Annotated in this window: 45 protein-coding genes; 15 read left to right on the forward strand and 30 right to left on the reverse strand. The window is 67.8% G+C overall.

Annotation, left to right across the window (positions count from 1 at the left end; all coding sequences use genetic code 11):
* The 19 genes from AX750_RS22005 to AX750_RS26295 all read right to left on the reverse strand — a co-directional run.
* Positions 1-1596 (reverse strand): molybdopterin cofactor-binding domain-containing protein (locus tag AX750_RS22005; protein ID WP_156462475.1); only part of this gene is annotated, 1596 nt, incomplete at its 3' end.
* An 11-nt stretch (positions 1597-1607) separates the two neighbouring features.
* On the reverse strand, positions 1608-2090 hold the full coding sequence (locus AX750_RS22010; RefSeq protein ID WP_066716169.1) for a (2Fe-2S)-binding protein: 483 nt from the start codon (positions 2088-2090) through the stop codon (positions 1608-1610).
* A gap of 10 nt (positions 2091-2100) precedes the next feature.
* Positions 2101-2922: an FAD binding domain-containing protein gene (locus AX750_RS22015; RefSeq protein ID WP_066716171.1), complete on the reverse strand. Its 822-nt coding sequence runs from the start codon at positions 2920-2922 to the stop codon at positions 2101-2103.
* Between the two features lies 1 nt (position 2923).
* Positions 2924-3376 (reverse strand): SRPBCC family protein, encoded by a 453-nt coding sequence (locus AX750_RS22020; RefSeq protein WP_066716174.1) that lies wholly within the window; start codon positions 3374-3376, stop codon positions 2924-2926.
* 4 nt (positions 3377-3380) lie between these two features.
* Positions 3381-3818, reverse strand: a complete 438-nt coding sequence (locus tag AX750_RS22025; RefSeq protein WP_066716176.1) for an SRPBCC family protein — start codon at positions 3816-3818, stop codon at positions 3381-3383.
* Between the two features lie 12 nt (positions 3819-3830).
* Positions 3831-6734 (reverse strand): flotillin family protein, encoded by a 2904-nt coding sequence (locus AX750_RS22030; protein WP_066716178.1) that lies wholly within the window; start codon positions 6732-6734, stop codon positions 3831-3833.
* A 28-nt stretch (positions 6735-6762) separates the two neighbouring features.
* The gene (locus AX750_RS22035) at positions 6763-7638 is read right to left on the reverse strand and encodes a phosphoenolpyruvate hydrolase family protein (protein WP_066716180.1); all 876 of its coding nucleotides are present in this window, start codon (positions 7636-7638) and stop codon (positions 6763-6765) included.
* Positions 7638-9887, reverse strand: a complete 2250-nt coding sequence (locus tag AX750_RS22040) for an ABC transporter permease (protein ID WP_067254958.1) — start codon at positions 9885-9887, stop codon at positions 7638-7640. The genes AX750_RS22035 and AX750_RS22040 overlap by 1 nt, the downstream gene beginning before the upstream one ends.
* On the reverse strand, positions 9880-10668 hold the full coding sequence (locus tag AX750_RS22045; protein WP_066724376.1) for an ABC transporter ATP-binding protein: 789 nt from the start codon (positions 10666-10668) through the stop codon (positions 9880-9882). Before AX750_RS22045 ends, AX750_RS22040 begins: the two co-directional genes overlap by 8 nt.
* The gene (locus tag AX750_RS22050; RefSeq protein WP_066724372.1) at positions 10665-11747 is read right to left on the reverse strand and encodes a branched-chain amino acid ABC transporter permease; all 1083 of its coding nucleotides are present in this window, start codon (positions 11745-11747) and stop codon (positions 10665-10667) included. Before AX750_RS22050 ends, AX750_RS22045 begins: the two co-directional genes overlap by 4 nt.
* Positions 11748-11749: 2 nt before the next feature.
* A complete protein-coding gene (locus tag AX750_RS22055; RefSeq protein WP_066724368.1) occupies positions 11750-12760 on the reverse strand; it encodes a branched-chain amino acid ABC transporter permease in 1011 nt (336 codons plus the stop codon).
* Positions 12753-13607: an AraC family transcriptional regulator gene (locus AX750_RS22060; RefSeq protein WP_066724364.1), complete on the reverse strand. Its 855-nt coding sequence runs from the start codon at positions 13605-13607 to the stop codon at positions 12753-12755. The genes AX750_RS22055 and AX750_RS22060 overlap by 8 nt, the downstream gene beginning before the upstream one ends.
* Positions 13608-13769: 162 nt before the next feature.
* Positions 13770-15017, reverse strand: coding sequence for an ABC transporter substrate-binding protein (locus tag AX750_RS22065; protein WP_066724361.1), 1248 nt, complete (start codon positions 15015-15017; stop codon positions 13770-13772).
* Between the two features lie 666 nt (positions 15018-15683).
* The gene (locus AX750_RS22070) at positions 15684-17156 is read right to left on the reverse strand and encodes a serine protease (protein ID WP_066724358.1); all 1473 of its coding nucleotides are present in this window, start codon (positions 17154-17156) and stop codon (positions 15684-15686) included.
* Between the two features lie 775 nt (positions 17157-17931).
* Positions 17932-18180: a hypothetical protein gene (locus AX750_RS22075; protein ID WP_066724356.1), complete on the reverse strand. Its 249-nt coding sequence runs from the start codon at positions 18178-18180 to the stop codon at positions 17932-17934.
* Between the two features lie 19 nt (positions 18181-18199).
* Positions 18200-18667, reverse strand: coding sequence for a TerB family tellurite resistance protein (locus AX750_RS22080; RefSeq protein WP_066724353.1), 468 nt, complete (start codon positions 18665-18667; stop codon positions 18200-18202).
* Positions 18668-18670: 3 nt separating this feature from the next.
* A complete protein-coding gene (locus AX750_RS22085; protein WP_066724350.1) occupies positions 18671-18982 on the reverse strand; it encodes a hypothetical protein in 312 nt (103 codons plus the stop codon).
* 3 nt (positions 18983-18985) lie between these two features.
* Positions 18986-19390 (reverse strand): DUF4112 domain-containing protein, encoded by a 405-nt coding sequence (locus AX750_RS22090; protein WP_082735104.1) that lies wholly within the window; start codon positions 19388-19390, stop codon positions 18986-18988.
* Between the two features lie 128 nt (positions 19391-19518).
* Positions 19519-19686 (reverse strand): hypothetical protein, encoded by a 168-nt coding sequence (locus tag AX750_RS26295; RefSeq protein WP_156446637.1) that lies wholly within the window; start codon positions 19684-19686, stop codon positions 19519-19521.
* Here AX750_RS26295 and AX750_RS22095 point away from each other — a divergent pair.
* Entirely contained in the window at positions 19685-20677 is a 993-nt protein-coding gene (locus AX750_RS22095; protein WP_066724348.1) for a TerC family protein, read from the forward strand. The genes AX750_RS26295 and AX750_RS22095 overlap by 2 nt on opposite strands.
* A gap of 3 nt (positions 20678-20680) precedes the next feature.
* On the opposite strand, the gene AX750_RS22100 is transcribed toward AX750_RS22095, so the two are convergent.
* The 4 genes from AX750_RS22100 to AX750_RS22115 form a co-directional block, all read right to left on the reverse strand.
* The gene (locus AX750_RS22100) at positions 20681-21361 is read right to left on the reverse strand and encodes an aspartate/glutamate racemase family protein (RefSeq protein WP_066724346.1); all 681 of its coding nucleotides are present in this window, start codon (positions 21359-21361) and stop codon (positions 20681-20683) included.
* Positions 21362-21377: 16 nt separating this feature from the next.
* Entirely contained in the window at positions 21378-22295 is a 918-nt protein-coding gene (locus AX750_RS22105) for a 3-hydroxyacyl-CoA dehydrogenase NAD-binding domain-containing protein (protein ID WP_066724344.1), read from the reverse strand.
* 19 nt (positions 22296-22314) lie between these two features.
* The gene (locus AX750_RS22110; protein WP_066724336.1) at positions 22315-23289 is read right to left on the reverse strand and encodes a tripartite tricarboxylate transporter substrate binding protein; all 975 of its coding nucleotides are present in this window, start codon (positions 23287-23289) and stop codon (positions 22315-22317) included.
* A gap of 78 nt (positions 23290-23367) precedes the next feature.
* Positions 23368-25092 carry an IlvD/Edd family dehydratase gene (locus AX750_RS22115; protein ID WP_066724334.1) on the reverse strand — a complete coding sequence of 575 codons (1725 nt, stop codon included), beginning with the start codon at positions 25090-25092 and terminating at the stop codon, positions 23368-23370.
* Positions 25093-25154: 62 nt separating this feature from the next.
* Between AX750_RS22115 and AX750_RS22120 the strand changes: the two genes are divergently transcribed.
* Both AX750_RS22120 and AX750_RS22125 read left to right on the forward strand, forming a co-directional pair.
* Positions 25155-25835, forward strand: coding sequence for a GntR family transcriptional regulator (locus tag AX750_RS22120; RefSeq protein WP_066724332.1), 681 nt, complete (start codon positions 25155-25157; stop codon positions 25833-25835).
* A gap of 93 nt (positions 25836-25928) precedes the next feature.
* On the forward strand, positions 25929-27872 hold the full coding sequence (locus tag AX750_RS22125; RefSeq protein WP_082735103.1) for a cation-translocating P-type ATPase: 1944 nt from the start codon (positions 25929-25931) through the stop codon (positions 27870-27872).
* Positions 27873-27888: 16 nt separating this feature from the next.
* Here the strand turns inward: AX750_RS22125 and AX750_RS22130 are convergent, their stop codons facing one another.
* Both AX750_RS22130 and AX750_RS22135 read right to left on the reverse strand, forming a co-directional pair.
* Positions 27889-28611, reverse strand: a complete 723-nt coding sequence (locus AX750_RS22130) for an endonuclease/exonuclease/phosphatase family protein (RefSeq protein ID WP_066724330.1) — start codon at positions 28609-28611, stop codon at positions 27889-27891.
* A 10-nt stretch (positions 28612-28621) separates the two neighbouring features.
* Positions 28622-30043, reverse strand: a complete 1422-nt coding sequence (locus AX750_RS22135) for a phospholipase D-like domain-containing protein (protein WP_156449891.1) — start codon at positions 30041-30043, stop codon at positions 28622-28624.
* Positions 30044-30170: 127 nt separating this feature from the next.
* Here AX750_RS22135 and AX750_RS22140 point away from each other — a divergent pair, with 127 nt between their 5' ends.
* Positions 30171-30383, forward strand: coding sequence for a hypothetical protein (locus tag AX750_RS22140; RefSeq protein ID WP_066725044.1), 213 nt, complete (start codon positions 30171-30173; stop codon positions 30381-30383).
* A gap of 12 nt (positions 30384-30395) precedes the next feature.
* Here AX750_RS22140 and AX750_RS22145 read toward each other — a convergent pair whose 3' ends face one another.
* Positions 30396-31115, reverse strand: a complete 720-nt coding sequence (locus AX750_RS22145) for a GntR family transcriptional regulator (protein ID WP_066725042.1) — start codon at positions 31113-31115, stop codon at positions 30396-30398.
* Between the two features lie 97 nt (positions 31116-31212).
* On the opposite strand from AX750_RS22145, the gene AX750_RS22150 reads away from it, so the two are divergent.
* The 4 genes from AX750_RS22150 to uxuA all read left to right on the forward strand — a co-directional run bounded on the left by AX750_RS22150 (position 31213) and on the right by uxuA (position 35290).
* Positions 31213-32193: a C4-dicarboxylate TRAP transporter substrate-binding protein gene (locus AX750_RS22150; RefSeq protein ID WP_066725046.1), complete on the forward strand. Its 981-nt coding sequence runs from the start codon at positions 31213-31215 to the stop codon at positions 32191-32193.
* An 87-nt stretch (positions 32194-32280) separates the two neighbouring features.
* The gene (locus tag AX750_RS22155; RefSeq protein WP_066725041.1) at positions 32281-32787 is read left to right on the forward strand and encodes a TRAP transporter small permease; all 507 of its coding nucleotides are present in this window, start codon (positions 32281-32283) and stop codon (positions 32785-32787) included.
* A 10-nt stretch (positions 32788-32797) separates the two neighbouring features.
* Positions 32798-34075 (forward strand): TRAP transporter large permease, encoded by a 1278-nt coding sequence (locus tag AX750_RS22160; protein WP_066725038.1) that lies wholly within the window; start codon positions 32798-32800, stop codon positions 34073-34075.
* 15 nt (positions 34076-34090) lie between these two features.
* The gene (uxuA, locus tag AX750_RS22165) at positions 34091-35290 is read left to right on the forward strand and encodes a mannonate dehydratase (protein WP_066725035.1); all 1200 of its coding nucleotides are present in this window, start codon (positions 34091-34093) and stop codon (positions 35288-35290) included.
* A 45-nt stretch (positions 35291-35335) separates the two neighbouring features.
* Here the strand turns inward: uxuA and AX750_RS22170 are convergent, their stop codons facing one another.
* Positions 35336-36001 (reverse strand): GntR family transcriptional regulator, encoded by a 666-nt coding sequence (locus AX750_RS22170; RefSeq protein ID WP_066725033.1) that lies wholly within the window; start codon positions 35999-36001, stop codon positions 35336-35338.
* Positions 36002-36056: 55 nt separating this feature from the next.
* Entirely contained in the window at positions 36057-37460 is a 1404-nt protein-coding gene (locus AX750_RS22175; protein ID WP_067254961.1) for a flagellar biosynthesis protein FlgA, read from the reverse strand.
* 157 nt (positions 37461-37617) lie between these two features.
* Here AX750_RS22175 and AX750_RS22180 point away from each other — a divergent pair, with 157 nt between their 5' ends.
* The 7 genes from AX750_RS22180 to AX750_RS22210 all read left to right on the forward strand — a co-directional run bounded on the left by AX750_RS22180 (position 37618) and on the right by AX750_RS22210 (position 43430).
* The gene (locus AX750_RS22180) at positions 37618-38652 is read left to right on the forward strand and encodes a 4-hydroxythreonine-4-phosphate dehydrogenase PdxA (protein ID WP_245282492.1); all 1035 of its coding nucleotides are present in this window, start codon (positions 37618-37620) and stop codon (positions 38650-38652) included.
* Positions 38653-38720: 68 nt separating this feature from the next.
* Positions 38721-39716, forward strand: coding sequence for a tripartite tricarboxylate transporter substrate-binding protein (locus AX750_RS22185; protein WP_082735102.1), 996 nt, complete (start codon positions 38721-38723; stop codon positions 39714-39716).
* A gap of 106 nt (positions 39717-39822) precedes the next feature.
* A complete protein-coding gene (locus tag AX750_RS22190) occupies positions 39823-40311 on the forward strand; it encodes a tripartite tricarboxylate transporter TctB family protein (RefSeq protein ID WP_066721258.1) in 489 nt (162 codons plus the stop codon).
* Positions 40312-40341: 30 nt separating this feature from the next.
* Positions 40342-41859: a tripartite tricarboxylate transporter permease gene (locus tag AX750_RS22195; RefSeq protein ID WP_066721260.1), complete on the forward strand. Its 1518-nt coding sequence runs from the start codon at positions 40342-40344 to the stop codon at positions 41857-41859.
* Positions 41860-41935: 76 nt separating this feature from the next.
* A complete protein-coding gene (locus AX750_RS22200) occupies positions 41936-42157 on the forward strand; it encodes an antitoxin MazE-like protein (protein ID WP_245282493.1) in 222 nt (73 codons plus the stop codon).
* Positions 42154-42483: a type II toxin-antitoxin system PemK/MazF family toxin gene (locus tag AX750_RS22205; protein ID WP_066721262.1), complete on the forward strand. Its 330-nt coding sequence runs from the start codon at positions 42154-42156 to the stop codon at positions 42481-42483. Before AX750_RS22200 ends, AX750_RS22205 begins: the two co-directional genes overlap by 4 nt.
* Positions 42484-42512: 29 nt before the next feature.
* Entirely contained in the window at positions 42513-43430 is a 918-nt protein-coding gene (locus AX750_RS22210; RefSeq protein WP_066721264.1) for a dihydrodipicolinate synthase family protein, read from the forward strand.
* Positions 43431-43469: 39 nt separating this feature from the next.
* On the opposite strand, the gene AX750_RS22215 is transcribed toward AX750_RS22210, so the two are convergent.
* Both AX750_RS22215 and AX750_RS22220 read right to left on the reverse strand, forming a co-directional pair.
* Positions 43470-44402 carry a 3-keto-5-aminohexanoate cleavage protein gene (locus AX750_RS22215; protein WP_066721266.1) on the reverse strand — a complete coding sequence of 311 codons (933 nt, stop codon included), beginning with the start codon at positions 44400-44402 and terminating at the stop codon, positions 43470-43472.
* A 138-nt stretch (positions 44403-44540) separates the two neighbouring features.
* Entirely contained in the window at positions 44541-45482 is a 942-nt protein-coding gene (locus AX750_RS22220) for a 3-hydroxyacyl-CoA dehydrogenase (RefSeq protein WP_066721268.1), read from the reverse strand.
* Between the last annotated feature and the right edge of the window lie 149 nt (positions 45483-45631).

Genomic DNA, 45631 nt, shown 5'->3' on the forward strand with positions numbered 1-45631 from the left:
GGGCGGCGGCGGCGCCGCGGCCGGGCGAGCCGCCTCGTAGCGCGGCACCTGTGCAGGTGCCGCACGGCCGTCGCGAGCGCCTTCCATCACCGGCTGCTTGCTCGGCGCGATGCGCGAGGTGCCGGCCGGCAGCGTCTGCGTCGGGCCGGATTGCCGAGTCTCGGGCCGGCCGATCTGGCCGCGTGCATCGAGAACGGTGGCGGGGATCTGGGCGCGCTCGCCTGCGCCGCCGCCGGTCAGGGACGACTGGCGCCGCGCCTGCTCGGAGATCGGCCAGTTTGCCTTGCCGGCCGCGACCTGGACGCATTCGATCAGCGCCGTGTTGGACGCCTTGCGGCGATGCGGCTTCATATCCCCGTCGCGATAGGCGTTGAGGATGCGGAACTCCATCGGATCCATGCCTGCCGCCTCGGCGAGCCGGTCCATCTGGACCTCCAGCGCGAAATCCACCGCCGTGATGCCGAAGCCGCGCATGGCGGTCGAGGGACAGCGATTGGTGTAGGCGACATGCACGTCGGAGGCGACGTTGGGGATCCAGTAGGGCCCCGGCAGATGCGCCGTGCATTTGATCGCGGCGTAGCTCGACAGCCGCGTATAGGCGCCGGCATCGAAATAGCTGCGGATGTAGCGGGCCACAATGCGCCCGTCGCGCATCAGCCCGTCCTTGATGTAGATGCGCTCGGCCCCGCGCGGCGAGCCGTAGAGCATCTCCTCCTCGCGATCGAGCACGAAGCGCACCGGCCGGCCCGTCACCATCGCGCCCAGCACGGCCAGCGGCTCAGTCAGCGAGTCGACCTTGCCGCCGAAGCCGCCGCCGACCGTGCCGCCGATGAAATGCAGGCGGTTGGACTCGACCGCGACGATCTTCGCGGTGGTGCCGAGCGCGAAGAACAGCCCCTGCGCGCATGAATGGACGACGAAGCGGCCGTTCTGCTCGGGCGCCGCGATCGAGCCGTTGGTCTCCGTCGGCGCATGCTCGATCGGCGACATCTGGTAACGGTGTTCCAGCACCATGTCGGCCGAAGCGAAAGCGCGCTCGACATCGCCAAAGCGCAGCTTTTGGTGGTCGAAACGCTCGTGATATTCGAAATAATTAGCAGGATAGGTCTCGTTGACGATGGGCGCGCCGGGCTTCAGCGCCTCCTCGACATCGAACACGGCCGGCATCGGCTCGTAGTCGATGCGGACCAGCGCCTTCGCGGCCAGTGCCTGCGCCTCGCTTTCGGCGATGATGGCGACCACCGGCTCGCCTACGTAATGAACCTTGTCGACGGCCAGCGAGGGCTCGTCGTCCTTGCCGAAGCCGATCAGGCTGAGCAGCGTGTTCTTGTTCACCGGCACGTCGGCGGCGCGCAGCACGCGCTTCACGCCCGGCGCGCGCGCCGCCGCCGAGACGTCGATGGAGCGGATGCGCGCGCTGGCATGGGGGCTGCGCACCACCTTCAGGTGCAGCAGGCCGTCGAAGGCGTGGTCATCGAAATAGCGCGTCAGTCCAGTGACATGGCCGGGCATGTCCTGCCGCTGGATGGCCTTGCCGACGACGTTGAGGTTGTCGTCGCGCTCATCGGCGAAGAGGTCCTTGCGCATTTCCAGCATGTCGGCCTCCCTCAGGCGCGGCGCAGGCCGGGCGAACCGGCAGCGGCGAGGATCGCGGCGACGATCGGCTCATAGCCGGTGCAGCGGCAGATGTTGCCGCTGATGGCTTCGATGACCTCGTCGCGGGTGGGGTTGGGATTTTTGTCGAGCAGCGCGCGTGCCGCCGTCAGCATGCCGGGCGTGCAGAAACCGCATTGTGCGGCGAAATGCTCCATGAACTGCGCCTGCAGCGGGTGCAGCTCGGGTCCATCAGCCATCCCGGACGCCGTCTCGACCTGCCGACCTTCGCAGGCGACCGAAAGCGTCAGGCAGGAGAGATGCGGCTCGCCGTCGATCAGCACGGTGCAGACGCCGCAGGCTCCCTGGCCGCAGCCATATTTCGGGGCGAAGTCGCCGAGGCTCCGGCGCAGCGTGTTGAGGAGCGTCTCCGGCGTGTCGACGAAGGCGGCGCGGTCGGTGCCGTTGAGGCGGAACTGGACAGGGATCTTGGCCATGGCGCGCTCCTCAGCGGGGCTCGCCGGCGAGCAGCCGGCCGAGATGGACGGGCAGCACCTCGCGGCGATACCACTCGCTGGCGATCGCATCGGTCGCGGGCCGGCAGCCTTCGAGCGCGGCCTGTTTGGCGGCGGCGATGGCGGTGGCATCGAGCGCCTTGCCCTCCAGCGCCCGCTCGACGCCGCGCGCGCGGATCGGCGTCGGCGCCATCGCGCCATAGGCCACCCGCGCTTGGCTGACGCGCCCGCCCGCCAGCGGCAGATGCGCGGCGATCGACAGCACCGAAATTCCCTTCGGCTTGACCCGGCTGATCTTGCGGAAGTGGAAATCGCCGGGGCTGGCGGGTCGCGGGAACTGGATGGCGGCGACCAGCGCCGGCCCCATGCGCTCGCGGGCCGCCAGGAACTCCTCCAGCGGCGTCGCGCGCCCGGAACCGAAGCCGGACTGCACTACGACCTGCGCATCGAGCGCCAGCAGCGCCACGGTGAAATCGCCGTAAGGAGCGGGCGCGAAGAGATTGCCGCCGACGCTCGCCATGTTGCGCACGGCCGGGCCACCGATCGCGCGGGCCGGCGCATGGAGAAAGGCGAGCTCGCGGCTGGCCAGGATCTGGCCCATCGTGACCCCGCCGCCGAGTTCGATGCGGGCCCCTTGGGACTCGATGCGCCGGAACGCGGGATCGGTGACGCGCAGCAGCGTGCCCTCGGTCAGCCGGCCCTCATTGACGTCGCGCATCACCAGCGTGCCGCCGCCGATCAGCACCGCCTGCCGGTCTCCCGATAGGATACCGGCGGCTTCAGACAGGGTTGCGCAGCTTCTCACAGCGAGCATGTCAGACGGCCTCCCGCGTGAGTTCCGGCAGGCGCCGGACCGCCTCGATGCCGTTGGTGTACACTTCGTCGCCGACGATCCGGGCGAGCTCCGCCTCGCGCCCACGCGGCGTGGTGAAGCGGCTCTCCCAGTGCCAGAAGGCGCGATTGCCGTCGGTCACCGGCAGCAGCCGGACATGGGCGACGTAGTTGAAGAGCGGGATCGGTGTGTCGAGCAGGCAGTAGCTGAAGGTCATTTCGAGGTCCGACAACGTAAGGAGTTGCTCGCGCAACTCGCTGCCGTCCTGCAGCCAGAACCGGCGCACGCAGCCGATCCGGTCCGACGGGTGCCCGCGCTCGATTTCGCTGCGCGCGACGATCGGGTGCCAGCGGTCATGGCCGTTGAAGTCGCGCAGCACCGACCAGAGCAGGTCGACCGGCGCGTCGATGATCGTGCTGCGGACGACGTGAGGCATGGCCTCATCCCCCGAAGGCGCGCTTCAGGGCGTCGAAACCACCCTGGAAGACGTTGGTGCCGATCCCCTCCACCAGCTCCTGCTCGCGCTCGGGCGCGCAGTCGAAATCCGCGGACCACTCGATGAAGGTGCGGTCCTGGTCGGTGATCGGCGTCAGCCGCAGCGTCGCGACGTAGTTCGTCAGCGGCATGGGCGAATCCAGGATCGAATAGGTGCAGAACATGTCGTAATCGGAGAGGCCGAGCAGTTGCTCTCGCAGCCGGTCGCCGCTGCGCAGCGAGAAGGCGCGGATGCAGCCGACCTTGTCGGCGGGCTCGCCGTTTTCGATGCGGCTTTCGGCGATGCGCGGATGCCAGTTCGGCAGGCCGTTGAAATCGCGCACCCGGGCCCAGACCTTGGCGGCGGGGGCGGAGATGACACTGGAGACATAGACGCGGGCCATGAGCTTTAAGCCTCAGGAGGTCTTGCTGGGGCCGGCTTCGGGGGCAGGGCCCTCGATACCAGACGCCTTGGGATCGCTGCTGCCTTTGGGCTTGGCGGGCTGTGCATCCTTGGCCACGCGCTGCATGTCTGAGGCCTCGCGCATCAACCCGCCCATCTTGGCGAGATTGCCGCCCTCAATGCCAATCTCCTTCAGCACCTGGTCGATCATCGGCGCCTGGACGCGATAACGCAGGGCCGACTCGATCACCTCGTCGGTCGGCGAGCGGGCGGCGCCGCCGGCTCCACCGACGCCGCCGACGCCCGCCAGCCCGTCGACATGAAGGATGCGGATGCCCTCGATTTTCTCCATCGGCTTGACGCTCTCGCGGACGATGCCCTCGATCTTGTCGAGAAGGCGGCGTCGGAAGAGCCCGTAGCGGGCGCCGTCGCTCAGCACGTTCTCGGCCTCGTAGAGCAGCTTCTGCGCCTCGGCCTCGACCGAGCGGCGCACCTTGTCGGCGGCGGCTGCGATGTTGGATTCCTCCGCCGCCTTTTCTGCGAGCAGCACCTCGACGGTCTTGCGACGCTTGGCGCCCTCGCTTTCGCGGATCGTCTTGACCTGCTCCTCGGCCTCGACCACCTTGGCGCGGGCGCTCTCCGCATTGGCCTGGGCGGCGGATTCCTCTAGCGACTTGGTGTAGAGAGCGATCGCCTTGTCCATGGCGGCGGCCTCGACGTCGCGCTCTCTCGCGATCTCCAGCTTGCGCAGCTCGCGCTGGCGCCCGACCCGGGCCTCGTCGAGCCCGCGATCCGACGAGATGCGGGCCCGCTCGACCTCCTCATTGGAGGCGATCTGCGCCTCTTGCAGCGCTTGGGTGCGGGCGATCTCGAGTTGCTCCAGCGCGCGCCTGCGTTCGATCCGGGCCGCCTCCAGCGCCTGTTCGCGCACGATGTCGACGGACTCGACCTGTTGCTTCGCCGCGATCTCGGCCTGACGCAGCGCGCTGTCGGCGTCGGTGCGCTCGACTTTTTTGGCGGCCAGCACTATGGCGCGCTCTTCCTCCGCGATCTCCACGGCCTTCTTCTGCGCGATCTGCAGCATCTCGCGCGACTTCGCCGAGTTGATCCGCTCCTCGTCGATCCCGAGTTCGGTGGCGATGCGCTCGCGCTCGACACGCTCGCGGCGCTTGATCTCGGCCGCGTCGAGTTCGGCGTTGCGCCGGATCTCCAGTTCCTTCGTGGCAAGGTCAGCGGCGATGCGATCGGCGGCGACCGCCTTTTCCTGCGCGATGCGCGCGGCCTCGGTGGCTTCCCGGGCAGCGATCTCGGCGGCGTCGATGGCCTGGTTGCGGGCGATCTCCAGGTTGCGGACCTCCTCGTCGCGGCGGATGCGCTCGCCAGCGACGGTCCGTTCCTGGCTGATGCGCGCCCTCTCGACGCTCTCACGGGCCGCAATTTCGGCGGCCTCGATCGTCTCGGTCTGCTCGATCTCCAGCAGGCGCTTGCGTTGCTCCAGCCCGATACGCTCAGCCGTCAGCACGGTTTCCTGCGCGATGCGCGCCTTCTCGACGGCTTCACGAGCCGCGATCTCGGCCTCGTCCAGGGCGCGGTTGCGCGCGATGCCGAGGGCGCGGACGCGCTCTTCCTGGCCGATGCGGGCAGTGTCGACCGCCTCGCGGGCCGCGATGTCCTCTTGGTCGAGGATGCGCGTGCGCTCGATCTCGCGGTTGCGGATCTCTTGTTCGCGCTGGATCCGCTCGGCGCTGATCGCGCTCTCCTGCAGGATGCGCGCCTTTTCCGTCGCCTCTCGTGCCGCGATCTCGGCAGCCTCCAGCGTCTGGGCGCGCTCGATCTCCTTTTGCCGGATGTCGCGTTCGGAGGCGATGCGGGCGGCACTGATCGCCTGCTCATTGGCGATGCGCGCCTTCTCGATCAGCTCGCGCGAGGCGATCTCGGCCTCCTCGACGGCCTGCGTGCGCGCGATCTCCTGCTGGCGGATGTTCCGCTCGGAAGCGATCCTCGCCTCGCTGATCGCGCGCTCGTTGGCGATGCGCGACTTCTCGATCTCCTCGCGGGAGAGGATCTGCGCCTGCTCGGCCTCGGTGTCGCGGGCCGCCCGCTCGCGCGCGACCTCGGCCCGCTGCACGGCGCGCTTGATCTCGATCTCGCGCTGCTGCTCGAGCCGCGCTGCCTCGCTGTCCCGCTCGATGTCGAGTGCCTGGCGCTCGGCTTCGAGATTGCGGGTGCGGATGCGGATCATCGACTCCTGCTCGATGTCGTTGCGCAGCTTCCGCTTGTCCTCGATCTCCTCGATGATCCGCGTCAGGCCGGCGGCGTCGAAGCGATTGGAGGGGTTGAAGTACTGGAGATCGGTCTGGTCGAGATCGGTGAGCGCGACCGACTCCAGCAGCAGCCCATTTTGGTCGAGCGCCTCGGCGGCGGCCTCCTTGACGCGCTGAACATAAAGGCCGCGCTGCTCGTGCATCTCCTCCATGGTCATCTCGGAGGCGACGGTGCGCAGCGCCGAGATGAACTTGCCCGAGAGCAGCGCATGGAGCTGGTCCGGCTGCAAAGTGCGCCGGCCCAGTGTGGCGGCGGCGATCGAGACCGAATCCCGCTCCGGCTTTACCCGGACGTAGAACTCCGCGTCGATGTCCACGCGCATCCGGTCGCGCGTGATTAGCGCGTCGTCGTTAGAGCGCGTTACGGCGAGTTGCAGCACGTTCATGTTGACGGGTGTGACGTCGTGGATGATCGGCAGCACGAAGGCGCCGCCATTGATCACCACCCGCTCGCCGAACAGGCCGGTTCGGACGAAGGAGACCTCCTTCGACGAGCGCCGGTACAGCCAGTTCACCAGATAGACGACGATGGCGATGACGATCACCGCCACGATCAGCCAGAGGATCAGCGATCCGATCAGCTGTCCTGTCATGTCCTCATCCTCCCACCCGTCGCTCGGGTCATGTCGCCTTGCCCGCCTTGCCGGCGGGCTTCCTTTTCGTGAGGTCGCGCCCGATGCGCTTGAAGGCGCGCGTCTGGTCGCGGATTGCGACCTCGACCGGCAGGCGCTCCATTGAGGATGCCCCGTAGAAGCCGTGGCAGTGCTTGGTGTGCTTCATGATGAAGTCGGCATCCGCCGGCTCGGCGACCGGGCCGCCATGCACGAGGATGAGCGCGTCCTTCTTGACCGCGAGCGCAGCCGCCGCCCAGGCATCGACCAGCGCCGGGCAGTCGGTGAGCTTGAGTGCCGTCTCCGCTCCGATCGCGCCGCCGGTGGTCAGCCCGAGATGGCAGACGATGATATCGGCGCCGGCCTCGGCCATGGCGCGCGCATCGGCCTCGCAGAAGACGTAAGGCGTGGTCAGAAGACCCTTGGCATTGGCGAGCCGGATCATCTCGACCTCGAGGCCGTAGCCCATGCCGGTCTCTTCGAGGTTTTTGCGGAAGACGCCGTCGATCAACCCGACGGTTGGGAAGTTCTGCACCCCGGCGAAGCCGATCCGCGCGACCTCGTTGAGGAAGACGTCCATTCGCCGGAACGGGTCGGTGCCGCAGACGCCGGCGATCACCGGCGTGCGCTTCACCACCGGCAGCACCTCGGCCGCCATCTCCATGACGATGGCGTTGGCGTCGCCATAGGGCATGAGCCCCGAGAGCGAGCCGCGGCCGGCCATGCGGTAGCGCCCGGAATTGTAGATGACGATGAGGTCGATCCCGCCGGCTTCCTCGCATTTGGCCGACAGACCCGTGCCCGCGCCGCCGCCGACGATCGGCTCGCCGGCCTTCACCATCGCCCGGAAGCGCTTCAGCAGGCTCTTCTTGTCAAAGCTCGCCATCAGGCCCCTCCTGCCTTCGCCCGCTCGCGCCGGCGCCCGGCGTGCAGAGCGCGGAACTGCTGCACCAGGGCGGTGGCGAAGGCCGGGTCGTTGATGTGATGGGGGGAGCGGATGAGCTGCCGGTTCGGCGTCGTCCGCACGGTCTGCTCCAGCGCCTGGAACAGCGCGGTATCGGCAGCCGGATCATGGAAGGGCTGGCCGGGGGCATCGAGCGCCGAGACGCCGCGCTCGGGAAGAAGGAAGCGGACCGGCCCCTCCATCTGGTTCAGCCGCTCGCCGATCCAGCGCCCGATCCGCGCATTCTCGTCTGCCGTCGTCCGCATCAGCGTGATCTGCGGGTTGTGGGGATAGAGATTGCGGCCGCGATAACGCTCCGGCACCGTCTCGGGCGCGAAGAAATTGACCATGTCGAGCGCCCCGACCGAGCCGACATAGGGGATGCGCGTGCGGATGATCGCGCCGAGACGGTCCTCCGTCGCTGGCAGGAAGCCGCCCATCATCAGGTCGCAGATCTCGGTGGTGGAGACGTCAATGACGGCGCCGACCAGGCCGGAATCGACCAGCTTTTCCAGCGCCCGTCCGCCCGTCCCGGTTGCGTGGAAGACCAGCGGTTCCCACTCCGCCTCCAGCAGCCGCGAGACCTGCTGCACGCAGGGCGTCGTCACGCCAAACATGGTGAGGCCGACGAGCGGCTTCTCTGGCTCGGCGCGCCGGGCCGTCGCGGGCCTGGTCAGCTCGGCCAGCCGCGCCTTGGCCATGGCGGCGATCGCGCGGGCGCCGTTGCCGAGCACCAGCCGCGACACCCGGTTCAGCCCCTGCACATCGGTGACGGCGGGCATCATGGTGATGTCGGAGGCGCCGACATAGGCCGCGACATCGCCGGAGGCCATGGTCGAGATCATCAGCTTCGGCAGGCCGACCGGCAGCGCCTGCATGGCGGGCGTCACCATCGCGGTTGCTCCCGAGCCGCCGGCCGAGATCACGCCAAGCACCCCCTGCTGGCGCGGCAGCCAGACCCGGAAGGCCTCGGTCATCGCCGCGACCGCTGTGCCACGGTCCCCCGACGCGATGCCGGCCGAGCCGCGCGGATGGGCCAGCGCGATCTCCTGCGGCGTCACGTCGCCGCCGGCACTGCGGCCCGAGGTCGAGATGTCGACCAGCCGCACCCGCAGGCCCTCGGCCCGCACGAGGTCGCGAATGAAGCGCAGTTCGTCGCCCTTGGTGTCGAGTGTCCCGACCACGACGACATGCGGCTCGACGCCCGCCGAGGCGGCGCTGCGCCTGGCCTCCACCACGCTGCGGCCGTCCAGCGTCGCCAGCGTCGGGCGCGAGAGCGTCCGGGCCTGCGCCTCGATGCGCTGCGCCGGCACCGGCTGCGACCATCGGGTCGGGAGGACCGGATTGGCGTTGTAGACGCGGATCGGGCCGGCTGCTGCAGGGGCAGAGCGCTCCGGCGCGCCTGCAGAGGCGGCCTCGGCGCCTGCCATGCCGTCCGTCTCGTCATGACCATGACGGCCGACGCCGAGCAGGCGCTGCTGCAGGTCTCGGTCGCCCGCCAGCGTCGCCGAGGCGATGACCCGGTTGACGCGGCCATTGACCATGATCGCGACGGGGTCGGACATTTCGGTCGCGACGCCAATGTTCTGCTCGATCACGAGGATGGCGACATCGCCCTGTTCGGCGAGCCGCACCAGCATCTCCTCGACATGGGCGACGATGACGGGGGCGAGGCCCTCCGTCGGCTCGTCCATGATCAGCAGCCGCGGATTGAGCAGCAGCGCCCGGCTGATCGCCAGCATCTGCTGCTCGCCGCCGGAGAGTTGGGCGCCGCCATTGTTGCGGCGCTCCGCCAGACGCGGAAAAGCCTCGTAGATCCGTTCCGGTGTCCAGGCGCCGCGCTTGCCGCGCTGCATCAGTCGTAGGTGCTCGTCCACCGTCAGCGAGCGCCAGAGACGCCGGCCCTGCGGCACATAGCCGATGCCGAGCCGCGCGATCTCCGCCGGCGGACGCCCGGCAATCTCTTCGCCGAAGAAGCGGATTGAGCCGGAGCTGATCGGCACGAGTCCCATGATGGCCTTGCACATGGTCGTCTTGCCCATGCCGTTGCGGCCGACGACCGAGAGCACACCACTCTGGAGCGTGAGATCGACGCCCTGCAGCGCATGAGAGCGCCCGTAGAACACGTTGAGCCCGGCGATCTGCAGGATCGGGATGCCCGCTCCCGGCGGGGCCTTGAGGCGTTCAGCCATGGCCACCCCCGAGATAGAGTTCCTGGACCTCGGGGTCGGTCTCGATCTCCTCGGGCGCGCCCTCCTTGAAGATGCGGCCGTTGTGCATCATCGTCACGCTCTCGACGACGCGCAGCGCCACATCCATGTCGTGCTCAATGATGATGTAGCCGATATGGCCCGGCAGCGAGGTCAGAATGTGGACGAGGTCGCGCCGCTCGGTGGGCGACAATCCCGCAGCCGGCTCGTCGAACAGGATGAAGCGCGGCGCTCCTGACAGGGCGAGCGCAATCTCGAGCTGGCGCTGCTGACCATAGGCGAGTTCGCCGACCAGCCGGTCCTTCACCGCCGTCAGATGCACCGCTTCGACCAGCATCTCCGCCGCATGGACCAGCGTGTCGTCGCGCCGCGGGCGCAGCAGCGAGAAGCGGTTCCGCGAAACGCCGCGGCAGGCGAGATAGACATTGTCGAGCACCGAGAGGCCCGCGAAAAGCGAGGAAATCTGGTAGGTGCGGCGCAGCCCGCGCCGGATGCGCTCCTGCGGCGGGAAGGCGGTGACATCCTCCCCGAAAAAGCGGATGACGCCCGAGCTCGGTGCGAAATCGCCGGTGATGCAGTTGAACAGCGTCGTCTTTCCGGCGCCGTTCGAGCCGAGCACGGCGCGCCTCTCGCCGGGCCTGACCGAGAGCGTTATATCGGTCAGCGCGGCGAGCGCACCGAACAGCCGCGACACGCCGCGCAGCTCCAGCGCATTGGCGGAGCCCGCCGCCGCCAACCGCTCGCGGGAGACGACGGCACTCATAGCGCGCCTCCGCCGCCCATCGCACCGTCGCGCGCCTCGCGGGAGCGGCGATAGCGCTCGCGCAGCCGCTGGAAGATGCCGATCAGACCGTCCGGCGAGAACAGCACAATGACGAGGAAGCCGAGCCCGATCAGGAGCTGGTATCGCCGCCCGTCGAGGCCGACACCCTCGAGTACATCGAGCGCGAAGGTGCGCAGCAGCACATAGACCAGCGCGCCGATGAAGGGGCCGATCGGACGGCTCAAGCCGCCGACCACTGCGATGATCAGCATGTCGACCACGGGCCCGACGCCGGCGGTGCCGGGCGAGATCTGGCGCTGGTACCAGACCAGCAGCACGCCGGCGCAAGCTGCGATCAGCGACGCGAAGGTGTAGGCGGCGATGCGGTGCGCGACGACGTCGAAGCCCAGCGCCGCCATGCGGCGCGGATTGTCGCGGGTGCCCTGCAGGGCAAGTCCGAACGGCGCGCGCGAGACATAGATCACTGCGCCATAGGCGAGCGTCGCGCAGCCGAGCGTCAGATAATAGAAGGGGATGCCCTGACCCCAGTCGATGCCGAGGAAGACCGGCGGCAGGATGCCGTTGAAGCCGCTGAAGCCGTTGAAGATCGTGTAGTTCTGCAGCGTCAGGTAGTAGAACGCCGACGCGATCGCGAGCGTGATCATGATCGTGTAGATGCCCTCGGTCCGGACCGAGAGCGCCCCGCTCAGCGTGCCGAACAGCGTCGCGACCAGGATCGCGACGGGCAACGCCGTCCACCAGGGCCAGTTCAGGCTGATCTGCGTGATGGCGCTGCTGCCGAGGATGGCGACGAGATAGCCGGCCAGCCCCGCGACCGTCATCTGCACGAGACTGACTATGCCGCCATAGCCGGCGAGGAACATCAGGCTCAGCGCGATCATGCCGAGGACCAGCGCATAGGCGATGATCTGCACCAGCCAGAATGGGCTGGCGATTGCCGGCATCAGGACGAGCAGCGCCGCCGTGACCCAGAAGGCCGTGCCGCGCCGCGCCACCCACTCCCCGAAGCTTTCGCGGGCCCGTGGGCGCTGATCGAGATCGAGGCCGGCCAACGCCATCGTCAGCGCCTCGCCGCCAGGCCCTGGGGCCGGATCGCGAGCACCGCGACCATGATCACGAAGGTCAGCATCACCGCATAGGTCGGCATGTAGACGGAGCCGAACTGCTCGGCGAGGCCAACAATGAGCGCCCCGACCGCCGCCCCGGGGATCGAGCCCATGCCACCGACGATCACCACGACCAGAGAGGACAGCAGGATGCGCGTGTCCTCGCCCGGCTGCAGCGACTGGAAGGTCCCGCCGACGACGCCGGCCAGCCCCGCCAGCCCCGCCCCAAAGGCGAAGACCATGACGAAGACGAGTTGCACCCGCACGCCGGTGGCCGAGAGCATGTCGCGGTCATCGACGCCGGCACGCACCAGCATGCCGACCCGCGTCCGGTTGAGCGCCAGCCACATCAGCACGCCCACGACGATCGCGCCGAAGAGGATAGCAATGCGCACCAGCGGATAGGTCATCATCACTGCCTCGCCATTGCTGCGAAGCGCGACGGCGAAGGGCAGGGTAACCGGGCCCGACAGCCATTCGGGAGCGGTCACCTGGAAAGTGTCGCCGCCATAGCCCCACAGCAGCAGGTCGGCGAAGATGATCGAGAGCCCGATGGTGACCAGCGTCTGGCGCAGGTCCTGACCTTCCATCCAGCGGAACAGCAGCACCTGCATCAGGATGCCGACCACCGCCACCACGAGGAAGGAGACGAGCAGGGCCGCCAGCCAGGAGCCGGTCCATTCGCCGACGCTGTAGCCGAGATAGCCGCCGAACAGATAGAGCGAGCCATGCGCGAGATTGACGTTGCGCATCAGCCCGAAGATCAGCGTGAAGCCGCTTGCGACCAGGAAATAGAGCGCGCCGAGCGTGATGCCGTTAAACAGCGCGCTGAGGAAGACGCGCTTGCGCCCGAAGCTCGCCTCCATCCCTGGCGTCCAGATCGAAAAGACGAGCCAGACCAGGATCGCCACCGCCAGGATGATGATCAGGGACCAGATCGGCCGGCGCGCCACGAAGTCAGACATGGCAGGCCTGCAGCGGCATCGGCCCCACCCGGCGCAGCACCCGGCGGTAATCGCGCGGCGCCATGCCCATATGGGAGGTGAAGAAGCGGGTGAAGACGCTCTGGCAGGAGAAGCCGAGCGCCTGGCTGATCCGCGTCACCGGCTCGCGCGAGCCGACGAGGCGGTCCAGCGCCGCGTCGAGCCGCACGGTGTTGGCGAAGACCGTCGGCGTCACGCCGACCTGCTCGCGGAAGAGCTTGAAGAAATGCGCCCGCGACAGCCCTGCCTCGCGGGCGACGCGCTCAAGGGCCCCCTCATAGGTCGGCTGCGCCTCGATCAGCCGGCGGGCGCGCAGCACGCGTCGGTCGATCGCGCTTTCGGGCGCGATGTGGATGAGGGAGGAGGCGAGGTCCTGGCCGATCGGCTCGCTGGATGCCTGGGCGAGCGCCATCAGGACCGGGGCGAGATTAAGGTCGCGATGTTCCGATAGCAGCATTTCGACCGCCTCATCGCGCCAGGCGGCGAGTTCGCGAGTGATCACCAGTTCGGTGGCGGGAAAAGCCAACGCTCCCGGCGCGGTCATCGTCTGCGCAGCCAGCCATTCCGGCTTCAGATAGACGACGAGAAAAAGGCCGAGCGCGTTGGGCCGTAGTGGTTGAAAATTGTGCGGCTCCCAGGGATTGATCGCGACGCCCATGAAGGGGTCGACCAGCGTGGTGCGGCCGTTGACCGTGACGAGGCCGCGCGACCCTTCCAGGAAAAAGATCAGATGGGCCTCGCGATGGGCGTGGAGAACGAGGGGGCGGTCGAGATCGTAGATCGCGACGCGGCCGAAGGGACCGTGACAGACCGCAACTGCGCGACTCATGATGCCTCGCGAAAGTAGGTCCGACGCAGGAAGCTGGGCCTCGTCAGGCAAGCCGCCGGCTTGGTGCCGCAAGATTCACTCGCAAGCACCGGGAGTCGGGACAATGACGGGAGCGGAGGGGGCCCGCATGGCGCAGGTCCCCTCCATCGGGCGCTCAGGCGCCTATTTCTTGCATTCCGGATTGGTCCGCGATGGCAGGCCGATCGCCTTGAACTCGTCCAGCGACAGGCCCAGCGTCTGCGTCACATCCGGCACGGCGCGGACGAACTTGTTGGTCAGATCACCATTGGGCAGCTCGGCGACCTCGGTGATGAAAGTCGTGGCGATCGCCTGCCGGTTGTCGTCCAGCTTGATCTTGCCGTTCGGCGCGTCGAGCTCGACCTTGGCGAGCTCGGCTCGGAGCTTGGCGCCGCCGTCCGAGAGATCGCCCTTGACCTTGTCCATCGCGATCGCGAGCGCCTTGACGGCGTTGTAGTAATTGGTCGCGAAAAGCGAGGGGCTGGCGAAGCGCTTGTCGGCCGGGAAGGCTTCCTGATAGGTCTTCACCCAGGCTTTCCAGCGCGGATCGTCCCAGGCATCGGCGACGCCGCCCGAAGAGGGCGTGCCGACGAGCAGGCGCTTGGCGGCGCCTTTTGACGAGAGCACCGTCTGGTCGACCATGATCGAGCCGCCGATGAACTTCGCCTTGCCGCCGGTTTGGCTATACTGGTTCAGGAAGTTGACCGCGTCGCCGCCGCCGAGCCCGAGGAAGACCGCATCGACGTCGTCGGGGATATTGGCGATGACTGAGCCGAAATCCTTGGTGCCGAGCGGCACCCACTGGCGCTGCGCGATCTGGCCCCCGGCGCGGCAATAGCCGATCGCGAAGCCGAAGACCTGCGTGTAGGGGAAGGAGTAATCCTCCGCGATCACTGAGATCTTCTTGAAGCCCTTGTCCTTCAGCACGTATTCGCCGAGCCCTGCCATCCACATCGCGCCGTCGCTGTTGAAGCGGAAGAAGTTAGGCGACGGGTTGACGAAGGTGGTCTCGAGCGCGCCGGACGAGCCGTTGATCATCACCAGGTTCGGCACTGTCTTGCTGTAGTCGCGCATCGCGATGCCTTCGGAGCCCGAGAGCGGTCCGATAATGATCTGCACCTTGTCCTGCTCGACCAGCTTGCGCGCGGCGCGCAGCGCGGAATCTGGGCTCGCGTCGGTCGCGGTGATGATCAGCTCGAATTCGCGTCCCGCGAGCTTGTTGCCGAGTTCCTTGGCCGCGATCTGGACACCGCGGACGCCGTCCTCGCCGCCGGACGTCAGAGCGCCCGACAGCGTCGCCATCACACCGATCTTGAGTTTTTCCTGGGCCTGCGCGGCTGGTACGGCCGCGACGAGATAGGCCGCAAAGGCGGCCGCAAGCGTCTTGCGCATCGTAGTCCTCCCTGCGAGTGGCTGCGCCGAAGGTTCTGACGGCGAAGCCGGTGGCGGCTTTTTGGATCCGCTCTAAACGCACGGTAACATAGCGCGGGGCGCTGCCAAGGCCGCGGATATTGCGCTGGGTCTGCTTTTTCGGCGCGGTAGCGCCAGGGCTCAGAGCTCGGTGGCCTCGCAGATTATCTGCTTGCGACGAGTATGTTTGAAACCAATTCGCCGACCTCGATCGATGGCCGCAGGGTTTAGTGACGATCGACCTGCGGGTGTCGCCGCGCCGGAAGCAGTGGCTCTTGTCCCTCCGTCAACGAACCGAAAACGTGTCTAGCCTTGGTATCAATAATGGTATGAATCATGGTAACATCCTGATGAATAGACTAACATAAGCAATTGAATTAACTAGGAATATCGAAAACCAGGTTCGACTCCCGTAGGTCGCGCCACTTCGGTGGATCTTGACAAAAATCAATAAAATCAACTTGTTACAGATGGCTGTTTTTGGGGTGGACCCCAGATATTCAGCGTTGTGGACCCCAAAAACTTAGATCCAATCCAGGCCGTTCTCCTCATCTGTAGGGCTTTGATATAGCCGGAGACGGACTTGCCGCGACCCGATACTCTCTCCGAATGTGAGGGGAACATCGGTGGCAGCATCAAGGAAGGGCGCTATCGACAGGTGATGAAGACGCTGGCCTTCTTGGCCCGCTCGGCAAGGTCGGCCGGTTCAAGCTTCTCGCCAAAAGTGCCTGCGTCGTAAGCGATCTGGTTGGCGTCCAGGAAGCTCGTGGCCAGTGATGACTTCACGGCGAAGTTGACGTTCTGAGGAAGGTCGCCCTGTGCCTCCGCAACCTTGATCGCATCAAGCTTCGCGGTAACGACCCCCACAACGTTCCCCGATCCGTCCAGCAGCGGGCCTCCCGAGTTGCCCGATTGAACCGGGGCTGAGATTTGAAGATACCGGCTGTCGTCCCGTAGCCCCGCCAGAGCCGTCACGTTTCCCAGGGTGAAGTTTCCGGTGGTCGCCAGGAGGTCGCTGTGAGGGAAGCCGAATGCGGCGATGCCCTCTCCAAGCCGGATGCTCGGCCGAAGCGGGAGCGAGCGCTCGGCTGGGCCGGCGACCTTCAGAACGGCAAGGTCATTCGCCGCGTCCCTCGCGAGCATCTGGGCCGCTACTGCGACCGCGCCATCAGGCCTGGCGGTGATCGTAGAACAGTCCTTCACCACATGGGCGTTGGTCAGAATGTGGCCTGCCTTGGAAACGAAGAAGCCCGATCCCGTCGAGAAGCGGACCTTCGCCGGCTCTTGGGGAGCGGGTAAGGGCGGTGGTGCTGCAGGACGCTGTTGGCTTGCTACCTCGGGCTCGGTGGGCTTCTCCCACGGGTAACCGCCGCGCTGGATGGAGGGGAAGGGCGCCCCCGTCATGGTGGCCCACAGAGACCCGGAAATGACCGTTACCAACCGGTTGCCGTAGACGGGTGCGTCATCGTCGGACCATGACATGTCGAAGCCGAGAATGCCGTCGCCATCGGTATGGTAGCGGACGTAGCGACTGTAGCGCCCCTGGTTGCCCGTAATGACGAAGAAGTCGTTGCGCACGACCTTGAAGTTGATGGTGTCGCCGCTGCCGACCATCTCCCGCAGGGTGGCCTCGTAGGTTGCTCGGACATTCGTCGCCGGGATCGCATTGAACCTGAGCTTGAACCGATTCCGAGGCTCTCGCATCTCCACGCCGAGATCCGTCCTGGTGGCTTGAAGGTCGAGGCCGATTGGGACCCAGAGCTGTCGCCCTCGGGTGGGATGCGGCACCCAGCGCATCCGCCAGCCGGCCAGCACCGACGATGCCGACGCAAGCATCTGGTCGATCTGGGGCTTCGTCAGAACGCCCGTAGGGGCCTCCCCACGCGACAACTGGTACTGTCGGGTCGCATCAAAGAGGCGCCGCGAGAACGTCACGTTCGGCACGGCAGGCCAGTGGCCGGCGCTGGTTAGGAAGATCTGGAGCCAGAGCCGCGTGTCTACCTGGAGGGCGTTGAAGCCCGCTTGCGCCGCGTTGAAATATGGGTCGTCGCCTCGTGTCTGGGCCGTCGCGGGCACGCTCAGGAGCGCCACCACCGCCAGTACGAACGCACGTCCACGCATCAACATTCTCCACCCCACAACCAAACCTGTATGAGGTGGCTGTGGGGTGGATATGTCAATGAGATGCGAGTGGTTGCCCTTGTATCGCGATGGTGGGCGCGGCTTGGTGGCGTCCCTGAGGCTGGCGAGAGGGAGACGCGGCCGGGCGGTGTAGCGCCTGACCGTTATAGGAAGACCGCCCCCATATGAGCCAAATTACCCCTTGGCCGCCTACGCGCCGCCAAACGCCAGATCGAGGTCGGCCGATACCTTTCGCATCGTTCCCCCGGCGTGCTCGACGCCGTTGAGAACATGAACCGCAAAGCGCGAATATGCCTCGTGGAGGAGTCGCGCGATCTCGGCGGTGGCTCTGACGGGCAGCGGCCGCCACCCCCGTCGGTCCCGGTAGCCAGCGTCGTGGTCCTGCCCATAGCGGTGCCGTGGAGGGTACGGACCTGCCTGACGATTTGGCCGTTCAAGCCACTATCAGTCGCGAAACGCCTTGGGTTATCCCTCTTTGCTGAGGGCCCGGCGGAGGCACTGTCTCGTCTGCGCGCGCACGCCCATGCAGCAAGCACCGGGTTCGCATCCGTAACGACCGCGACGTTCTAAAGCGCGTAGTTGACCGAGGCTGGTTGCCATTCGGCGTTCAGGGTCGAGCAGGCATCCTCCGACACCAGCAGGAGATCGCCCTTGTCGGTAACGCTGCCCGCCATGGGCTCGAGAGACGGGCCTGACGATACGTGCGGTACTGCCGAGCCCCCGGACGCTCTGATTGCAAAGGGGCGGGGAGGGCTCAGATGTCGCGCACGGCCTGGAGGCCGATGCGCAGCGCCGCGAGTGCGGCCGTCGCCGAGGCCAGCAGAGCCGCCCGCGCGTTGAGGATCTGGGTGCGGTTGAGCACCGTCACCAGCCGATTCATGTCGGCGGCATCCAGTTCCTCCAGCCGGCTGATCCGGCGCAGGCGTTGGCGGCTGGCGAGCCACCAAACATAGGACGAAGCGAGCGCGCAAAGGCCGATCACGCCATCGAGAACCACGATCAAGACGGGCAGGCTCCGTGCGTCATACGCGTTCGGGCACGCCGAAGGCACCGGCCGCGACGGGGTCGACGCCGAGTTGACGACAGATCTTCACCAGCGCCGACTGCTCCTCGACGATGTAATGGCCGTCCGCCTCGCCGATCAGCCGGCAGGTCTCGATCAGCGCCTGGGTGAAGCGTGACTTGCCCTGGAGCCGCCCGATCGTCGTCAGGGCGGTGCGCTCGCCGGTCGATGGGTCGATCTCGAAGCGCGCGGTGACGTGTTCGAACTCGGCCAGCAGTTCCATGCGGGAGCGATCGTCGACGAGGCCGAAGCGCGAGAGCGAGGCGGCCATGCTGTCATGCTCGGCCGGGCGCACGATGCCGTCGGCATAGGCCATGAGGGCGCAGGCGGCCGCGATCGTCTCGATCTGCAGGCTCGCCTCCTCGTCATGCCAGAGATCGAGATCGCGCTTGAGATCGGCCTGGGTGCGGTTGGGTCGGGTCGGCATGGCTCAGGCCCTCCAGTGGCGGGGATGGGATAGGGACGGGCGTCGGCGGCCCAGGAGGCGGTTGGCGAGACCGACGAGGCCCAGGATCAGGATCGCGCCGAGCGCCCAGACGATGATCACGATGATCTCGCTGGCATTGCCGAGGCCGCGGGCGGCCCAGGAGACCGTCTCGACGATCTCGGGCACGCCGGACACCATGTCTGCATTCGCCGCGGCCCAGTTGCTGGTCCAGTCGAGCAGGGCGTGGCCGCCCCAGGCGACGAGGCTCCAGAGCCCGAGGATGATGAGGCCGCCCAGCCAGATGAGGTTGCGCATCGTTCAGGCCCTCCTGCCGAAGCTGGAAGCCGGCGCGCCGTCGACCGCCCGGAGATGTCGGCGCAACTCGTCTATGTTCTTCAGGTTGGCGCGATAGAAGGCGTCGCCGAACCAGCCGACCACGGGGATGGCGCTGATCGCGAGGTCGATCCCAACGCGCCCCGCCATCCGGCAGACCGTCAGCGTCGGCAGCCCGTGGCGTCGCGCCTCCCAGACGAGATAGGCCGAGACGCCCTTGGCGACGACGGTGCCGATGCCGGGGATGACGTTCAGCAGCGCGTCCGCGCCGACGCGGACATTGGTGCCGGGAACGCGCACGGCCGCGTCGAGCAGCCTTGCGATGGCGTCGAGCCGTTCGAGGGTTTCGGCGCGCGAGCGGGCCGGATTGAGGTCGTAAGCAATCGACATGGCGTCGTGGCTCCCAAGATCGGAGCGCGAAAGCGCTCGTCAGGTGGAAGAGTCCGACATCGCAGCGTCGCTGCCAGAGGGGCCCGGACCCGGGTTCCACCGAGAGATTGGGAGCGAGATGGCATGCGTCAAGAGCGGATCTGGTGCAATAATTTTGCATGACGGTTCTTGACGTCGGCCAGGCTCGCTCCCACCTCGGGCGCACCCGCTGATCCGGGCCCCTCTGGCGAGCGCTGCCGGCGCGCTCGCGATGTCGGATCGTTTTCCGATGTCGCGTCCGGCTGATGGTCGATCATGGATTTCGCCTTCTTCGCCGCCGACTGGCTCGGCAAGCCCGCCTGGATGTGGCTGGCCTTCATCGGCATCGTCGCGGCCCTGCTCGCCTTCGATCTCGGCGTGCTCCACAAGGAGCACAGGCCGATCGAGGTCCGCGAAAGCCTCGTCCTTTCGGGCACCTATATCGGCCTGGGCCTCGCCTTCGGCGCCTGGGTCTGGTGGTATCTCGGCGCCGAGCCCGGCATGAACTACCTGACCGGCTTCGTCGTCGAGAAGACGCTGGCGCTCGACAACGTCTTCGTCATCGCGCTGATCTTCGCCTTCTTCGCCGTACCCGCGCATTACCAGCACCGCGTGCTGTTCTGGGGCATCCTCGGCGTCATCGTGCTGCGCGCGATCATGATCGGGCTCGGCGCGACGCTGGTCTCGCAGTTCGGCTGGGTGCTCTACATCTTCGCGGTCTTCTTGATCGTCACCGGCGTGAAGATGCTGGTGATGGGCGACAAGCCGCCCGCGCTCGAGAACAACGCCCTGATCCGGCTGATGCGGCGGCGCTTCAACGTCACCGACGAGCACCATGGCGAGCGCTTCTTCGTGAAGCAGCCCGATCCGGCGACCGGCAGGCCGGCCTGGTTCGTCACGCCGCTCTTCATGGCGCTGATCGCGATCGAGATCGCCGACCTGATCTTCGCGGTCGACTCGGTGCCGGCGATCTTCGCGATCACGACCGACCCGTTCATCGTCTACACCTCGAACATCTTCGCGATCCTCGGCCTGCGCGCGCTGTATTTCGCGCTGGCGGCCGTGATCGAGCGCTTCCGCTATCTCAAGCCGGCTCTCGCGATCGTGCTGGTCTTTATCGGCTCGAAGATCTTCATCGCCGACCTGCTCGGCTTGGAGAAGTTCCCGCCGGCCGTCTCGCTCGGCGTCACGCTCGGCATCATCGCGGCCGGCATCGTCTGGAGCCTGTTCAAGACGCGTGGCGGCAGCGCCCGGGCGGGGGCGGCCTGAGCCTCAGGCGCCGATCGCCCGCTTCAGGCCGCGGATCGCGGCTTCCGGCGTGGTCACGACGCGAAGCCCGGTCGCCGCCTCGATGGCGGGCCGGGCGCGGGCGAGCGAGAACTGCCCGAGGATCAGCGTGTCGATCCCTGAGAGCTTGGCGGCCGCCTTGGCCGCCAGCCGGTCATGGGTGGCGCCGTCGCCCCCCTTCAGGGCAGCAAGCGCACCCTCGACCATGACGCCAGTGACCTCGACGGGGCCACCCGCCATCTCGCGGATCTCTTGCGTGAGCGAGGGCAGGGAAGGGGCGAAGGTCACCATCAGACCGATCCGCCCGCCCAGCGCCAAGGCTTCGGCGAAGGCGGATTCGTTCGGCCGCAGCACCGGGATCGGCAGCGCCCGCTTCACCTCGTCGATGGCCGGCCCGAAGGCGGAGCAGGTGAAGAGGATGGCCCTGGCCGGTCCGCTGGTGGCTTCCGTCGCCGCCGCATAGCGCCCGAGCGTCAGGAAGCGCTCGGTCATCGCCTCATCGAGGCGCCCTCGCGCCGCGAGATCGGTGGCGAGCGAGGTGTCGAGCAGGTCGAAGGCCTTGGCCTCCGGCCAGTGCGCGGCGAAGGCGGCCCGCGCCGGCAGCACGGATTCCTCCAGCGCGTGAATGAGCGCGATGCGCGGGGCGGTGTCGGAGATAAGGGTCATCGGGTCGTCGACCTCGTCACGCGCTGACCAGTGTGCGGGCCTTCAGCACGGCCAGCAGACCTTCGTCGCGGCGCGCTTCCAGTTCGGCGATGCTGCGCCCCTGCGCCTCTTCGGCGACGCCGGCAACGATCTTCGCCTGCGTCTCGGCATCTAGCGAGGGATCGCCGAGCGACTGCCAGCGCCGCACCTGGCTGGGGCCCAGATGGGCGAGATAGCCGGCGATCCCGCCTTCGCCGCCGCCGAGATGATAGGTCATGTGCGGCCCCATCAGCGCCCAGCGCAGGCCCGGGCCGTTGCACAGCGCCGCGTCGATGTCGGCGACGCTCGCGACGCCCTGCTCGACCAGATAGACCGCTTCACGATAAAGCGCCGAAGCCAACCGATTGGCGATATGGCCGGGCATTTCGCGGTTGAGCACCACGGGCCGGCGCCCGAGCCCGCGATAGAAGGCGGCGGCCCGCTCGACGACGCCCTCATCCGCGCCGACCAGTTCGACCAGCGGCACCAGATGCGGCGGGTTGAAGGGATGGGCGACGACGACCCGCTCCGGTCTCGCGCAATCGGCGACGATGGCGCTGCGCACCAGCGCCGAGGTCGAACTGGCGATGATCGCGTCGGGCGGCAGAGCCGCATCGATCTGCGCGAGCAGCGCGCGCTTGACCGCCTCGTTCTCCGGCCCGTTCTCCTGGACGAAGCCGGCGCCGGCGAGCGCCTCTGCCAGATCGGTCGAGAAGGAGACGGCGCCGTTTCCCGTCAGGCCGAGTTCCGTCAGCTGGCTCCGCGCCCGCTCGACATGGCCGAGGAAGCGCTCCCGCGCTACCTCATGCGGGTCATAGGCGCTGACGGCCAGGCCATGGGCGCTGGCGAGCGCCGCCCAGCTCGCGCCGATCATGCCGGCGCCGACGATGGCGAGATGCTGGACGGGCTGGCTCATGACGGTCGGACCCTGGCGCTCACTCTGCCTTGATGCCGCTGGTCTTGATCAGATCGCCCCATTTGGCAATCTCGCTGTCGATGCGCGCGGCCGCTCCGGCGGGCGTGCTCGGCTTCGGCACCACGCCCTGCAGCGCCAGCGCCTCCTTGAGCTTCGGGCTCTGCAGGGCCTTGTTCAGCTCGGCGTTGAGCTTGTCGACGATCGGCTGCGGCGTGCCGGCCGGCGCCAGCATCCCGAACCAGGACGAGACTTCGAAGCCGGCGAGCCCCTGCGAGATCGCCGTCGGCGTCTCCGGCATGAAGGGCGAGACCTCGGTGCCCGTGGTGGCGATCGCCCGCAGCGTCCCGCCCTTCACATGCTGGAGCACGGCAGGAATGGTGTCGAACATGATCTTGACCTGGCCGGCGACCATGTCGGTCATGGCCGGGCCGGAACCGCGATAGGGCACCACCGGCATCTTGGTGCCGGCCTTGAGGTTGAAGAGTTCGCCGGAGAGATGCTGCGGCGAGCCCTGACCCGAGGAGGCGTAGGAGTACTCTTCGGGCTTCGCCTTGATCAGCGCGATCAGCTCGGGGACCGTCTTGGCGGACACCGAGGGGTGGACGACCAGCGCCAGCCCGACATTGCCGGCGAGCCCGACGGGCACGAGGTCCTTCTTCAGGTCGAAGCCCGGCTTGGCTTGCAGGCTCATATTGATCGAGTGGCTGGTCAGCGCTCCGAGCAGCAGCGTGTAGCCGTCCGGCTGCGCACGCGAGGCCGCCGCCGCCCCGACGCTGCCGCCGGCGCCCGCGCGGTTCTCGACAACCATGCGCTGACCGAGGCTGTTGGACATCTCTTCCGCCACGACGCGGCCGATGATGTCGGTGGCACCGCCCGGCGCATAGGGCACGACCAGCGTAATCGGCTTCTGCGGATAGGCCTGGGCGAAGGCGCTGCCGGGGAGGGCGAGCGACAGGCCGGCGATGAGGCAGACGAGATGGCGGCGGTCGAGCATGGGAGTGTCCTCCGAAAGGGGGTCGCAAAGGGCCGGTTGATCCGGTCTCGTCCGAGAAGCTTGGGCCGGCCTGGCCGGTCAGCAGAAATCGAAGTCGCAGCCTTCGTCCGCCTGCAGGACGGTGGTGAGGTAGAGATGGCGATAGCCGCGGCTCTCCTGAGTGAGATGGGCCGGCGGCTGCCACTCGCCCTTGCGCCGCTCCAGTTCGGCCTCGTCGACGAGCAGCGCGATCTCGCGCGCCTCGACGTCGAGCCGGATCAGATCGCCGTCGCGGACGAGTCCGAGCGGCCCGCCGACGGCCGATTCCGGCGTGATGTGTAGCACGATGGTGCCGAAGGCCGTCCCGCTCATGCGCGCGTCGGAGATGCGGACCATGTCCTTGACGCCGGCCTGGGCCAGCTTCTTCGGGATCGGGATATAGCCGGCCTCCGGCATGCCGGGCGCACCCTTCGGCCCGGCATTGGTCAGGACCAGCACGTCGTCGGCCTTCACGTCGAGCGCCGGATCGTCCATGCGCCGCACCATGTCCTCGACCGAGGCAAAGACCACTGCGCGGCCGGTATGCTTGAGCAGGGCGGGAGAGGCGGCCGAATGCTTGATCACCGCGCCGCCCGGCGCGAGATTGCCGCGCAGCACGGCCATGCCGCCGGTCGGCTTCACCGGGCTCGCGGCGCTGCGGATGATGGTCTGGTTCGGGATGTCCTCGGCCGCATCGGCGATCTCGCCGATCGTCCGCCCGTCGATGGTCGGCGCCGAGCGGTCGAGATGATCGCCCAGCTCCTTCATCAGCTTGGGCACGCCGCCGGCCCAGTGGAAATGCTCCATGTAGTGGTCGCCGGATGGCTTCAGGTCGATCAGCACCGGCACCTTTCGGCCGATGGCGTCGAACTCCTCGAGATCGATCGAGAGGCCGGCGCGCCGCGCGATGGCGGCCAGATGCACCAGCCCGTTGGTCGAGCCGCCGATCGCCTGCAGCACCGTCAGCGCGTTGCGGAAGGCCGTCTTCGTCAGCAGGTCGCTCGGCTTCGGCCCGCCCTTGGCGAGGCGCACCGCCTCGCGCCCGCTGGCTTCGGCGGCGCGAATGCGGTCGGCATGCGTGGCGGGGATGGTGCCCGAGCCGGGTAGCGCGATGCCGAGCGCCTCGACCAGGCAACCCATCGTGCTCGCCGTGCCCATCACCATGCAGGTGCCCTGGGTAGGCGCGAGGCGCCCGCTCAGAACCTCGATCTCGGCCTCGTCGATCTGTCCGGCGCGGTGCTGGCCCCAGAGGCGACGGCAATCGGTGCAGGCGCCGAGCACCTCGCCCTTGTGGTGGCCGACGAGCATCGGCCCCGTGATCAGCTGGATCGCCGGGACATCGGCGCTGACGGCGCCCATGAGCTGGGCCGGAACCGTCTTGTCGCAGCCGCCGATCAGCACGACCGAGTCGCAGGGCTGGGCGCGGATCATCTCCTCGGTGTCGATTGCCATCAGGTTGCGAAGGAACATCGAGGTCGGGTTGGCGAAGGATTCGTGGATGGAGATCGTCGGGAACTCCATCGGCAGGCCGCCCGCCAGCATCACGCCGCGCTTCACCGCCTCGATCAGCCGCGGCACGTTGCCATGGCAGGGATTGAAGTCGCTGAAGGTGTTGGTGATGCCGATGATCGGCCGGTCGAGCGCATCATCCGAGAAACCGGCGGCCTTGATGAAGGCCTTGCGCAGGAACAGCGAGAAGCCGGGATCGCCATAGGTCGCGAGATTGCGGCGCAGGCCGCGTGCCGCAGGAGCCGTGGATGGGGTATCGTCGTCGGAAGCGCTCATGTCGGCAGCTTTAGGGCTGTCGCCATCATTGTCAACAATCCTGGCAAAGGTTACGATCGGGCATGCCGGATACCGCTCTCAAGGCCCAGACCGCCGACCGCGTCCGCTCCGTCGCCGCCATGCTGGAGGAGGAGATCGTCCTCGGCTGGCTCCTGCCGCGCGAGCGCCTCGTCGAGGAGGAGCTCGCGGAACGGCTCGGGGTGAAGCGCCATGTCGTGCGCGAGGCGCTGGCGGAACTGGAGCGGGTCGGGCTGGTCGAGCGCATCCCCAACCGCGGCGCGGTGGTCCGGCTGCTCGACCCCGCCGAGGTCCGTCAGATCTATTCCGTCCGCGAGGTGTTGGAGACGCTCGCCGCCGAGCAGATTCCGCTGCCCATTGCACCGGACGTCCTGGGCCCGCTGCGCGCCTTGCAGCAGCTCCATGCCGAGGCGGTCGCGGCGGGCGATGCGCGGGGCGCCTTCCGGGCCAATATCCGCTTCCACGAGACGCTGTTTCGCGCCTGCGGCAACCCTCATCTGGTCGAACTGATCCAGGGGCTCGCCCAGAAGGTCCATGGCGCCCGCTCGATCACCGCCGCGAGCCCCGAGCATCTGGCGCTCGCGCGCGACGAGCATGCCGCGATGGTCGAGGCTCTGGCGGCGGGAGACCGCGGCCGTCTCGTCGCGCTCTGCCGCCAGCATCTCGGCCCCTCGCGCGATGCCTATATCGCGGCCGTCGAGACGCGTTTCGCCCGGCGGCCTTGATCCGCCGCAAGGCGGCGATGGTTCAGCGGGCCTAGCTCTGCCGGGCAGCAAAGGCCGTCCGGCCGCCGGATAGCCGCGAGCGGGAGAACGTCCATGACGATGGTCGACGAGAAGGCCGCCGTCCTGGAGCGAGCGGCGACGCCTGTGCCGCTCCACGCCCGCGACGACGTTCACCAGCACGCGCCTTTCGAGCCTCTGGCGGTCGCCCGCATCGCCGTCGCGGCGCTGGGAGCCGCGGCCGTGTGGTTCCGGGTCTACGAGCCCATCCCACAGGTCAGCGTGATCGGCCTTCTGGCGCTCGCCTTCAGCGTCTGGCCGGTGCTGCGGGAAGCCCTGGCCAATCTTCTCGCGCGTCGCATGACCATGGAACTCTCCATGCTCATCGCTATCGCCGCCGCCGCCGCGATCGCCGAGATCTTCACCGCGCTCGTCGTCACCCTCTTCGTCCTGGTCGCCGAGGAACTCGAACATCTGACGATCGCCCGCGGCCGCCGCGCGATCGGCGATCTCGTGGCCTTCATTCCGCGCGAGGCGCGCGCCCGGCGCGGCGACGGAACCGTGACAGTGTCCGTCGACGAGGTCGCGATCGGCGACATCGTGCTGGTCAATCCGGGCGAAAAGATCCCGGTCGACGGGGTCGTCACCGACGGTCACTCGATGGTCGACCAGTCGCGCATCACCGGCGAATCCATGCCTGTCGACAGAGCGGTGGGCGACGCCGTCTATGCCGGCTCGATCAATCATATGGGCGCGCTGGAGATCGCGGTCGAACGCATCGGGCGCGACACCAGCTACGGCCAGATCATCGAGGCGGTGGAGGCGGCCGAGCAGAGCCGGGCCCCGGTCCAGAAGCTCGCCGACCGGATGGCGGGCTACCTCGTCTATGCCGCCGCCTTTGCCGCCTTGATGACCTGGCTCATCACGCGCGACCTGCGCGACACGATCTCGGTCATCATCGTGGCCGGCGCCTGCGGCATCGCGGCGGGCACGCCGATCGCCATCCTCGGCGGCATCGGCCGCGCGGCGCGGCTCGGCGCGATCATCAAGGGCGGCATCCATCTCGAGACGCTGGGGCAGCTGGATACGCTGGTCCTCGACAAGACGGGCACGCTGACGCTCGGCCAGCCCGGTGTCGAGCAGATCCTGCCGGCTCCGGGCGTCGATCCGCTCGAACTGCTGCGGCTGACCGCAGCGGCGGAATTGCGCTCCGAGCATCCGCTGGCCCGCGCCGTCGTCGAGGAGGCGAGCGCGCGGGGTCTTTCGGTGCCGGAACCGTCTTCGGCCGAGTTCAAGCTGGCGCGCGGCATCACGGCCGTGGTCGAGGGCCGTGTCGTGCTGGTCGGCAATCGCCCGCTGCTCGCGGAGGCGGGCGTGGCGGTGCCGCCCCGCGACCACCCGGTCGTCGGCTCGGACATCGTCGTCGCGGCGGACGGGCGCTTCCTCGGCGAAATCATCGTCGCGGACGCCCTGCGACCCGAGGCTGCTGCTGCGATGGCGGCGCTGGCCGGCATCGGTGTCAGGACGCTTCTGTTCTCGGGAGATACGGCCGTGGTCGCGACGAGCGTCGCCCGCCAGATCGGCATTGCCGAGGCGGTCGGCGACATGCTGCCGCAGGACAAGCTGGTGCGGGTGCGCAAGCTCGTCGAGGAGGGGCGCGTCGTCGGCATGGTCGGTGACGGCGTCAACGACGCGCCGGCGCTCACGGCCGCCAGCCTTGGCATCGCCATGGGCGCGGGCACCGACATCGCCAAGGAGAGCGCCGACATCATCCTGATCGGCAACGACCTGCTCAAGCTCGTCGAGACGCTGCGGATCGCGAGACGGACGCGCCGCGTCATCTGGCAGAACTTCGCCGGAACGCTCATCGTCGACGCGGTCGGCATCGCGCTGGCGGCGACGGGGCATCTCGACCCGCTCATCGCGGCCTTCATCCATGTCGGCTCGGAGCTGCTCTTCCTCGCCAATGCAGCGCGGATGCTGCCGCGGGGCGAGGAGGAGCCGGCGCCGGTTGCGGCATCGGCCATACCCGCGACCTGAGGCCGGTCGGTCCGGCTCAGGCGGCGCTGACCATGGCGGCCTGGAGACGCGACACGTCGATCCGTGCCGTCAGCGGCAGATGGTCGGAGGCCTTCCTCGCCAGCGGCGTATCGTGGACCGCGAGTTCGGAGATCAGCCCGTCCGGCCAGGCCAGGATGCGGTCGAGGGGCAGCATCGGCCGGCGCGAGGGGAAGCTCGGCGGGTGCTTCATGTCGGCGAAATGCGGGACGAGCACATCAAGCGCAGAGCGGCGGCCGCGCCGCCATTCGTTGAAGTCGCCGAGCAGGATCGTCGGCATCGGCGTGAGCTCGAGGAAGGCGTGCAGCAGCGTCGTCGCCTGGTCGATGCGCGAGCGCCGCAGCAACCCCAGATGCGCCGCGATCACACGGAACCGCCCCTCACCGAGGTCGAGCTCCGCCACCACCGCGCCGCGCGGCTCGACGCCGGGCAGCTTCAGCCGGAAGCGCCGGTAGGAGAGGGGCTCGCCGCGCACCAGCAGGGCGTTGCCGTGCCAGCCATGGCCGTCGACCACATCCGATTGGACGAGCAGGTGCAGGCCCGTCTCGCGCAGGATGGCGGCGGGATCGAGAAGGCCCGTGCGCTGCCCGAAGCGCCGGTCGACCTCCTGCAGCGCCACCAGATCCGCGCCGATCTCGGCCAGCACGGAGACGATCCGGTCGGGACGTACGCGCCTGTCGGTGCCGCGGCATTTGTGGATGTTATAGGATGCGACCTTCACACGACCTCGCTCACAGATAGGGCATCAGCAACCGCGCCGCGGCATCGCGAATCTTGACGATCGGCCAGCGCGCGTCGATCTGCTCCAGTGTCACGGCCTCGCCCCGCTTGGCGTCGATCAGCGCTGCGATGCGACCCGCCAGCTCCGGGTCGTACAACTCCATGGTGATTTCGAAGTTCAGGCGCAGGCTGCGCGCATCCCAGTTGGCGCTGCCGATCAGGCTCCAGCCGTCGTCCACCGTCGCCAGCTTGGAATGGTCGAACGGGTCGGGCGAATGCCAGATCCGGCAGCCCGCCTTGAGCAGGGGGCGGATGTGGGCCTGCATCGCCCAGCCCATCAGGCGGTGGTTGTTGCGCCCGGGAATCACGATATGGACCTCGACCCCGCGCAGCGCGGCGAGTTGCAGGGCGGTGATGATCTGCTCGTCCGGCAGGAAATAGGGGGTCGCGATCCGCAGGCTGGAGGAGGCCGTGTTGATGGCCGCCAGCAGCACCAGCATCAGCTGGTCGACGCTCTGATCGGGGCCAGAGGAGATGACCCGGGCCGGGGCGCCCCCTTGGGGCGGGATCGCCGGGAACCAGGCTTCCCCATCCAGCGCCTCGCCGGTCGAGAAGGTCCAGTCGTCCTGGAAGCTCTCCATGACCTGGCGCACCACCGGCCCCTCGACGAGGAAATGCACGTCGCGTACCGGCTCGGCCGGCCGGTCGGCCAGGCAGTTCTCGCCGCCGATGTTCAGCCCGCCGATGAAGGCCCGGCAGCCGTCGATCACCAGGATCTTCTTGTGCAGGCGCAGGTCGAGCAGCGGCATCTTCCACGGCATCAGCGAATGCAGGTAGCGTGCCGCCGGCACGCCCTCGCGCCGCAGCGCATGATAGGCCCGCGAGAACAGGAATCCCCCGCCGAAGCCGTCGATCAGCACGCGCACGGCAACGCCGCGGCGATGCGCCGCCACCAGCGCCGCGACGAAGCGCAGGCCGCGCTCGTCGGTGCGGAAGATGAAGGTGGACAGCGCGACGCTCGTCGTGGCGGCCTCGATCGCGGCCAGCATCCGCGGATAGGCCTCGTCACCGCATTCGAGCACGGCGGAGACCGTGCCGGGCTCGGGGCGGGTGCGGGTAATGCGTCCCACCGCGCGCTGCAGGCTGCCCGTCGGGCCGGCCGCGACGGGGCTTCTCTGGCTGCGGGCGGCCTCCTCGGCGCCGCGCAGCCGCCGGGCCCGGCGCTTCACGCGGTTGATGCCGAAGCCGAAATAGAGCAGCGGCCCGAAAAAGGGCGACAGCCAGGCCAGCCCGATCCAGCCGATCGCCGCCGGCACGTCGCGCTTGCGCATCAGCGCATGGATCGTCACCGTCCCCGCCGTGGCGACATGGATCGCCGTCAGCAGCAGCGGGCCTTGGCTGGCGAGGCTGGAGATCAGCGCGGCGTCGTCCATTCCCGGCATCTACTATGAAGCCGCGCTCTTGGACATAAGCCAGAGCGTCGCTTGAAGCCGCCGCGCCTTCAGCGCACGCCCTTCTTGGTCGTATAGCTCGGCAACTCCACCGAATCGCGAGCGTTCCATGCCCAAGCTCTGCCAGTTCACCTCGCCGGCCGACGGCAAGCCGGTTTACGTCAATCCCGACCGGGTCAGTGTCGTCTACACCTTCAAGGGCGAGCCGCCGGATACGATCATCGCCTTCGGCAAGGACTTCATGCTCGGCGTCGCCGAAAGCCTCGAGGAAACGGTTGCCCGCCTTGAGGCCGCGACGGCGGCGCCGCCCTCGATCGGTTGATCCGGTTCCGGCTCAACCCGCCATCGGGCGCGCGTGCGGAGGCACGTCGCTGCGGTCGAACACGTCCGGGAAGCGCTCCGCCAGCCGGGGCAGGGCGCTCAGGATCTCGCGCAGATGGGTGCGCATCGCCGCCTCCGCCCGCTCGGGATCGCGCGCCTTGATGGCGTCGAGAATGGCCTCGTGCTGGGCGATCAGCAGCGCCAGCGGCGAGGCGTCCGGCAGGCTGAGATAGCGCACCCGGTCGGTCTGGGCGCGCGCGCTCTCGACCACGCGCAGCGCCGGGTCGCATTCGACGCAGTCGGCGATCGCGCGGTGAAACGCCTCGTCCAACGCGTAGAAGCGGCTCGAGTCGCCGGCCTCCGCCGCCAGCTTCTGCTCGGCGACCAGCTGCTCGATCCGCGCCACGCCGGCGGGATCGATCAGTTCGGCGGCGCTGCGCACCAGCGCGCATTCGATCGCCTCGCGCACGAAGCGGGCGTTGAGCACCTCCCGCACCGAGATCTTGACGACATAGGTGCCCCGGCTCGGCAGCACCTGCAGCAGGCCGGCCTCGGCCAGCTTGATGAACGCCTCGCGCACGGGCTGGCGGCTGACGCCGTAGCGCAGCGCGACCTCCTTCTCCGACAGGGCCTCGCCGGGCTTCAGGCGCATCTCGATGATCGCCTGCCGCAGGATCTGGATGATCTGCGGGACGATGGGGTCCGCCAGCTTCAGCGCAACAGGGCCGTTCATCCGTCTTGCCTTCTCCGACGCTCCGGCTATCATACCGGTATGGTGCCATACTTCAATGCGTCCCGAGACGCAGGAAGCACCGCAGGGAGGCTATCAGATGTTCACCGTCAACCGGCGCACGCTGTGCGCGATCGCGCTCGCAGCCGGCGTCATGGCGCTTCCGGCCGCGGCCCAGGCCCAGGCCCAGCTCAACGTCAACACCGCGCTCACCCGGGACGACCCGCTCTACAAAGGGCTGGAGCGGTTCCGCGACCGCGTCGCCGAGCGTTCCAAGAACCAGCTCACCATCCGCATCTTCCCGGGTTCGCAGCTCGGCAAGGACGAGGACGTGCTGGAGCAGGCGCGCGCCGGCGCCAATGTCGCCGTCGTGGTCGATGGCGGCCGTCTCGCCGTCTTCGTCAAGGAGTTCGGTGTTCTCAGCGCGCCCTATCTCGCCGACGGTTTCCAGGGCGTGCGCAAGGTCGTGACCTCGCCGCTCTTCGAGACCTGGGTCGCCAAGTTGAGGACGACGTCGGGCCATCAGGTCCTGTCGTTCAACTGGTGGCAGGGCGACCGTCATCTGATCACCAACAAGCCGGTCACGGTCCCGGCCGACCTCGCGGGCATCCGCATGCGCACGCCGGGCGCGCCGGTCTGGATGGAGACTATCCGCGCCATGGGCGCGACGCCGACGCCGATGGGCTGGGGCGAGGTCTACCCGGCCATGCAGCAGAAGGTCATCGACGCGGTCGAGGCGCAGCACCCCGCCACCGTCGGCTCGAAGCTCTACGAGGTTGCCAAGCACGTCACCAAGACGAGCCATTTCAACCTGATCACCGGGATCGTCACCAGCGCTGCCTGGTTCGACAAGCTCACCCCCGAGCTGCAGAAAATCCTGCGCGAGGAATCGCTGGCTGCCGGTGATTACGCCTCCAAGCTGACCGAGGACTCGCTCGTCGGTTTCGAGGAGACCATGAAGAAGAACGGCATGACCATCGCCGAGGTCGACAAGAAGCCCTTCATCGACGCGACCCAGGGGGTCTACGAGAAGCTCGGCTACAGCGACCTGCGCGCCGAGGTTCTGAAGATCCTGAAATAACAGGGCCCGAGCGGTCCTCTGCCAATCCGGCGGCGCGCGCCCAGCGCGCCGCCGCCCTTCCGCGCGCATCGATCGGGCCCCGCCGCCATGTCGCAATTTCTGATTTCGGCCGAGTTTCTCGTGGCCAAGCTGCTTCTGGCGGCGATCGTCGTTCTCGTCTTCATAGCCGCCCTGGGGCGCACCTTCGGCTACCCGCTGATCTGGTCGATCGACGTGGCGCAGCTGCTCTTCATCTGGGTCTGCTTTCTCGGCGCCAACCGCGCCATGCGGCTCAAGGCCCATATCGGCGTCGATCTGTTCGTCCGGAAGCTGCCGCGCACGCCGCGCTGGCTCGTCGAGATCGCACTCGCGCTGCTGGCCCTGGCCTTCCTCATTGCGCTCGCCGTCTCGGGCTATCGGCTGACGATCCTGAATTGGCAGCGCGTCTATGGCGACAGCGGCATCTCCTATGCCTGGGTCACCGCGGCGGTGCCAGTCGGCGCCGCGCTGCTGGCCGTCACCATCGCGGTCAATCTGGTCCATGCGCTGCGGACACGCTCGCTGGTCTTCTATGCCGATCGGAGCCTCGACCGCTCCGACAGCCAGCTCGGGTGAGGCCCAAACCATGCTGACACTTTGGGGTCTCTTCTTCCTGCTGATGTTCCTCGGTCTGCCGGTGGCGCTGGCCATCGGCATGTCCGGCTTTTCCTTCTTCGTCCTCTCGGGCTCGATCCCGCTTGGCATCGGCGTCCAGCAGATCGCTACCGCCTCGCAGAGCTTCCCGCTGCTGGCCGTGCCCTTCTTCGTGCTGGCCGGGCACATGATGAACAAGACCGGCATCACGCACCGGTTGATCGCCTGCTCCAACGTGCTGGTCTCCTGGATGGCGGGCGGGCTCGCCCAGGTCTGCATCCTGCTCTCGACGCTGATGGGCGGCGTCTCCGGCTCGGCCGTGGCCGACGCCGCCATGGAGGCGCGCATCCTCGGCCCGGACATGATCCGCCGGGGCTATTCGAAGGGCTTCACCTGCGCCGCGATCGCGGTCGGTTCGCTGATCACGGCGACGATCCCGCCGAGCCTGGGCCTGATCCTCTACGGCTTCGTCGGCAACGTCTCGATCGGGCGTCTCTTCCTGGCGGGCGTCATCCCCGGTCTGCTGATGATGGCCGCCCTGATGACCGTCGTCTGGCTCGTCGCCCGCAAGCGCGGCTACCATTCCGCCACGAAGGAACTGCCGAGCGGCCGGGCGGTCTGGCGCGCCGTGGTCGACGCCAAATGGGCACTGCTGTTCCCGCTCGCGCTGCTGTTCGGCATCCGCGCCGGCATCTTCACCCCCTCCGAGATCGGGGCCTTCGCGGTCGTCTACGCGGTCGTCGTCGGCGTTTTCCTGCACAAGGAACTGACCTTCGAGAGCTTCATGGAAGCGCTCGGCGAAGGCGTGCTCGATGTCGGCGTGATCATGCTGATCATCCTGCTGTCCGGCATGGTCGGCTACGCACTGATCTTCGAGCAGGCCCCGCAGGAGGTCGCCGAATGGATGCTGGGCCTGTCCCAGAACCCGCTGGTGATCGTGGTGCTGATCCTGGTCTCGCTGCTGATTGCAGGCTGCTTCGTCGAAAGCACGGTGCTCGTGCTGCTGCTGACGCCGATCTTCGTGCCGATCATCACCAAGCTCGGCGTCGACCCGGTGCATTTCGGCATCCTGATGATGTCGATCGTGACGCTCGGCTCGATGACGCCGCCGGTCGGCGTGGCGATGTACACGGTCTGCTCGATCCTCGATTGTTCGATCGAGGAGTACTTCGTCGAATCGCTGCCCTTTATCGCCGCGATCCTCGCCGTGGTGTTCTTCCTCGCCCTGTTCCCGGGCGTCGTGCTGTTCCTCCCCAACCTCCTGATGTGATCCGAGATCGATTCGATGAAACAGACCTGGCGCTGGTTCGGCCCCGACGACGCCGTCACCCTCGCCGCCGCCCGCCAGGCCGGCGCGAGCGGCATCGTCACCGCGCTCCACCACATCCCCTATGGCGAAGTCTGGAGCGTCGCCGAGATCGAGAAGCGCAAGGCAGAGATCGCGGCGCCCGGCTTCGGCCTCGACTGGTCGGTGGTGGAAAGCCTGCCGATCCATGAGCGGGTCAAGCTGGGGGAGGGCGATCTCGAGCCGATCTTCGCCAATTACCGGCAGTCGATGGCGAATCTCGCCGCCTGCGGCCTGAAGACGATCTGCTACAACTTCATGCCGGTGCTGGACTGGACGCGCACCGAACTCGACCATCCGCTTCCGGCCGGTGCGCGAGCGCTGCGCTTCAACGCCCATGAGTATCTGGCCTTCGACTGGCTGATCCTGGAGCGTTCCGGTGCGGGGGAGGGCCAGTCTCCGGAGCTGCTTGCCAGGGCGAAGGCCTGGTTCGACGCCTCGACGCAGGCCGACCGCGACCGCCTGCTCGCCAACATCATGGCGGGCCTGCCGGGCGCTTATGACCGCTACGACGTGCCGGCCTTGCGCGGCATGCTGGCGCGCTATGCCGGCATCGACGCCGACGGTCTGCGCGCGAACTTCGCTCGCTTCCTGCGGGCCGTGGTCCCCGCCGCGCAGGAACTCGGCATCCGCCTCTGCGTGCATCCGGACGACCCGCCGCGCCCGCTCTTCGGCCTGCCGCGCATCGTCTCGACGCAGGCCGACATCGAGGCCGTGCTCGGCATGGTCGATCTGCCGGCCAACGGGCTGACGCTCTGCTCCGGGTCGCTGGGCGCGCATCCGGACAATGACGTGCCCGCGATCGCCCGCCGCTTCGCCGACCGGATCTGGTTCGCGCATCTGCGCAATGTCGCCAAGGATCCGGACGGTTCCTTCATGGAGGCGGAGCATCTCGGCGGCGACACCGACATGGTCGCGCTGATCGCCGCCCTGCTCGACGAGGAGGCGCGGCGCAAGGCCGAGGGGCGCGCCGACTGGGAAATCCCGATGCGGCCGGACCATGGCCACGAGATCCTCGATGACATCGGGCGTGGCAGTTTCCCTGGCTATCCGGCGATCGGGCGCCTGCGCGGTCTGGCGGAGCTGCGGGGCGTCATGACGGCGCTGGCGCACACGCCGGCCGCATCGCGGCCTGGCTGAACCGGCTCTCGTGGCGTCCTAGCGAGGGCGCCACGGCTCGCCCTGTCAGAGAACCTCGCGCACGCGCAGCAGGGTCGAATCCATATGCAGGCCGATGATGCGGCTGAGTTCTGCCGCATCGCGCTTGAGCAGGGCCGCCATCATCTCCTCGTGCTCGGCGACCGCGCCGGCCCATTTCACCGGCCCCTCATTGCCGACGAAGCGCAGGCGCTTGATCCGCGACTGCAACGTGCCGTGCATCTCCATCAGCACCGCGTTGCCCGAGGCCGCGACGATGGCGCTGTGGATGGCCTGGTTGAGCTTGAAATATTCGAGCCGGTTGCGCGTCTCGTAAAGCGCCAGCATCTGCCTGTGAAGGGCATGGATCCCCTCGATCGTCGCGTCGGAGGCCGTCTCGCAGGCCATGCGGCCGGCGAGCTGTTCGAGTGTCTTCAGCACCTCCAGCACATCCGCGAGATCGCGGGCCGAGAAGCGCCGCACGATCGCCCCCTTGGCGGGGAGGATCTCGACCAGCCCTTCGCTGGCGAGCGTCTTGATCGCCTCGCGCAGGGGCGTGCGCGAGACGCCGAGCTGGGCGCCCACCAGCCCCTCATTGATGCGCTGGCCGGGTTCCAGCCGCCCCTCGATGATCATGTCGCGGACCCGTTCGAGCACCTCGTCATGGAGCGTGCGTCGCGTGATCCGGGGGTAGTCGATTGCAGGCTCGCTCATCGCGGTGTCACCGATCCTGTCTTTCCGCCGGTTACGGCATGGGAACCGGATGCTGTCAAACGCCGGGGCCGGTTTCGGCGGCGAAGAGTGCGTCCTGGCGCCGGCGCATCGCCAGCAGGCCGGAGCTGCCGTCGATCTCGACATCGCCGAGGCGGATCGCCTCGCCCGCCTTGACCGCGCGCACGAGGCGTCGGTCGGCGGCGAGATAGAAGGGCGCCGGCCGGTCCTCCGCCAGTGGCGCGGCCGGGCGGACCTCGGCGCCGACATCCGCGATGCTGTGGTGGTGTCCGCCCATCGTCAGCACCGTCCCGGCCGGAAGATCGGCCTGCGCCACGGCCACCAGATCCTGCCGCGGCCGGTAATCCTCGCCATAGCCCGAACGCCCCAGGCCGGCGGCATCCAGGACCGAGGTCGCGACCTCGACGCCGAGCAGATGCCGCGGCAGATAGAGCATCGCCGTCTTGCCCGAGCGCGAAACGACATGGCCCTTGCCGGCGAGCATCTCCCAGGTCTCGGCATTGTCACAGGTCACGGCGATGAAGACGCCGCCCGCGAAGCTCGCCTCTTCGGCCAGCCGCAGATGGTGGAAGACGTCGATGCGCCGTAGGCCGGCCATCAGCCCGCCCTGGCTTCGCAGGGCAAACAGATCCGCCAGCTCCGGAATCCGCGCCGGCGGCGCATGAAAGTCAGGCCGGTCGGCCTGGAAGCCGAGCGCATTGGCGACCAGCGTCATCTCGCAGAGATCGGGAACGGCCCGCAGCGGGAAGGCCTGACCCAGGATCCGCGCCCGCGCGGCGGCGGCCTCGGCCGGCGATCCGCCGCCCAGCCAATGGTCGCGCAGCGCCGGGAGCGCGTGCGTCACGCCATTGCAGGTCACGGCGCCGGTGCCGGGGTCGAAGACGAAGTCGTACTCGCTGGACTTGCCGATGGCGATGATCTCAAGGCCGAGCACCTCCGCCCAGCTCGCCAGCCCGATGAGCAGGCTCGGCTGGTCGCCATCGACCGGTGTCACCACGACCCCGGCGTCGCGCGCGAGCCGGGCTAGGCCCGGCCCGACGACGCTGTCGGCCTCCTTCGAAACCAGCGCGACATGGCGCTTGGCCTCGATCGCCAGCAGGCTGTGGCGGGTCGCGGCCTCCGGGCTGCCCGTCGCCTCGGCAAGAAGCTGGAAGGGGAGGGCGATGACCGTCTCGAGCCGCCCCGCGGCGACGCAGCGACCGGCTTCCCAGGCGGCCCGGGCCTCGGCCGGCGTCTCGCAGAGCGCGATGTCGTGCTTGTCGCAGCCCGCCGCCGCGAAGGCACGACCGGCCGCTTCCGCGGTCACATCGACCGCGATGCGCGCATTCACAAGCGGGATCTTGCGGGCCTGGGCGAGATAGCTCCGGCCGAAGCCGCCGCTGCCGACGAGGCAGGTCTCGATCGGCTGCCGGATGCCGGCGTAATGGTCGTGAAAATTCATCGGCTCCTCCCGGGCGGCTCTTCGATCTCGGCGACCACCTCGCACCGCAGTCCTACCGCAATCTAGATATGCTGCATACAGCATACTTGTGAGGGCGAGATGGCTGTGTTAGCCAGAGGCCATGACGACCCGTGAGGCAGGGACAGGGAGCCGGGAGATGGACGAGCGCATGACGGCCGAACTGCCGGTGATCGCGGTGGCGATGGGCGACCCCTCGGGCATCAGCCCCGAGCTGACCGCGCGCATTCTGGCCGAGCCCGACCTGCGTGGCGCGGCGCGCTATGTCGTCTTCGGCGATGCGCGGCTTCTCGCCCTCGGCATCGCCGATTCGGGCGTCGATCCGCAGGTCCGCGTGGTCCGCGACGGCGAACCGCTGCCACTCGGCGAACGCCCCGTCTTCATCGATCTCGGCAATCACGACCCTGCTGCCTTGCAGCGCGGCAAGGCGACGCTCGCCGGCGGCAAGGCTGCGACCGAGAATTTCCGTCGCGCTCTGCAGTTTGCCGCGGCCGGGGAGGCCGATGCGGTTTTCTTCACGCCCTTCAACAAGGCGGCGATGCGCTTCGCCTATCCGGGCTATGACGACGAGATTCGGTTTGTGCGCGACGCCATCGGCTTCGATGGGCCGGCGAGCGAGTTCAACATCCTCGGCAAGCTCTGGAATGCGCGCGTCACCTCGCACATCCCGCTCTCGGAGGTCGCCGCCAACATCACCCAGGAGCGCATCCTGCGGGCGCTGTCGCTGGCGGACGCCAATCTGCGCGCTGCCGGCTTCGAGCCGCCGCGAATCGCGGTCGCGGGCATCAATCCTCATGCCGGCGACGGCGGCAATTTCGGACGCGACGAGATCGACACGATCGAGCCGGCCGTGCAGGCCGCCAAGGCCAAGGGTTTTACCGTCGAGGGGCCTTTTCCCTCCGATACGGTCTTCCTGCGCGCCCGCAACGGCGATTTCGACGCCGTGCTGACGATGTATCACGACCAAGGCCAGATCGCGATGAAGCTGATCGGCTTCGACAGCGGCGTCACCCTGATCGGCGGCTTCCCCTTCCCGATCTGCACGCCCGCCCATGGCACGGCCTATGAGATCGCCGGCAAGGGCATCGCCAATCTCGGCGCCACGCGCGCCGCGCTCGGCCTCGCCATCAAGATGGCGCAGGACGGCAAGGCGAGGGCCAAGGCCGCCGCCTGACACCGACATCCGTTCCAAGGCCGCCGCCCAAGAGCGGCCATGAAACCAATCACCCAGGGAGAGAACGCATGAAGAGCTTCAGCATCGCAGCCGCGCTCGCCGGCGCCATCGCCATCGGCGGGGCCGGCAGCGCCCAGGCCTGGCAGCCGACCAAGCCGGTCGAGTTCGTCGTCACCTCGGGTGCCGGTGGCGGCACCGACAACTTCGCCCGGATGGTTCAGTCGATCATCAGCAAGCACAAGCTGTTCGACCAGCCGATCGTGGTGGTGAACAAGGGCGGCGGCTCGGGCGCCGAGGGCTATATCCACGGCAAGGCCGGCAAGGGTGACGCGCATCGCGTCATCTTCGGCACGAACAACGCCTATCTGCTGCCTTACGTCGCCAAGCTCGGCTACAAGGTCTCCGACCTCACTCCCGTTGCCGCGCTCGCGCTCGACGAGTTCCTGCTCTGGGTCAAGGGCGACGCGCCCTATGCCGATGCCAAGAGCTACATCGAGGCGGTCAAGGCCAAGCCGATGGGCTTCAAGATGGGCGGCAGCCAGTCCAAGGACACCGACCAGACGCTGACCATGATGATCCAGGACGCCACCGGCGCCAAGATGATCTACGTCCCGTTCCAGGGCGGCAGCGCCGCCGCCGTCCAGCTCGCCGGCGGCCACATCGACTCCAACGTCAACAATCCCAACGAGAACATCGGCCAGTGGAAGGCCGGGCAGGTGAAGCCGCTCTGCGTCTTCTCGCCGGTGCGCCTCGCCAAGGGCGAGCCCGTCTTCGAGGGCAAGGGCTGGGGCGATATCCCGACTTGCAAGGAGGCAGGCCTGCCGATCGAGACCTTCCAGATGCCGCGCACTGTCTGGCTGCCGGCCGACGTGCCCGCCGACGCGGTTGCCTTCTATGAGGGCGTGCTGGAGAAGGTCTCGAAGACGCCGGAATGGCAGGAGTTCATCACCCGCACCGCGCAGACCGGCCGCTTCATGAAGGGCAAGGAGCTGGCCGATTTCGTCGCCAGGGACGACGCCGCCAACAAGAAAGTCTTCCAGGCCGAGGGCTGGGTCGTCAACTGATCCGACCTGTCTGACCAAATCCGGACGGCCACGGCCGTCCGGTTCTGCCGCCGACCTCTCTCCCCGCCAGTTTCGAGCGGCCGTCCCGGCCGGGAGGAAACGCCCCATGATCACGCGCTTCTGGGCGGAAACCGCGACCGCATTCGTCACGCTCGCTTTCGGGCTGATCGTCGTCTGGGGCGCGCTGGATTTCGGTATCGGCTGGGATACGTCGGGCCCGCAGCCGGGCGCCTTTCCATTCTACACCGGTGCGCTCGTAGCGCTCGCCAGCGTCGGGACGCTCGTCGTCACCTTCGTCCAGCGCCTGCGCGGAGGATCCATCGTCGGGGAAATTTTCCTCGACCGCGAGCGAGCCGGACGTGTCGTCTCGTTCTTCGCCCCGCTGGTCGGCTTCGTGCTGATCACCGCCTTCGCGGGCATGTATGTCGCGACGATCGCCTACCTGCTCTACGCCATGCGCTTCCAGGGCGGCTATGGCTGGCTGGTCTCGATCGCCAGCGCGCTCGGCGCCGCCATCGTCTTCTACATCGTGTTCGAGCGCTTCTTCCAGATCGGCCTGCTCAAGGGCCCGGTCGAGCGCATGCTCGGGCTCTGAGGCCCACCGTTCGCCAACGAGGACGCTGCCATGGATAACGTCGCCTCGCTGATGCACGGCTTCTCGGTCGCGCTCACCACCCACCACATCCTGCTGATGATGGCGGGCGTTCTGCTGGGCATCCTCGTCGGCGTGCTGCCCGGCCTCGGCGCGCCCAACGGCGTCTCGCTGATGCTGCCGCTGACCTTCACCATGGACCCGGTCTCGGCGATCATCCTGCTGACCTCGCTCTACTGGGGCGCGCTCTTCGGCGGCTCGACCACCTCGATCCTGTTCAACATCCCGGGCGAACCCTCCTCGGTGGCGACGACCTTCGACGGCCACCCCATGGCCAAGCAGGGCCGCGCGACGGAGGCGCTCTCATTCGCCTTCCTCTCGGCCGGCATTGGTGCGCTGGCCGGCGTCATCCTCATCACGCTGCTTTCCGGCTGGGTCGCGAAATTCGCGCTGCGCTTCTCCTCGCCGGAGTATTTCGCGGTCTACTTCATGACCTTCGCGAGCTTCATCGGCTTGGGAGGCGCTTCGCCGTTCAAGGCGATTGTCTCCATGGGCGTCGGCTTCGCGCTCGCCTCGGTCGGCATGGACTCGGTGTCGGGCAATATCCGCCTGACCTATGATTTCGACGTGCTGCTCGGCGGCATTTCGTTCCTGATCGCGGTGATCGGGCTGTTCGGCATCGGCGAACTGCTGCTGACGATGGAGGAGGGCCTGCGCTTCGAGGGCGTCGCCGCCAAGGTCCGCGTCCGCGATGTCCTGCTCACCGCCGCCAAGCTGCCGCGCTACTGGCTCGCTTTGCTGCGCTCGAGCGCGATCGGGATCTGGATGGGCATCACGCCCGGCGGGCCGACGGCGGCCTCCTTCATGAGCTACGCCATGGCCAAGCGCTCCTCGCGCAACCCGGCGAAATTCGGCAAGGGCGAGCCCGAGGGCGTGATCGCGCCGGAGACGGCCGACCACGCTGCCGGATCCGCCGCGATGCTGCCGATGCTGGCGCTCGGCATCCCGGGCTCGGCGACGGCGGCCGTGATGATGGGCGGCCTGATGATCTGGGGCCTCAACCCTGGTCCCATGCTGTTCATCGAGCGGCCCGACTTCGTCTGGGGACTGATCGCCTCGATGTATCTCGGCAATGTCGTTGCGGTGGTCGTCGTGCTCGCGACCGTTCCGCTCTTCGCCTCGATCCTGCGCATTCCCTTCTCGATCGTCGCGCCGCTGATCGTGATGATCTGCTTCATCGGTGCCTATACCGTCGCCAGCAAGGAGTTCGACATCTGGGTCGCGCTGGCCTTCGGCATCGTCGGCTATGTCTTCAAGAAGCTCGACTATCCGATCGCGCCGCTGATCCTGGCGATGGTCATCGGCGACAAGGCCGAGGACGCCTTCCGCCAGTCGATGATCTTCAGCCAGGGTTCGCTCTCGATCTTCTGGTCTAACCCGCTGGTGACCACGCTGATGGGCATCGGGCTGGCCCTGCTGCTGCTGCCGCTGATCGGCTCGGCCATCCGCTCCCTGCGCGGCCGGGCCGTGACGGCCGCGGTCAAGGGCTGAGCCGCGTCATGCCGCTGCCGATTGTGGGATCAGGCGTAACGCGTTACGCTTGTTTCGCGAAACCGGAGGCCGGCTCATGTCCTTGGCCGCAGAACGAATGCGCGAGATGCGCCGGCGACGACGCGAGCAGGGGCTGCGCGAGGTTCGCATGCTTCTTCCCGACATGCGGTCCGCTGAAGTGCGGGAGCGGATCGCTCGTCAGTCCGCCGCCCTCGATCCCGTCGATGAAGCCGAGGCTCTCGCCTGGATCGAAGCAGTCTCCGAGTTCGATAACCCCGATCCGTCGGAAAAGTGGTGAAGCGCGGCGACATCGTCATCGTCGCTGCCTCTGGGGACTACAGCAAGCCGAGGCCGGCCGTCGTCGTGCAATCCGATGGCATGCCTGCCAACCATCCTTCCGTCGTGGTCTGTCAAATGACCTCGCTGCTGAGCGAGGCTTCGGACTTTCGCATCACTCTCGAGCCGAGCGCCGGCAATGGTCTGCGGTTGCGCTGCCAGATCATGGTCGACAAGCCGACCACGGTGAAAGCCGAGCGCGTTTCCCGCTCGATCGGCCGACTGACGACGGAAGAATTGTCGCGCCTGGACCGAGCCTTGGCCGCTGTCCTGGGCTTCGCTGACTGATCACGCCGCCTGCACGAAGGATCACCACCATGACCGAACCCTACAAGGGCATCCTGCCGATCGCCCCGACCATCTTCCACGACAACGGCGACCTCGATCTCGAGGGCAACCGCCGCGTGATGGACCTGATGGTCGACCAGGGCGTCGACGGCATCTGCATCCTCGCGAACTTCTCGGAGCAGTTCCTGCTCACCGACGCCGAGCGCGAGCAGGTGATGCATCTCTCGCTGGAGCAGGTCGCCGGCCGCGTGCCGGTGATCGTCACCACCTCGCATTTCTCGACCCGCATCGCCGCCCAGCGCGCGAAGGCCGCCGCCGATGCCGGTGCCAAGATGCTGATGATGATGCCGCCCTATCACGGCGCCCTCCTCAAGGCCGACGAGCAGGGCATGGTCGAGCATTTCAAGCAGGTTGCCGACGCCTGCGGGATCCCGATCATCCTGCAGGACGCTCCCCTGTCGGGCGTCACGCTCACCGTGCCCTTCATGATCCGGCTGGCGAAGGAGGTGCCGCTCGTCCGCTACTTCAAGATCGAGGTTCCGGGCACCGCCAACAAGCTGCGCGCGCTGATCGAGGCCGGCGGCGATGCGGTGGTGGGACCCTTCGACGGCGAGGAGGCGATCACGCTGATGGCCGATCTGGACGCCGGCGCGACCGGCACGATGACCTCCGCCATGATCCCGGATCTTATCAAGCCGATCCTCGCCGCCCACGCGGCCGGCGACCGCAAACAGGCCGCCGCGCTCTATGCGAAGGTGCTGCCGATCATCAATTACGAGAACCGCCAATGCGGCCTGCGCTCGGCCAAGGCGGTGATGAAGGAGGGCGGCGTGATCCGGTCGGAAGCCGTGCGCCACCCGCTGACGCCGCTGCACCCCAAGACCCGCGAGGGGCTGATCGAACTGGCGCGCGAGCTCGATCCGCTCGCCCTGCGCTGGGGGAAATGAGCGGGGCGGGGCGCCCGCGACCCGCCGCCGGCCACTTGACTAGAAATTGACCTTGTCGGCACCCTTGAGCTGCAGCATCTCGCGGGCGTCGGCGGGTGTCGCCACGTCGAGGCCGAGCCCCTCGATGATCATCCGGGCGGCTTTCACCTGGTCGGCGTTCGACTTCGCGAGCTGCCCCGGCCCGAGCCACAGGGAATCCTCCAGCCCGACGCGCAGATTCGCGCCCATCGCGACCGACATCGCGGCGATGGGAAGCTGGTGACGGCCGGCGCCCAGGACGGACCAGTGATACTGGTCGCCGAACAGCCGGTCGGCCGTGCGCTTCATGTGGACGACGTCCTCAGGGTGCGGCCCGATCCCTCCGAGGATGCCGAAGACGGACTGCACGAAGAAGGGCGGCTTCACCAGCCCGCGATCGACGAAATGGGCCAGCGTGTAGAGATGGCCGATGTCGTAGCACTCGATCTCGAAGCGCGTGTTGTTCTCGGCGCAGGTGGTGAGGATGTTCTCGATGTCCTGGAAGGTGTTCTTGAAGATCCGGTCCTTCGAGCCTTCGAGATAGGGCCGCTCCCAATCGTGCTTGAAGTCCTTGAACCGGGCCAGCATCGGGTAGAGCCCGAAATTCATCGAGCCCATGTTGAGCGAGGCGACCTCGGGCTTGAAATGCGCGCAGGGGCCCAGCCGCTCCTCGACGCCCATCGTCGGCGCGCCACCGGTGGTGATGTTGATGACGCAGTCCGAGCGCTGCTTGATCACCTTCAGGAAGGGCTCGAAGGCTTCCGGCGACTGGTCCGGCTGACCGGTGACCGGGTTCCGGGCATGGACATGCACCAGCGCCGCACCCGCCTCCGCCGCCCCGACGGCGGCCTCGATGATCTCGTCCGGCGTCACCGGCAGATGCGGCGACATCGAAGGCGTATGGATCGCGCCGGTGACCGCGCAGGTGATGATGACTTTGCGGTTCTTCGCCATGGCGGGGGCATCCTTTTGGCTGTTCGTATTGTCTGTCGGCTGATCGTCATTGCGAGCGGAGCGAAGCAAACCAGGAGGACGTCGAGCGCGGCCGCCCCTGGATTGCTTCGCTGCGCTCGCAATGACGGCTGAGGCTATTCATTCCGGCTTGCTTTGCGAGGCGCGCTTGTGCGCCTGCAGCGCCGCCAGCCGCGTGTCGCGCCAGTCGCTGAGGCGCTTCACCCGCTCTGGCGACTGCGCGCCGCGCCATTCGCTCATCACGGTCTCGACCGTCGTCGCGTCGAACGGATTGCCCAGCCCTTCGGAGGACTTCACCATGCGATCGAGCGAGGCCGAATAGCGCGCGCAGTAATCGGGGATACCGCCGGGCGCGTTGAGTTCGATCGTCTCGAACGGCCCCATGAAGGACCAGCGCAGACCGAGGCCGTCGCGGATCGTCTTGTCGACATCCTCGGCGCTGGCGACCCCCTCGCCGACGATCCGGAAGGCCTCGGCCAGCAGCACGGCCTGCAGACGATTCAGCACGAAGCCGGGCTTTTCCTTGCGCAGCACGATCGGCACCTGGCCGGCCTGCTCGTAGATCGCCCGCGCCCGCTCGACCACCGCCGGGTCGGTCCAGGGCGCCGGCGCCAGCTCGACGATGGGCACGAGATGGGGCGGGTTGACCGGATGCGCGACGAGGCAGCGCGCCCGGCCTGCGAGAGCCTCGCTGAACACCGAGGCCATGATAAAGGAGGTCGAGGAGGCCAGGATGGTCGAGGGCGGACAGATCGCATCCATCTCGGCGAAGAGCTGCTGCTTCGCCGCGACGGTTTCAGGCCCGTTTTCCTGCACGAGGTCGGCACCCGTCAGGACATCGGCGAGGTCGCCGGCAACGCGGATGCGGGCCAGCGATCCCTTCGGGTCCTCGACCAGCCCATGGCCGGCAAGCTCATCGAGATTGGTGCCGATATGCGCTCGAGCGGCCTCCGCGGCGCCGGGCGCGACGTCATGCAGCGCGACCGAACAGCCATGGCTGGCGAAGACGGTGGCCCAGGCGCGGCCGATCAGGCCTGAACCGACGATGGCGATGTGGGTCATGACGCGGCGTTCCGTTGGACGATGCAAGGTCGGTCAAGTGATCCGTCATGCTCGCCCTTGTGGCGAGCATCCACGTCTTCGGCGTAGCGCTCGATGGCGGAAGATGTGGATGGTCGGGACAAGCCCGACCATGACGCGGAGGGTGCGGC

The organism is Methylobacterium sp. CCH7-A2 (genome assembly GCF_001557075.1).
Taxonomy (GTDB): domain Bacteria; phylum Pseudomonadota; class Alphaproteobacteria; order Rhizobiales; family Beijerinckiaceae; genus Allobosea; species Allobosea massiliensis.

Excerpts from the sequence above, each read along its gene's own strand:
- AX750_RS22010 (WP_066716169.1), bottom strand. The coding sequence starts at position 2,090 with ATGGCCAAGATCCCTGTCCAGTTCCGCCTCAACGGCACCGACCGCGCC.
- AX750_RS22015 (WP_066716171.1), bottom strand. The coding sequence starts at position 2,922 with ATGCTCGCTGTGAGAAGCTGCGCAACCCTGTCTGAAGCCGCCGGTATC.
- AX750_RS22020 (WP_066716174.1), bottom strand. The coding sequence starts at position 3,376 with ATGCCTCACGTCGTCCGCAGCACGATCATCGACGCGCCGGTCGACCTG.
- AX750_RS22025 (WP_066716176.1), bottom strand. The coding sequence starts at position 3,818 with ATGGCCCGCGTCTATGTCTCCAGTGTCATCTCCGCCCCCGCCGCCAAG.
- AX750_RS22030 (WP_066716178.1), bottom strand. The coding sequence starts at position 6,734 with ATGACAGGACAGCTGATCGGATCGCTGATCCTCTGGCTGATCGTGGCG.
- AX750_RS22035 (WP_066716180.1), bottom strand. The coding sequence starts at position 7,638 with ATGGCGAGCTTTGACAAGAAGAGCCTGCTGAAGCGCTTCCGGGCGATG.
- AX750_RS22040 (WP_067254958.1), bottom strand. The coding sequence starts at position 9,887 with ATGGCTGAACGCCTCAAGGCCCCGCCGGGAGCGGGCATCCCGATCCTG.
- AX750_RS22045 (WP_066724376.1), bottom strand. The coding sequence starts at position 10,668 with ATGAGTGCCGTCGTCTCCCGCGAGCGGTTGGCGGCGGCGGGCTCCGCC.
- AX750_RS22050 (WP_066724372.1), bottom strand. The coding sequence starts at position 11,747 with ATGGCGTTGGCCGGCCTCGATCTCGATCAGCGCCCACGGGCCCGCGAA.
- AX750_RS22055 (WP_066724368.1), bottom strand. The coding sequence starts at position 12,760 with ATGTCTGACTTCGTGGCGCGCCGGCCGATCTGGTCCCTGATCATCATC.
- AX750_RS22060 (WP_066724364.1), bottom strand. The coding sequence starts at position 13,607 with ATGAGTCGCGCAGTTGCGGTCTGTCACGGTCCCTTCGGCCGCGTCGCG.
- AX750_RS22065 (WP_066724361.1), bottom strand. The coding sequence starts at position 15,017 with ATGCGCAAGACGCTTGCGGCCGCCTTTGCGGCCTATCTCGTCGCGGCC.
- AX750_RS22070 (WP_066724358.1), bottom strand. The coding sequence starts at position 17,156 with ATGCGTGGACGTGCGTTCGTACTGGCGGTGGTGGCGCTCCTGAGCGTG.
- AX750_RS22080 (WP_066724353.1), bottom strand. The coding sequence starts at position 18,667 with ATGCCGACCCGACCCAACCGCACCCAGGCCGATCTCAAGCGCGATCTC.
- AX750_RS22085 (WP_066724350.1), bottom strand. The coding sequence starts at position 18,982 with ATGCGCAACCTCATCTGGCTGGGCGGCCTCATCATCCTCGGGCTCTGG.
- AX750_RS22090 (WP_082735104.1), bottom strand. The coding sequence starts at position 19,390 with ATGTCGATTGCTTACGACCTCAATCCGGCCCGCTCGCGCGCCGAAACC.
- AX750_RS22095 (WP_066724348.1), top strand. The coding sequence starts at position 19,685 with ATGGATTTCGCCTTCTTCGCCGCCGACTGGCTCGGCAAGCCCGCCTGG.
- AX750_RS26295 (WP_156446637.1), bottom strand. The coding sequence starts at position 19,686 with ATGATCGACCATCAGCCGGACGCGACATCGGAAAACGATCCGACATCG.
- AX750_RS22100 (WP_066724346.1), bottom strand. The coding sequence starts at position 21,361 with ATGACCCTTATCTCCGACACCGCCCCGCGCATCGCGCTCATTCACGCG.
- AX750_RS22105 (WP_066724344.1), bottom strand. The coding sequence starts at position 22,295 with ATGAGCCAGCCCGTCCAGCATCTCGCCATCGTCGGCGCCGGCATGATC.
- AX750_RS22110 (WP_066724336.1), bottom strand. The coding sequence starts at position 23,289 with ATGCTCGACCGCCGCCATCTCGTCTGCCTCATCGCCGGCCTGTCGCTC.
- AX750_RS22115 (WP_066724334.1), bottom strand. The coding sequence starts at position 25,092 with ATGAGCGCTTCCGACGACGATACCCCATCCACGGCTCCTGCGGCACGC.
- AX750_RS22120 (WP_066724332.1), top strand. The coding sequence starts at position 25,155 with ATGCCGGATACCGCTCTCAAGGCCCAGACCGCCGACCGCGTCCGCTCC.
- AX750_RS22125 (WP_082735103.1), top strand. The coding sequence starts at position 25,929 with ATGACGATGGTCGACGAGAAGGCCGCCGTCCTGGAGCGAGCGGCGACG.
- AX750_RS22135 (WP_156449891.1), bottom strand. The coding sequence starts at position 30,043 with ATGGACGACGCCGCGCTGATCTCCAGCCTCGCCAGCCAAGGCCCGCTG.
- AX750_RS22140 (WP_066725044.1), top strand. The coding sequence starts at position 30,171 with ATGCCCAAGCTCTGCCAGTTCACCTCGCCGGCCGACGGCAAGCCGGTT.
- AX750_RS22145 (WP_066725042.1), bottom strand. The coding sequence starts at position 31,115 with ATGAACGGCCCTGTTGCGCTGAAGCTGGCGGACCCCATCGTCCCGCAG.
- AX750_RS22150 (WP_066725046.1), top strand. The coding sequence starts at position 31,213 with ATGTTCACCGTCAACCGGCGCACGCTGTGCGCGATCGCGCTCGCAGCC.
- AX750_RS22155 (WP_066725041.1), top strand. The coding sequence starts at position 32,281 with ATGTCGCAATTTCTGATTTCGGCCGAGTTTCTCGTGGCCAAGCTGCTT.
- AX750_RS22160 (WP_066725038.1), top strand. The coding sequence starts at position 32,798 with ATGCTGACACTTTGGGGTCTCTTCTTCCTGCTGATGTTCCTCGGTCTG.
- uxuA (WP_066725035.1), top strand. The coding sequence starts at position 34,091 with ATGAAACAGACCTGGCGCTGGTTCGGCCCCGACGACGCCGTCACCCTC.
- AX750_RS22170 (WP_066725033.1), bottom strand. The coding sequence starts at position 36,001 with ATGAGCGAGCCTGCAATCGACTACCCCCGGATCACGCGACGCACGCTC.
- AX750_RS22175 (WP_067254961.1), bottom strand. The coding sequence starts at position 37,460 with ATGAATTTTCACGACCATTACGCCGGCATCCGGCAGCCGATCGAGACC.
- AX750_RS22180 (WP_245282492.1), top strand. The coding sequence starts at position 37,618 with ATGGACGAGCGCATGACGGCCGAACTGCCGGTGATCGCGGTGGCGATG.
- AX750_RS22185 (WP_082735102.1), top strand. The coding sequence starts at position 38,721 with ATGAAGAGCTTCAGCATCGCAGCCGCGCTCGCCGGCGCCATCGCCATC.
- AX750_RS22190 (WP_066721258.1), top strand. The coding sequence starts at position 39,823 with ATGATCACGCGCTTCTGGGCGGAAACCGCGACCGCATTCGTCACGCTC.
- AX750_RS22195 (WP_066721260.1), top strand. The coding sequence starts at position 40,342 with ATGGATAACGTCGCCTCGCTGATGCACGGCTTCTCGGTCGCGCTCACC.
- AX750_RS22200 (WP_245282493.1), top strand. The coding sequence starts at position 41,936 with ATGTCCTTGGCCGCAGAACGAATGCGCGAGATGCGCCGGCGACGACGC.
- AX750_RS22210 (WP_066721264.1), top strand. The coding sequence starts at position 42,513 with ATGACCGAACCCTACAAGGGCATCCTGCCGATCGCCCCGACCATCTTC.
- AX750_RS22215 (WP_066721266.1), bottom strand. The coding sequence starts at position 44,402 with ATGGCGAAGAACCGCAAAGTCATCATCACCTGCGCGGTCACCGGCGCG.
- AX750_RS22220 (WP_066721268.1), bottom strand. The coding sequence starts at position 45,482 with ATGACCCACATCGCCATCGTCGGTTCAGGCCTGATCGGCCGCGCCTGG.